A 57,671-nucleotide genomic window follows, 5' to 3' on the forward strand; every position below is an offset into this window, starting at 1 on the left:
AGGCAAAAAATCGAATCATCCCCGCCTGACGGCCCAACACAAATCTAATGTGGGAGCGGGCTTGCTCGCGAAGGCGTCGTGTCAGTCGACATTGATGTTGCCTGACACGACGCCTTCGCGAGCAAGCCCGCTCCCACAGGGTATTAGTGTGTTGGCTACTTTTTGCGCAGTCGCATCAATTCCGGCAAGCCGATCTTGAGCAACCGCGCCGTCCGGCTCTTGGCCAGTGCCTCAATGCCCTCATGCTCGGTCAGGCGCGCCAGTTGCGCGGCCATGTTCATCACCAGCGCTTCGCGGGAGTAAACCCCGCCACCGAGCTGGTAGACCGCCGCAATCAGCTCTCGCAACTCCAGCGGCAGACGCCAGCGGGTGCGCAATGCCGAGCCATAGCCCGCGCCGAACTCGGCCAGCGCATCGCCGATCTCTTCCCACTCATCCAGCTCACCACCAGCCTGCTTCCACTCCTGCAAGCAACGCAGCAAGGCCAGATCGCCCAGACGATGCAGCATCCCGGCGCAATAGCAGCGCTCCTGGTCCAGGTCCAGCAAACGCGCCAGGGTCCGGCCATATTCAGCGGTGCGCAGCGACAGGTCCCAATAGCGTTCGGCATAGTCGGCCAGCAGCGGATCACTGAGCCGTGCGCAACGTTTGAGGGCCAGGCCCAGAATCAGGTTCATGCTTTGCGCAGTGCCCAGGCGATGCAGTGCCTGGGACAGGGTTTGCACGCCAGCGCCATGATGCTGGGCCGCACTGTTGGCAGCGGCGATCAACACGGCGGTAATTTGCGGATCATTGCGAATCTCGCCTTCCAGCAACGTCAGGTCGAGGCCATCGGGGTTAAGGCTGCGTTTGACCGCCAACTGCACGTCGGTCATCAGCGGCGCACCGTCGGTCTGCTCCCGGCGGCGCTCCAGAAACACCGACAAGGTCATGCCCGGCGCCAATGACGGCACCTCGCACGACACCTCTTCACCGGCATTGAGCAGCAAATCCTGCAAACGGTGAGTCAGGCCTTCCATATCCAGGGGTTTGGTGAGGTACGCCGTCGGCGCCAGGGGCAAGGCTTCGCGCACGCTGGCGCTGTCGTTACGGCTGCTCATCAGGATGAACGGCAACGGTGGATTGCGTTTGCGCTGACGGACGCTGCGCAACACGTTCAGGCCATCGACACCGGGCAGTTCCCAGTCGACGATCACTAAGTCGTAAGGCACCTGCGACAGCAGCTCCAAGGCTTGCTGGCCGTCGGCACACAGGTCCAGCCGTGCGTCGCAACGCACATTCAACAACACCTGCTTGAGCAGATCGCGGGACCAGGGGTCGGCCTCGGCAATCAGCACTCGCGGAACAGCGGGTAACACCACAGCGGTCATTCGTTCACTCCAACGGCAATGCATGAACCTTAGTCAATGCTGGCCATTCGATACAGCACGATGTGTTCCGCGGACACGAAAAAACCCGCCGAAGCGGGTTTTTTTGTCGATCAGGTCACACTTGCAATCAGAGTTCCGAGAAGCACTCTTCGATGATCGCAAGGCCTTTGTCCAGTTGCTCGTCCGGCGAAGTCAGCGGTACGAGGACGCGCAGAACGTTGCCGTAGGTGCCGCAGGACAGCAGGATCAGACCCTTGTCGCGGGCCTTGGCCACAACCGATGCCACGGCGGCAGCGTTCGGCTTGTGGCTGTCGCCATCGACGAACAGCTCGACCGCGATCATCGCGCCCAGGGCACGGACTTCGCCGATCACCGGGTACTTGGCCTGGATGGCTTTGAGGCCAGTCACCAGACGCTCGCCGACTGCCTTGCAACGGTCCAGCAGGTGTTCTTCTTCGAACACTTCCATCACGGCCAGGGCCGCGGCGCAAGCGATCGGGCTACCGGCGTAGGTGCCGCCCAGGCCGCCTGGAGCAATGGCGTCCATGTATTCAGCCTTGCCGCACACACCGGCGAGCGGGAAGCCGCCAGCGATGGATTTGGCGAAGGTGGTCAGGTCGGCTGCAACGCCCATCTGTTCCATGGCGAAGAAAGTGCCGGTACGGCCAGCGCCGGTTTGCACTTCGTCAGCGATCAACAGGATGCCGTGCTGGTCGCACAGGGCACGCAGACGCTTCATGAACTCTTTAGGCGCGACGTAGAAACCGCCTTCGCCCTGAACCGGCTCGATGATGATCGCAGCGATGTCACGCGGCTCGGCGTCGTTCTTGAAGATGCGTTCGATGCTGGCGATCGAGTCGTCGACGCTCACACCGTGCAGTTCGTTCGGGTACAGCGCACGGAAGATGCCGCCTGGCATCAAGCCCATGCCGGCCGAGTAAGGCACGACTTTACCGGTCAGGCCCAGGGTCATCATGGTGCGACCGTGGTAAGCGCCGGTGAACGCGATCACGCCGGCGCGGCCAGTGGCGGCACGGGCGATTTTCACGGCGTTTTCCACGGCTTCGGAACCGGTGGTCACCAACAGGGTTTTCTTGGCGAAATCACCTGGCACCTTGTCGTTAATTTTTTCGCACAGCTCAACGTACGGCTCGTAGGCCAGCACCTGGAAGCAGGTGTGCGTCAGCTTGTTCAGCTGCGCGGTCACGGCGGCGATGATTTTCGGGTGTAGGTGACCGGTGTTCAACACGGCGATACCGCCGGCGAAGTCGATGAACTCGCGACCTTCAACGTCGGTCACGGTGGCGTTCTTCGCGGACTCGGCGAAGATCGGGTGAATCTGGCCAACACCGCGTGGTACAGCGGCTTCGCGGCGTTTCATCAGGGATGCGTTAGTCTTGCTCATAAAGTCCTCATTCACCGCTCATCGGGCGGCGTAGTTCAAGGAAAATGCGGCGGGGAGGCAACTACGGCAGCATGCGATGATCGACTGCCACAGCTTTCCCGGCCACAGAGAAAATTCCATTTGAAACGCAGAAAGGGACAGCGCTCTCGTGCCCTTTCCGCTTGAAGCAATGCCTTGCCCGGCTCTTGTCTTACGAGCTTAGATGCCCAGGCAGAGGTATTTGATTTCCAGGTAATCTTCGATGCCGTACTTGGAGCCTTCACGGCCCAGGCCCGATGCCTTGATGCCGCCGAACGGCGCGACTTCGTTGGAGATCAACCCGGTGTTGACGCCGACCATGCCGTATTCCAGGGCTTCAGCCACACGGAACACACGGCCCAGGTCACGGGCATAGAAGTACGAAGCCAGACCAAACTCGGTGTCGTTGGACATCGCGATCACTTCGGCTTCGTCTTTAAAGCGGAACAGCGGCGCCAGTGGGCCGAAGGTTTCTTCCTTGGCCACCGCAGCGTTCTTCGGCACGTTGACCAGAATGGTCGGCTCGAAGAAGTTGCCTTCCATGACCTTGCCACCGGACAGAACGGTCGCGCCTTTGCTGATCGCGTCAGCAATGTGCTCTTGAACCTTGGCCACGGCTTTTTCGTCGATCAGCGGGCCAGTGGTGGTGCCTTCTTCCAGACCGTTGCCGATCTTGAGCTTGGCCACAGCCACTTTCAGCTTCTCGGCGAACGCGTCGTAAACCGAATCCTGAATGTACAGACGGTTGGCGCAGACGCAGGTCTGGCCGTTGTTGCGGTATTTGGAAATGATCGCGCCTTCGACGGCCTTATCCAGGTCCGCGTCGTCGAACACGATGAACGGCGCGTTGCCGCCCAGTTCCAGGGACACTTTCTTGATGTCCTTGGCGCATTCAGCCATCAACTGACGACCGATTTCGGTCGAGCCAGTGAACGACAACTTACGCACGATCGGGTTGCTGGTCAGCTCGCTGCCGATGTCGCCGGCGCTGCCAGACACCACGCTGAACACACCGTTCGGAATGCCGGCACGCTGGGCCAGTTCAGCCAAAGCGAATGCGGAGAAAGGGGTTTGCGAAGCAGGCTTGAGCACCATGGTGCAACCGGCAGCCAGTGCTGGGCCGGCCTTACGGGTGATCATCGCGGCCGGGAAGTTCCACGGGGTGATCGCAGCGGTCACGCCGATAGGCTGCTTGATCACGATCAGGCGCTTGTCTGGCTGGTGGCCCGGAATCACATCACCGTAGACGCGCTTGGCTTCTTCCGCGAACCACTCAATAAAGGAAGCGGCGTAAACGATTTCACCCTTGGCCTCGGCCAATGGCTTGCCTTGCTCGAGGGTCATCAGGCGAGCCAGATCGTCCTGGTTCTCGATAATCAGCTCGAACCAACGACGCAGCTTGTTCGCACGGTCCTTGGCGGTCAGAGCACGCCAGGCCGGCAGCGCTTTGTCAGCAGCTTCGATTGCACGGCGGGTTTCGGCAGCGCCCATCTTCGGCACAGTGCCCAGAATTTCGCCCGTTGCCGGGTTATTGACCTTGATCGTCTGACCATTGTCCGCATCGACCCAAGCGCCATCGATAAAGGCTTGCTGGCGGAACAACTGGGTGTCTTTAAGCTGCATGTCGGCTTTCCTTAACAGCACCGCGACCAGCGCGGAGCGAATTATGATTGTAGAAAGGCGCCTCGAAGGCTGCCGTCAGGGAAATCATTCACCGGGCTGAAGCACATAAATAGCGCACGGATTGGACTCGTGCGGTTCAGCACCCAGACAAGAGCGTTTGAAATCTCGAACGAATCCTAGGATCAATGCCGGGAAAGGACAATAGGGCGTTCGAAAAAAAGAACGAAAACGGCGCATTTGCGGATTTTTTCTGATCAACGTAGCAAACGGCTGTTACAGCTTGGAAAAACACAGGCGATTCAGCAGCATGGACGCCCGCAACGCTTATGAGTATCATGGCGCCCGCTTGCACCAGTAGCTCAGCTGGATAGAGTACTGCCCTCCGAAGGCAGTGGTCGTGGGTTCGAATCCCGCCTGGTGCACCATATAGCAGTCTAGACCTGTCTCAGACAGTCTACGAAACACCTCAAGAAGCCCGCCCCGTGCGGGCTTTCTTGTTTCTGGCTATCCATCCCTGTCTACCCCTATAACTTCACGCCGTGTATGCCCACGTGTATGCTTTGAGATTCATTGAACTGGAGGCATACACGCAGTGAAGCGTACTGAAATCAAACGCCGCCCACTGGCTGACACTACTCTTGCAAGCTTGGAGCCAGAGAGTGCGACGTATCGGGAGCAAGACGGCAACGGCTTGTATTTTCGGGTCAAGGCAAATGGGCAGAAGTCGTGGGAGTTGCGCTACAAAAAGCCAGATGGGAAATGGTCCTGGCTGGGCCTAGGCGGTTACCCCGAAATCAGTGGCTCGCTCGCCAGGCAGAAGGCGGCGCAACTGCGAGATGACGCATCGACTGGTAAAAATCCTTTAGTCAGTAAGCAGGCTCGCAAAATTACTGACAGGGTGGCTGCCAACAACACTTTCGAAGCGTTAGGGCGCGAATGGTTTGAGGCTAGGCGCTCGAGCTGGGAAGCCGGCACGTCTCGTCGAGTCCTTGGCGCCCTGGAGCTTCACGTGTTCCCTGTTTTCGGCAAACGCATTTACACAGAAATACTTCCCCTTGAATGGATGGAGTTTCTGCGCGGCATGGAGCAGAAAGGGATCATTGAGCAAATGGGCAGAGTTCGGGCCTTCTGCAAAGAGATCTACGACTTGGCACGCGTGACAGGCCGAGCGATCCACAACCCTCTTGAAGGACTCAATAAATTTCTACAGACGCGCAGTGCTGAAAATTATGCACACGTATCAATAGAAGAGTTGCCTGCATTACTTCGCGCTATCAACTCTTACCCTCACGCGAAGGATGTCCGTCTAGGTCTCCGATTGCTGGCCTTATTAGCGGCACGCCCGAGTGAGATTCGAGAAGCACGCTGGTCAGAGATCGACCTCAACAAAAAGCTATGGACGATTCCAGCCGAGCGAATGAAGCGTCGTCGCGAGCATGTAGTGCCTCTATCTCGCCAGGCTATTGAATCGATAACGGAGCTACGCACGCTGACAGGAGCCTATCCCCTTCTCTTCCCTGGGAGGAAAGATCGAACCGTCCCCCGTAGCAATACCGTCTTTCTGATGGCGCTGCGAAGGCTGGGGTACGCGGGCCGGCAGACAGGCCATGGCTTCCGCCATATCGCGAGCACGATCCTTAATGAGCAAGGCTTTGATGAGAACCACATTGAGGCTCAACTCTCCCACGTAAAAGAGGGAATAGCAGGCGTTTACAACAAGGCGGTGTATTTGCCACAGCGCAAAGTCATGATGCAGTGGTACGCAGATCATCTTGATGAGCTAGCCACTGGCAATGTCGTGCAAGGCCAATTTGGAAAGGTGATATGAGTCTCCTTACCCATACCCCATCCAAAAACGGTGTAACGCGTGTTACTGGTGTAACGGGCGACACCAAACCCTTGAATATATTGAGCTTCACGCCTGTAACACGCTTGAGAGCGGTGGCATACGCGTCGTGTAACGCTACAAATCCGTGTAACGCCAAAAGCACATCATTACCTCTGCTGGCTAACCATCTCCACCGTCTGCAAACACGCTCGGAACGCTGGTTATGCCGCAGAAACACAGGGCGTGGGATGGCTCAGGTCGAGTTGGCACAGAGATCGTTCGCGTGACATTGATCCATATTCAAGAATCCTGCGAACGCCCTAAGCCCTCAGCAGGCCTGATCGAATTCCTCGCGGCCCAACCGCTCTACGCGCTCTGTCGTGAACAGGTTATGAGCGTCTGCCACCTGATTGATCAGTGCTGCTTACGCATTCAAACAGACGATATCAATAGCGACCTAAACACCCTGTGCATCCAGACAACCAGGCACGAAGAAGCTGTTTTCCAGTACGCCTCAACCGATACCTCTGCGCGTTTGGCTGATTGGGTTAGGCAGTACGGTGCCTGCCCATCAGCTACAGACGATCAGGCACATGCGGCCTACATCATGGCCTGTGCGGTGAAAGCACTGGAGGTTCTCAGCGACTGGATGCGAGTTGCGGAGCAAGACGCTTGGTCACACACGACAGAGATACCGGATTGGCCTTGGGATCTGTACTGCGAGTTTATGGAAATGCAGGTCAACTCGGATGAGCGTATCGAGGCGCTCGAACAGTACGTGATGTACCTAGAGCCAATCGCCTCCCTGCCATCATTACAGGATGACGAGTTGCAACCCTTTGCGGTAAAGACGATCAAGAACGCAGTTAGGCGAAAAGGTGGCGTGCTCAGTGGCAAGGATCGGAATGAGGAAATCAGCGATCGTGACGCCGCTATCGTCAACCATGCTCGGAGCCTGCTGAAGGAGGGTATGACGCATCGGAATGTCACAACCGCGACGCATTGCTGGCTTGAAAGGGAAATAGCGAAGCCTATAAAACAACGCCCTGAATGGATCCCCCTCGAAACAGAAAAAGCACTAACCCGCAAACAGGTAAACTCCATACTGAAACGCTACTGGGTGGTGTAAACCAGAAATTTCAAATGGAAGTGAACTGCTCACCGCATTTCAACGCCTAGATCATTGCTCTCGTCAGACCAAACCAATCGAGAGCAATTCCAATGACCAAGAACTTCGCCCACCTGTCCGCTCCAACCTTCTCAAATCTTGCCAGCCCCTTCGACTCCACTTCCGCCGTACCCGACTTAGCCACTCCATTTGACCCCACCACCACCCTCATCAGAATGCCGCGTCTTGAGATCGCTACGGGACTCAAGCGCTCGACGATCTACAAGCTTATGCAGTGTCCCGAAAGTGGTTTCCCACTGCCAGTCAAACTGAGCAACAGCACAGCACGTGGTGCACCGGTGGCCTGGGTTTTTTCTGAAGTGCAGAGCTGGGTCAAAAGTCGTATTGAAGCCCGTGACCAGGTGGCCGCATGAAGCGCAACTACAGTCTATTCAAAGGGCCGTTTCTCGACTCCTACAGCATCGGATTTCGCCTCTATCAAACAGGAGCAATCAACTGGCGTCATCGCACCATCGCGGGCGTGAGCTGGAATGGCGAGGAACAGGAAGCGTTCTTTTTTAGCCCTGACGGCCTCGTTCTTCCACTCAAAGCCAATCCTTGGGAATTACCCGAACTGATCCGTAAAAATGCGGCGCGCAGAGAGTTTTCGAGCGTCTACGGCACCGGCTATTTCGCGATGAGTGAAAGCCGCCTCACCTCGCTGAAATCGCGCGGCATGACCGACTGGGTCACCTACTGGCTGGTGGATCAATCAGCGGGGTACGCGAACGATCCGGCGGTCTGGCAACGCATCACCGATGAGAGTCTCGCCGTGGAGAAAACCGCTACCGAGCGCCTTCACCGCGACATGCGCTTGACCTCAGATCTGACCCAGTATGTGGATGAATGCCTCGCACAGAGCCGTGATTCGCTGGCTGTCGAACACCGCCGACGCTGCGCCGAGGACAGCAAGATACTGGCTTGGCTCAAAGGCGAAACACCGCCGCCGCTGCTTGCCTTCGCACAGGAGGCAGCATGAGTCGAAAGATCGCCGACTACGCCGTGATGCGGCCATTTTCAGTGCTGCGTCGTATTGGCTTTTCGCCCCGCCTCATGCAGCGCCTTGAGCGCTATCGAAGCCAACAGGACAAGCTGGGCCGTGTCGTTAGCGTACTCAGCTGGGCCGACGGCACCTGGTGCGCCCTCTCCCTCCACTGCGAAAAGACCGGAACCGTGATCGTCGACGAAGGCCAGCAAACGCAAGCCTACGAAGACGCACGATCCATGCTCAGCGGTGGCTTCCTGCCCCTCCTGTCCCTGCGCTGGGAAGCCCATGCCTGAAACGAAAACGCCTCCGGGAGCGATCCGGAGGCGTTGAGGTAAATCTACATGCACGAACAATTTATGCCGCACCTGAAAAAACCGCAAGTCATCAACGCAGTTGCACTTTCGAAAACCGGACGTTACTCTCTGACCGTCGCTGCAAAATCAGCGACCGGGTTTGGCGACCCGAGTTACTTGGCGCACAGGCGCCCAAACCGACAGCAGGCGCTTTTTTTGTGCCCGCCGTTTCGTGTTATGGCAGCTGTGCGTGGGAGACCTTCGGGTCTGCCGGGTTCCAAGTTCCCGGTTCGCCAACCTGCGCACAGTTGCCACCTTAAATCGTTTGGCGACGATCAGTGGCAGCTCTATCTTCAAACTTGGAGTGTCACCTATGCCTGCTCTCAATCCGTCCAAATTTCGCGCCGCAGCCCATCGGGCAATGGCTCTCGCCGCTTTACACGCCAACTCCAGCCTCGCTACACGCCTCTCCCGTTACAACGCTCACATGGCCAAAGCCCGCGCACTCGAAACCGCAGGCGGTGCCTAATGAACAGCGCACTGAGTTTTGCCCTGCCCGAAGACCTGCTATGCGTTAATCCAACCGTAGAAACTGGTGTGCCGATCGACGCTATCACCTGCGCCATTGCTCGCGCCGATTCGGTGCTGATGCTGCTTGAAGATCACTTCGAAAGCGAATCCTCGCGCCTCGCCAACCATGTGATCGCAGCCGTCCTTTGGGACGTACGCGGCACTCTTGGCCTGATCAAGACCCTCGCCTTGCACGGTGACAGCACCTCGATTCCGGCTGCGCAGAAAGGCGGTGCGCTATGACCACTTCCACCACGCTGGGTCACGCCACCTTTACTCGCGTGAATGCCACCGATTTGAAGTTATTCCGGGTAAATGCCGGAGTACCAGTCGGGGATGCTCTAGAGATGGTTTCCCTGCTGCAGCATCACGCCAACCAGCTCAACTTCGATGCCGCCATGAGCGACAGCGGCGAGCGTTTCAGTTGGCCAGCTCTGTATCTGGGCGAGATGGCCAAAGCCCTGATCGACGACATCAACGATGCGCTGTTTTTGCCGAGGGCTGACGCATGAGCCAACGCCCGAGCAACTCCGCAAAACGTCTCAGCTTCGCCGACGTGAAAGCCGCTGCACTGAACGACATTAATCGTGTCCTGACGCACTGGCTGCCCAACGGTAAGCGCGTGGACGGCGGTAAGGAATACACCGCCCCGAATCCGACCCGCAGCGATAAACGCGCCGGTTCGCTCAAGATTAGTTTGAGCAAGGGCACCTGGTCCGACTTCGCCACTGGCGACAAGGGCGGCGACCTGATCGATCTGGTGCGCTATCTGGACGGCGGCACCGACATCGAGGCCTGTAACAAACTGGCAGATCTGCTCAACGTATCGCCCGGTGCCGCCCAAGCGAAGCCAGCACCTGCCAAGACAAAAGCACCTGAGTGGAGTGCCATTCAACCGATCCCGGACGAGGCCATGAACAGGTGCCCGGCCAAGCACCGGCAGCACGGCGCGCCATCCAAGGTGTGGATCTATCGTGATGCACAAGGCCAGCCACTCATGGCACTCTACCGCTTCGACCTCGGCCCCGATGAAGACGGCAAACCGAAGAAAGTCTTTGCGCCCCTGACATGGTGTCAGCGGGCCGATGGCCAGACCACGCAATGGCGCTGGCAGGGTCTGCCCGATCCACGGCCACTGCTGCGCCTTGATGACCTGGCCCAACGCGTTGACGTGCCGGTAGCCCTGTGCGAGGGCGAGAAAGCCGCCGACGCCGCCGCTGAATTGCTGCCGGGCTACGTGGCCACCTGCTGGCCGAACGGTTCCAACTCCTGGCACAAGGCCGACCTGACGCCGCTCAAGGGTCGTGACGTGCTGTTGTGGCCGGACAACGACGCCAGCGGCAAAGCCTGCATGGAAGCCGTCGCCAATAAGCTGCGTGAAATCGGCACCGCCTCGGTTCGGGCCATCGCGCTAGACGCGTTCAAACGCAAGCCCACGCTGAAAAACGGCTGCGCCACCTTCACCAAAGGTGGTCAATGGAACGACGGCGATGACGCCGTCGATGCGCTCGCTAAGGGCTGGACAGCCGCCCATTTCGCCGAACTGGAAAGCAGCGGTGAATTGTTTGGATTGCCTGTGGAGCAGCCGGCAACGGAACCGACTGAAGCCAAGCCAGAAGCGAAAACGAAAGCACCGACCAAGCGTCCCGCCAAATCGAAAAATGACCTGATGCCCGGTGGTTTTCGCCTCACGTCCGAAGGTGTGTTTTATGCGGGCGATGACGGCGAAGCGCGCCCCGTATGTTCGCCTCTGGAAATCCTTGCTCGTACCCGCGACGACAAAGGCCAGAACTGGGGCCTACTGGTGGAGTTCGACGACCCCGACGGCGCCAAAAAACGCTGGAACATACCGGCGCGCACCATGACCGGCGACTTCGGCAAGGACGTGCTTGGCCCGTTGGTGGACATGGGGCTGCGTCTCGCCGGTAGTCGCTCCGGACGCAATGCACGCAATGACCTGCAGAGTTACCTTGGCGGCTTCGACAGCGCGCAACGGGCACGACTGGTTACCCGCCTAGGCTGGCACGACAGCGCCTTTCTGCTGCCCGAGCAACAGGTCGGCGCGCACAGCGAACACCTGCACTTCTACGAGGCAGGCTCTCAGCTTCCGCCGATCAGCGAAGCCGGCTCGCTTGAGCAGTGGCAGGAGCAAATCGGCGCACTGTGCGTCGGTAATCATCGATTGGCGTTCGTCGTCAGCGTGGCCTTTGCTGGCCCGCTGCTGCACATGCTCGGCCATGAGTCGGGCGGTTTCCACTTGTACGGCGACAGCTCAGGCGGCAAGACCACGCACCTGCAAGTGGCCGCCTCGATCTACGGCGGGCCGCGTCTGGTGCGCTCGTGGCGCTCCACGGATAACGCGCTCGAATCCATCGCTGCCGCGCATTCCGATGGCCTTCTGGTGCTGGATGAAATCGGCATGTGCGATCCGCGCATCATCGGCGAGACGGTGTACATGCTGGGGAACGGCACCGGCAAGGCACGTGCCAATGATCGAGGCCAAGCAGGCCGACAGGTACAGGAGTGGCGCTTGCTGTTTCTCTCCACCGGCGAGAAGACGCTGGCTCAGCACATGGCCGAAGCCAACAAGGAACTGAAAGCGGGCATGGAAGTACGCATGCTCGCGGTTCCGGCCGATGCGAGCAAAGGCCTCGGCATGTTTGACGCGCTCAACGGTTTTGATGACGCAGCGGCGCTGTCTGACGCGCTCAAGGCACGGGTGGCGAAGTATTACGGAACTCCGCTCACCGCCTTCCTCACGGCGTTGTGCGAACCGGGCAAACGTCATGGTTGGTCCGCCATCCTGCGCCGCACGCTGGAAGGGTTTATCGCCCAATCACTACCGGCCTCGGCCAGCGGGCAGGCACACCGTGCGGCCGCTCGCTTCGGTCTCGCGGCCGCAGCGGGTGAGCTGGCCACCGCGATGGGGATCACTGGCTGGCCCGACGGGACCGCCACCACCGCCGCTCGCGTGTGCCTCAACGCCTGGATGAACGAGCGTGGCGGCGCCGGGAACTTCGAAGGTGATGCGATCTTGGCGCGGCTGCGCCAGGTCATCGAGCGCTTCGGCGAAAGCCGTTTCACCCGCTGGGAATCAGCGGCGGCAAAGATCGACGAACACGGCCCGCGCACCATCGACCGCCTCGGCTTTCGCAAGACGCTGGAGCACGGCCTGGGTGATGCGCTGCACACCACCAACACCTATTACGTGCTGCCCGAGGCATGGCGCTCGGAGATCTTCCGGGGCATGAACATCAACGCCGTGAATAAGGAGCTACTGCAGCGCGGAGTATTGGAACCGAGCAGCGACGGCAAGGCGTCAAGTCTGGTCCGGCTGCCCGGCCTCGGTCAGCAACGCTGCTACATCGTGAAGACGATTCCTGGAATGGATGAGAGCGAGGCTCGGGCTGCCTGAGGGCATCTCTGCTGATTGAGGTAGCGCCGGCTTATTTCCGGCCTCGCCAGCCACTCAACCAACCCACAATCGAATTGAACAGAGACTAAACAGATGAACGATATTCAAGACCTGAAAGACCGCCGCGACCAACTGCGCAGCGAGGCAGAACGACTACACGCCGAACTGCTACCCCTTGAGGCCGCGCTGGAAAGTGACGACCCCATCGAGCCGGATCGGAAACGCGAACTGCGGGACAAGTACAACGAGCTGAAACGGAATTTCCAATCGCGCGATCTCAATGCTGACCTATTAGACCGGCGGATCAGTCGCCGTGAGAACCTCGCCAATTGCGATTCCTTGATGGCGGGTTACATCGAGGCGATGGATAACTGGAAAGCGGATGAGCAGGAGCTAAACGAAAAGCGCCAGAGCCTCAGCACCCGTCTGGCACAGATCCAACAACAGGCGGTTGAGGACATGGCCAAAGCCCGTCAGGCCGAAACGGACGCAGCCACTGCGTACGCGCAGGCCGTCGCATGGGGCGACACCGAAGGCGAGGAGACCGCCAACGCCGATGCCCAAAAGGCGGCGAAGAATCTGACAGCGGCCGCCGAACATAACCGTCGGCAAACACTGATGATGACTGCTCTGGAACAGGAGCTGGTCACCGTAGATAAATACATCGCCGAAGCACAAGAAAAGCATAAAGGGATAGAACGCACCGCCCTCTGGCTCTCGCAGACGGTACTGGAGGAGCAATGGAACGAGGCCGCGAAAGCGTTGTTCGAGGTGGGTGGCAAGTTGTGGGCCAACTACAACCTCTTGGAACTTGATCAGGTAGCCCTGATGAAACTGGCGGTGCCTGAGCAAGGCGAAGACCATGGTCTATGGACATGGCACGAGCTAATAGACCGCTCTCGTCAATACAGCGCGCGGGACTTAGTCCAGCTCAACAGTCTGCCGGTACTGCAACATCTTGAAGATCAGAGCAATCCGGAACAACGCAAGGATGAACACAATGAACAAGCCACTACAGAACAGCACGAGCTGGTCTGACACCCTCAAAACTCGGAAAGCTTATCTGAACGCCCTGCTGAAAATCATAAGCGCGGGTGCGGGCAAAACCAGTCAAACGCAAACACTGACCATCAACGCGATTAAAGCGGAAATAGTGCTCATTGATAGCCAACTGAATCGCCGAAAATAGTGCTGAACTTGTAACCAGCATAATCTATCTTAATAACCACGCACGACCACACTGAGCAAGGGAAACACAATGTCCAAACTCGCAGAATTCCGCCAGCTGGAAAAACATCTCGCCGAGCAGCTCCTAGCACTGGAAGCATTGAAAGGTGATGATGGACTGAAGAAAGAAATCGAGTTCGAAACCAAGCTGCGCAAGCTGCTCGATCACTATGGTTTCAGCCTGAAGCACATCATTAACTTGCTCGACCCACAGACCTCGGTCCGACGCCAAGCTGTAGCTCCGGCCGCTAGCACACGCAAACCACGCGAACTCAAGGTGTACAAGAACCCGAATACAGGTGAAGTCATCGAAACCAAGGGCGGGAATAACAAAGCGTTGAAAGAGTGGAAAGCAAAACACGGTGCCGACGTCGTCGAGGGATGGTTGAAGAAGTAAAACAATACCACCTGAAAAAGGGCCCTGACGGGTCCTTTTTTGTGGCAGCGCCGTATTCGTGGTAAAAAACTTCGTCGTCAGCTCGCATACTTCTGGCGAAACGCCCCCATATTCGTACCCTTCTAATGCATGAATGGAACACTACTTTCGGCCAAAAGCAGACATTCATGTATGGCTGCTTTCGACCTTTAGATGCGACCGACTGGACTTAACAGACTATTGTTAATCTGCTACGGCATTCAGAATCCATTGACGTTGAAAATTCTCTAATGAAGATTTACCTTGATCATCAAAAATTAACGACTTGGCATTTTCTGCGGCTTTCATCCAACTCTTCCATTGCAAAGATAACGCATCCATCTCACCGCTAAAGTGAGGAGACTTCATAGCCCGAAGCGCGTAGGTAAAGAAGGTAATGTAAGGATGCTCCCACTCCAATCCATTTTGCGTAGAAAGTTCTCTGGAGATTTTAAGCTCACTCACCCCTTCCCAGAAGCGCTCGACGCCAACGGAATCTTTTCGATCTATCCCTATTCTTACGCAAATTTTACCAAGAGTGGTATGCGGAAATGGGTCATGCTCAAGCAGTGCCACAGCTTTTTTTGCATAAGAATATGCAAGGATTTCTTGGCTCTTATTGCTTGCCAATAGTGCTCTCTGTTCCCAAAATCTTGCGTTCCAACCGCATACGGATTCTAAGCTAGAGTACCAAGCATCTGCACTAGGCCCCATATCTTTTTCGATTGTGTCATGATCCATTAATGCGCGCACGATTAGGTATGGCAAAGTCCGACGAGCTATAGTCTGGGGAACTACTAGTGGTGCAAGTGCGCGCACAATAATTAATGAAATCTTATGTTTTTCACTCCTGCCAATTTGACCCCATACAAAGTCAGAAAACGCACTACTTCGAAGCCTTAACCCCCTATCATCTAAATAGCCGATTTGCCCTATAGCTGTGTCTTGATCGAAAATATCCTCTAGCTTTCCCTTTGAAAGGAAACTATCAGCCAAGTCGAACGGTAAAGAGTACCCGAACCGGTGAACCGCTGCGGCGGCTACTATCAGTTCGATTAAACCATGTGGCAATGAGTTTGGATTCGCAAGCAATTCAACAATTGCATTTCGATAAGAGTGAGCGTTCTCTAAACTTTCTAACCACTCCAGCAATTGTCCTGAATAATCTGACTTGAAGTCCTTCCATGCCTGACTAACAGTTAAAGTGCTGCGCGTCCCCAAGCGGCCCTTGCTGCTTCGCTTTGAAAAAATATTGGCAAAATCTATTCTGACAAGCGGCTCTAGCGAGCATTCCAAACGATCCGCACCAATTACGTCGGCTCTTACGGCGCGGACTCTGTGAGAGTCGCATGTAGCAACAATGCGAAGATCATGCTTGTTTTCTATCGCGAGGTTTATAGATGACTTCAATGAACTTGAAAAATCTGCACAATCGTCGAAGATGAAGGCGACCTTAGCCGATTTTGCATACTCAACTATGTCAGCATCGTTAAAACGCTCTTCGCCCCTAAAGAACCAAACCTCATAGCCTTTGCCTATTAGTTCTTTCGCTGCACGAAGTGCAGCGGCTGATTTCCCGCTGACAGATCCGCCATAAATCAGTGAAAGTTTAACGACTGGTTTCGTAGTAGTCTCTGTGAGCCACTGTGCGCTATGCAGCGCCGCTGATAGTGGAGCATCTAAGTCTTGAAGTATATGCACCCACTGCGTTTCCGCTGACGCGTAAAAATCTAATACTTTCCTTGGGACAATGATATCCAGCGTAAGCTGCTTGAACTTAGCTCTGACTTCTTCACGAGCGGCCTTAAATTCTTTACTTACAGTTGGATTGCGCCCCTTCCAATCAAGCAAATCCTTCAGCAACGCCTCAAAAAAATCCTTTCCGCTCGCAGCAATGGGAATAAGTCCCTGGCGAGCAAATCGAGTAACTTGTGCTTCGGTCATGCTATTTAAAACTATTACAGAAGGACAGCCGCCTCGATCTCTGGACCGATTCCCAAACTCAAAGACAGTTATTAAATCAACCTCTTCTTGAAGTCTTGCCCCGCAAACGATAAACGGCTTCTTCACCCATTCCGATCTAAACTCTGCATGCCAACCAGGCGTACTCTCATTACGGGAAGCGTATTCTTTTAGCGAAAAGATAAGATGATCCGGTTGCTCTGCTAACTTGGATGCCTTTCCGTGAAGGTAGACAACTTGTAGTTCTTTTTTCTCTAGAGAACGTGGCTTATATGGTTCACACCAAAGAAAAGATTCAAGCTTCGGTATTGAACCGCGCGTCTTTGACCTATCAAGAATATCATCAATATTTAATGTCCAAATCCTTTTCCATTGTAGGTCGTGGAGCACGCGCTGCCAAGTTGGTCTGCACCCAACAAACCTGCCGCTCAGAAAATTATTTAAGATTGGCTTATTTTTAGGAGAGCTTTCAAGATCTCCATAGACTAATGGTAAATTCCATTGCTCTGAATCTTCCAGTCCCAACTTAAAATTTTCGTTTAGCTCACTAGCTAAACCCGCCCCCCCTTTGAGTTCAACGCCATCTCCGCCGAAAGCTCCAATGCTTCCTCCAGCCCCCAACAGCAAATTCATCGCGCCATTTGCAACAGCAGTAACAATCAGCAAAGCGTCCTCTTCACTAATATTGAACTGATCAACCAACTCCATTTGCAGCTCCTGTTTTGAATTATAGCGCTATTGCATTGGCGCTTTATTAGCAGTTCCGCCTGACTAAAAAGCATGAGACATGCTCCACGCCGAGGCATTAATTTGGTGTGAAGGATAGGCATACGAGTAACGCCGGTGCAAGCTAAGAGCTAGCGCATGGTTCTAGCTTACGCTCGCTACATACCGATCAGATGTACGAAATATTTCTTTATCCAGTCAGATCCCTCTATGAGCGCTGCGAGCTTTCACGAAATGGGACGCAAGGTACGCAGTCGCCCATGTTTATCTAGCTGCGATGGCGGTTCAAAATAGCTCATTGCATGCCACCCCAAGAACTGCTATGGGTTTGAAACCTACCGGCTAAACGCGAAAGCGCAACAGATGCCCACCATCAGCAGGAGAGGCACCCTATGCTTGTGGCCTGAAGTGCTAAAACGGATGGCCTTGCTATGCTGCAGAACACTCAACGAGGAGTGGGGAATCACTTGAGCCAAACGTAGCGCTTGCGATGCAGCCCACGAGCCCTCTGCACTGACAAGGTTCAGGCGAGGACGGAAAACTTGATAATGGGACTAGGAGGGACGGGCTGGTGCTTGGCATTCCCCCTTCCAAAGCCCAGCTGTCGTAAGTCTTCGTACTGAGGCGAAACGCAGCCCTCTACAAAATGGTAGCTATTGGCCGATAGCGACCGGTCATAAACGCGTGCCGTTGGCCGGTAATAGCTCCGAAACGATTGCTGCGGTCGAACCGATACGGACCTTGGCGTAAGGCGACTGACAACCTAAAGCGTTGTCATGTTAGCGTGTCGTTAGCTGCTACAGACTTATAAAAATTGAGAGTTCGTATCACTCCTTAAACGCCACATCCAGTAAACAAAAGCCACTGATTTCCCTAGAAAAAACCGGCTGTTTGTGGTTTTTGGTGTCTGAAAAATGGCCATATGGACTGATATGGGACTGGCGCACTACGCTGGTGCGAAAAAGGGTGGCTGATGAGTGAGTGTCCAGGCCACACTACTGCGGCCGCATGAGCTAGTCTTTCCCGATAATCCCAAGGAAGACTTCCATGCCTGATAACTCAGACTCCAACATTGCCACGGCGGATGCTTTGACATTGCTTCTGCACAACCAGCACGCCCTGGCGGCAGCAATAGAAGAGGTGACCATATGGCTTTCGGAGAATGGCGTAGGGACTGTTGCGGATAACGCAGTCGTAGCTTTGGAAACCTTGGACACAAATGCCCAAGCACTGACGGATGCGATCCTGCGACTTCGGCAATCGTAGGAAGTCGCCCTCTGATTCTGAAGGCATGGCCCCTAACGCATACACTATACGGCTGGGCTGCCAACCAGATGTGGACGCCATGGGCCGCAAGCGGCGCTCGCGACAATACGAATTTTCTAGCCTCATTCAAGGAGCAGTATGAAAGCGCCCGGAAGAAACGCCCCTTGTTGGTGTGAGTCAGGAAAAAAGTATAAACACTGCCACCGGGATATAGAAAGTCAGCAATCCGTAGAGACTCACACAGTATTTCAAGCTCTAGGTTCTTTCAAAAAAACAAAGAAATGTAGCGTCCCACAATCACTTGCGCATGAATGCTCAAAAAAGATAATTAACGCGCATACAGTATCAAAAAGCTCATCCTTGAAGGCGATAGCTAAAGACGGTCATGTATTAAAAATATCTATAGACTTAAAGATCAATGCTGCGCCGTCTATCATACTTGACGAGGTCGGAATAAATAACGCATCAACCTTCTCTGGTTTTTGCTCTGTTCATGACAAAAATTTATTTTCATCTATTGAAGATGAAGCATTCAGACCTGTTCCGCTGCATTGCTTTCTGGTTACTTATCGAGGAATATCCAAGGAATTATTCAGCAAAGATTATGCTTCAAAAGTTTTTGGATTGATGAAAACCCTCGATAGAGGAAAAAGCGTGCCTGAACAGGTCGCAATCCAAGCCGCCTCAAGCTCATTTGGCAATAATAATGATCTTACGACTGGCGACTTAAAGCATATAAAATCAAAGCTCGATGCAATGCTACTATCGAGTGATTTTTCTGGCCTGAACTATGCTGTATTTACTCTTGACTCCCCACCACCGATAATGGGGAGCGCCATGGTTGGCCCAACTTTTGATTTCAATGGTAATAAAGCCCAGAATATATCAAGCCTCTCCAGTGATATGCCGGATTACATTGCTATCAATTCGTTTTCTAGTGACGGCAAGGGGTATATAGTTTTGTCTTGGTTGTCAGAGCATTCTGAAACCTGTAATAAACTGATGAGGCAAATCCTAGATCAAAAGCTGACAGCCGATAGCCTGGCAGTTTTCATGATACTACTTATCGAGAACTTTTATATTTCGCCAGCTTGGTGGCTTTCGCTAGATAATGATACGCAAACCCTAATAAAAAGCCTGTACTCACAAGGTGTAGAAACTTATACCGATGGCGATTCAATAAAGATTCGTCGACCACTGTATTTTCCATTCATCACGAATATTTTGATGTCACCAATGATTTAATTTTATCTGGGTATATCAATAACGCCGCTTATGTAAAACGAGGGGGACACCTGGGCCATGGCCCATCGGGGGGGTTGGGCCGCTGCCTTGCTTCAAGCCGAGGTATTTTGCCCTCAAACCTTCCAAGCATTGGAAGTTACGCGCTGTCAGGTGCGCGCCCAAGTGCTGACAATGACCAAGCCCGGGCAGTAAGAACCTTTAACGCGTCACGCTGGCAATTTCCAGGCAAAAAAAAGCCGCCTTAGTAGGGCGGCTTTTTGCGCCAGTCCGGTTAGTGGCCGGGCCGGCGGTCTCACAGGGAACGCGTGGTGTCCGCAAGAGAGTACAAGCTGGTGCCACCTCGCGCAATAATTAACGATTGGCGGTGTGACGTCAGTCTATCTTCAGTCTGACGTCGGCGCTCAGAGGCGGCGGCGGGCAAGGGCTGGCGCCTTTTTGGTTGTTTTTTGTACAAAAAAAACCATAACAAAAAAAACTTAAAAAAAATCTTCTCCAGCCAAAGCCCTGTAAACCCTAGCTTCCACCGAAAACTCCTCCTTTATAGCCGCTCAATGCCCGGATTCGCCCCACCATGGTTGGAAAAAATTCGTTAACATCGGGCCAGATTCGCGCTCGGCAGCTGGGGTAAATGACCAGCATTTGAGCATGAATTTGGACTTCCCAACACGGGCTTAGTAATCCGTGCCGGATTTCGGGAGGCCATCAGCTTAGCCACCTCATAGGGAACGCGTGGTGTGTTCCGAAAGGCGCGTGTGTTCCGGGATAAGCGCGCTGGAGGTATGGCCCAACTACGGGAGGGCCTAGCATGTTGAAACATTTGAAACATGCATGGGATTTCGTGGTGGTTTGTGTACGTGTGCATCACGTCTTTGAACTGCTGCGAGACTACTTCAAAAGTCAGTAATGGCTGAGAGGTATGCCGCTTCGGCTTCGGCCGAGGCGGTTTTTTTTGTCCAAAAAAGCCTCGCCTAGTATGCCTCAGCAGTTGTGCGTACTGCGCTCCTGGGAAATCCAGACGTTAGTAGCTCTTTGCCGAGACCGCCGCCATTGGCGGATTCAGTGTGGAGCAGTAACCGGTGCCAGCTTAAAGGCCATTTGCAACATGCCCACCACATCCGCTCTGACCTCATTGTTCCCGCGCCGTAGTGCTGGCGGATTAAGTGGTGCTGATTTTCCTTGGTTTCGCCGACTGAAAGCGTTACACAATTCGTCTTCGTTACACCATGAACACGGAACGCTATCAGGGTGTGTAACGCTATATTTATCGTTTAAATTCAAATAGTTAACTAGACTCGTTACACCTGTAACACGAGTTACACGACATCTGACAGGTACCTGCCCCACTCCCCGTGAGAATTGACTTCCACCAGCGAGAAGATTCGAGCGGGAGCTGGGGCCCCTGTGGCGATGAGACACGCACGGGGTCGGAAACCCGCCGGACTTTGTTAGCGGACAGGTGCCCAGCTTAGTGAACAGGTGAACCGGGTGAACGCACAGTTCACCAGTGCAATTGCACAAGATGTTGGAAGGTCGCCGGGGACCCTGAACATTTCTGAATGACACGGGGCAAAGAACCCGCCGAATCGTGTTAGCGGCTGGATTTTCTACGTTGGTTGACCGGTTGACGTGTTTGACACCACCCCCAAGGTTGACGGGGCTCAACTGTTCGCTATCAACAACACGCTAGACCACCTTTACCGTTGCGGTAACGATGTCCTTTTTCTCTTCAATGTCCTTTCAATTTCAACGTTGAAATTTCAGTAAGCTGATAAAACTGTCGCTACCAAGATCTCGCGGGTTTCCGACCCCGTATCGCTCCGAATCCCTCAGGGGCCCCAGCCAGTTACCTGGCCCGGCATTCTTCCTAAACCGTAGCCCTATGCAGAAGCATTGCGCAGGGGGTGGGGGCTCGCTAGGTACCCCGAACCCAAAACATTTTAAAGCACAGGTAATGGCCCGGATCCCAAAGAGAACTCCTAGTTTCACGGGGTTCTCTGGTTACGCTGGAAAGGTGGACATGAAGTCATCCGCAGTAGCCCGCACGCGCTTAAAGCCATACCGGGATAGCACCATGTCTTCGATGGCAGCTGTAGAAGGTGAGACGTAGACAGCCTCGTGTTTCGAGTCTCGATGTTTTAGTAGGATCTGAACGTTGCCATCCCGTAACGAATGGCCTATCACCACTATTTCATTATGCGCAATAAGGTCCTGAACCTTAGCAAATACCTGTCCTTGGGCGACGCGAGGCAAATCGTCGCTTGTTAGGATCAGTGTGTGCGGTGCCAAGGCTGAACCGACAAGTTTATAGATAGTGAGGCCTTCAAACTCATCGCCGGGTGCGGCATCAAATGGATACACCACTCGATAGGTCAACCCTTGCAGCTCACAGGCACGCTCAAATAGCATGTCATAGTTCGTAGTGACGATGTTTCTGAAGGCACGAACCGCTTTCATATGGGCCGGAGTGGGTAAGACTGCTTGAGGTGTGTCTAGCACCTCTGCGATACGGTTCTCCAATTCCTTTCGCCCCACAACAGCCTCGTAATAGGCGGCAAGCTCACTGAAGTTGTAAACCATCAGTTGGCTTGCATCCTGCTGTTGCCCCCATAGATCGTTTGCCAAAATTCCCATCAGAAGCAAAGCTGTTGGATAACCAGCAGCGATTGACATGCCGGCTCCTGCGAGGAGCACCTTTTCGGTACTCGGTTTCAACACTGCGTTGCCTGCACGAGGTGCGGCTAAGACGATCGTATTGACACCAGAAGTCGCATCGGCACGCCTAACTAACTGCTTGTGCAGGGCGTCTGTAAACAGACTGGTAACTGACGCTCCCACCTTGCGAGCAAGTTCATCAGCCCATTCAAAGTCCTGCCGGAACACACCAGTATCCCAATCAGATACCTCCCTACGTAACGAGTCACGCTTAACGTCGACTGCGGCGCCGTAGCGGAGCTTCTTCATAAATGCCAATACCAGCTTGGTGCCTTCGCGCGCAGCCTGTAGTTCAAGATGGGTAACTGAAAGTCCAGTGCCCGCACCATACCCGCTGTCGGGCTCCCAGCCGTAGCGGTCGCCAAGGATCAGAACGAAAAGGTGGCATTGCTCAATTTCAGAGCGGATGGTTTCCCAGCTCGGGCGTCCGACCGGCGACATGTCTTCGGCGTTGATCGGTTCAATCCCCATGGATAACAGCTGCTGCACGACCGCACGACGTTCATTACCCAAGTCTTCCATGGTGCTACTGATAAATGCGCGCAGTTTGTTAGCCACTGGCTTCCCTTAATTGAGTAGAAAGTTGCGGAAGACTAGCAGAAGACGAAGATAACGACGTCGCGTTAGCTGCGGCCGCTAGCAGCCAATATCGTGTATGCCCACGTGTATGCCTAACCGAAAACACCTTGAACAAACCCATACAAACCGGGCCTCTCCGCCTCCAGTTCAAACGACGCCTGGCACCGTAAGTAGAAATGAGAAAGCCTCAGATCCTATGGTCTGGGGCTTTTTTTTGAGTTTTTAGAGGATCAGGTGAATCCGCTTGATTTGGACGGGCTGTATCACGCCACGACGCATAACCTCGACTCTCTTTCTTGGGTAGTTCTTGGGTAGTGCTTGTACGTTTCTTGGGTAGTTTCTTGGGCAGTCAGCGTCCGTTGCTGCCCTGAGTGTCGCCATTGCCATTCACCCAATATCCGAGGTTGCAGGAGATTCACCTCCACGATACCCTTCCGCCGTCGCTGCCAATTCAGCGACCGGGCTTGGTAACCCGAGAGTTAAGCGCAACAGCGCCCCCATCAAATTGCAGGCGTTTTTTTATGTCTGCAATTTTGAGTTATGGCGGCTGTGCGTGGGACGTCTTCGGGCGTGCCGGATTCCTTGACTCCCGGTTTACCAACCTGCGCACAGCTGCCACCCATTCGCTTGGTAACGAAAAAGTGGCAGTTCCACGTCAAGGAGCTAGACCATGCGCAATAGTCATCCGTACAAAATTCGTTTCATCCCTCTACGCGATTTTGAATCGCGGTCCCATCGCACCTCCATCACTGGAGGTGGCAAATGACCGATCCATCAGAGCTGAAAACCATCGGCTTAACGCCTGCCATCTACTGCTCGGATCAAGCGGCGTTCCACGTTACTCGCGGTGTGCCTCTCGGCGATGCGCTAGCCATGGCTTCCGACTTTCTGTTCCTCGCCAAAGCCCTGTCCAAGGATGCTGCCTACGACAGAGAAAGCGATCGACACGCCTGGGCGGCGCATTATTTGACCGCGCTGAGTAAGGCGTTGGTTGATGATGCGGTGAAAGTGCTGACGCGAGAACCAGCGTCGCGGAAGGAAAAAACCAAAGAATAGCGGCGACCCGCCATTCAAATTGCGGTTCCTGGCGGTGTCAGGAACTGCAATTTAGAAGAATTGAGCTATTTACGTGCTGCATTGCTCAGCTTCAATTTCATCAATGAGCGCATAAAGCTCCGCAAACACTGTTTCGGCGGCAACACTAGGACGTGAATCTCTACGGCTAGCGGCAACGGCCTCAGCTTGTACCTGATCAAGCGCCTGCTGCGAGCCCATGAATGACGAGGGCTGAGCTGCCAGTTTGTCATTGCCAGGAACGGGCTTAGTGCGATTTGTCATTCAGTCGTCCAATCAAACTCGTCATATTCCTCATCATCCTCGTCCCCCTCCTCCAACACCTCATCCTCACCGGCATCTTCCTCGGGAACGTCTGCTTCCTGCTTGTTCAGCAGAAACTCCTTACGACTCTCAATTATCCCCCGCCTCAGCTCTTCCCCCTTCTTCGGGCAGTTGAGCATTTGGGCGATGCGATCGATTTTTTTCGCCACGGCTTCCTCCAACGCATCGGCTATGCCCCGATAGTGCGCGCTTTCGGGGCTGGTTGCCAAATGGGTGGAGGGGCTGGGGCTCAGTTTTTCTTCAGGGCCTTGAGTCGGGTGGTGAGGTTTTGGTCGGGGTAGCGTTTGTGCAGGGTCTTGAGCAGTTCGTCGGCGGCTTGGGTTTGACCGGTGTTTTGTAGGCGCAGGACTTCACGCAGTTGATCATCGAGGGTGTTCACCGGAGCAGCGGCGCGTTTGCTGACCTTGGCTTCGTCGGCCATTTCCGCGTTGATGGATTCGCTTTGGGCGGGCGCGGCGTAATCGGCCATCGGTGCAGCGGGTGCAGGGGCGGATAACGCGCCGGCGGGGGCGGACAACGAACGTGCAATGGGTGCCGGGGCTTCTTTTTTGGCCGCAAAGGACGAAGTTTTCGGCGCAGGGGCGGAGTCGAACTGCGGCTCTTGTTCGGGCGGGCGTTGCACCAGCGCCAACATCAGCGCGACGCCAACGAGGCTGGCAAACGCAACCTGCCAACGGGGTTTCTGGCAGGCCTGGACCCAACGCTGCCACAGGCTCGGTTTGCGTACAGGTACTTCCCGATGGGCAGTGGCGAGGATGAACGCGTCGAGATGCGACGGCGGGCCATCGTTGCTGTGTTCACGATAGTGCTTCAACACTTCGTCATCTTTGTTAGAGCGGGCGTCAGTCATGTCAGTACCTCCTCGGCCAGCAGCCGACGCAGTTTTTGCTGGGCGTAGCGCAAGCGGCTTTTGACGGTTTCCAGCGGTGTTTCGGTGAGGGTGGCGATTTGGGGCAGGTCGAGGTCGCCGTGGGCGCGCAGCAGGAAGACTTCCCGTTGGTCGGCGGGCAGGGTTTGCAGGGCGGTTTCGAGGCGCAGGGTGTCGCGGCTCAGGCTCAGCAGTTGTTCGGGGTCGGCGGCGTTGTCGATCACGGCGTGGGCCTGTTCGTCGTAGCTGTCGTGCAAAGGGTTGTGGATGCCATGTTTGCGCCAGTGGTCGATCAGTCGGTTGCGGGCAATCTGGTACAGCCAGGTACGAAAATTCGCTCGGCCTTGTGGCTGACTGGTGCTGCGGATCAGGCTCAGCCAGGTGTCCTGGTAGACCTCTTCGGCGAGTTCGGCTTTGCCGCTGAGGCCGAGGAGGAATCGATAAAGTCCCTGACGGTGGCGGGCGTACAAGATCTCGAACGCCGGCCCGTCGCCGGATCGATAGCGCGCCAGCAGCGATTCGTCGCTGCTGGCGTCGGTGCTCATTTCAGGAGCGGTCATGTCGATGATGATCCCTTTCACTCGATTCGGTTGGCATTGGGCATTTGATTCGAAGCCGTGGAAGTCCGCAGGCTTTGCGCCAATTCGACCAATTGCACAAACTCGGCGCGCAAACCGAAGCGGTCATCGCCCCGAGCGCCACGGGCCAGGGCTTCGGTGTCTTTGAGGCTGAAATCACCGGTGTAGCGGCCGGGAAAACGCCGCCACGGCCGCCGCGAATCGCAGGTCATCACTGGCAGGCGCCGAGCTCGAAGCAATCGGCCGCTCGATCAAGCGACTATTCCCACCTTCCGGCAGTTGATATCGCACGCGCAACATGGCCATTTCCCCGGACTTCCCGGAAGTGACTGACGCTGCGTCACCATACCGCAACGGCTCCAACCAACCCTTCTCGCCCACAGGGACAATTTCATACAACGCCGTCACCGTATGCCCTGCACCGATTTCCCCAGCATCCACCTTGTCATTACTAAAATCCTCACGCTTCAACGCGCGATTCTCATACCCCAACAACCGGTATTCACTGACCTGCGCCGGGTTGAATTCCACCTGCAGCTTCACGTTCTTCGCCACCACGTCGAGGGTCGAGCCGAGTTGGTCCACCAGCACCTTGCGCGCTTCACGCAGGTTGTCGATGTAGGCGTAGTTGCCGTCGCCAGCATCGGCCAGTTGCTCCATCAGGTGTTCATTGTAGTTATCCACACCAAAACCCAGGGTGGTCAGGGAAATGCCGGTCTTGCGTTTATCCACAGCCATTTGCTTGAGGCTGTCGAAGTCGCTGATGCCGACGTTGAAGTCACCGTCGGTGGCCAGCAGGATGCGGTTGATGCCTTTGGGGATGAACGCCTGTTGTGCCATTTGATAGGCCAATTCGATGCCCGACGCTCCGGCAGTCGAGCCGCCCGCCGTCAATTGGTCGATGGCTGTACGAATCTTCGCTTTTTCCCGTCCGGAAGTGGGCTCAAGCACGACTCGGGATTCGCCGGCGTAGACCACCAGTGACACCCGATCCTGTTCGCGCAGTTGATCGACCAACAACTTCAACGTGCTTTTAACCAAGGGCAGGCCTTCGCGGCGATCCATGGACCCGGACACATCCACCAGAAACACCAGATTCGCCGGGGCCAACTCCGAAACCGCATGGTCCGAAGCCTTGATGCCGATGCGCAGCAAACGGGTATGCGGGTTCCACGGCGACGGCGCCAGTTCGGTGGTCACGCCGAATGGCGAGCCATCGGTGGGCAGGGCGTAATCGTAGGGAAAGTAATTGACCATCTCCTCCAGTCGCACCGCGCCTTCGGGCGGCAGGCGGCCCTGATTGAGCAAACGCCGGACGTTGGCGTAGGCGCCGGTATCGACGTCGGCGCTGAAGGTCGAAACCGGCGCTTCAGCCACGCTGTGGATCGGGTTGTCGGCCAGCGCCTGATATTGCTCGCGCTGCTCATCCCGATAGCCGGGCGGAGCGGCTTCAGACATTGGCGCAAAGCTAGCCATCGGCGCCGCACGCACACTGCGCTTGGCCATCGTGGCATCCGCCCTGATCGCTTCAGTTTTCAACTCACCTTGAGCCGGTGACGGTGACGGCGGCGCAACAACCGCCGAATCAGGCGTGGACGAAACACCACAACCGGCAACCGCCAGCAGCAGCCCAATGGCGAAACCATGGGCGGCCGGGCGCAGGAAATGCAGAGGGAGGGACATGGGGGCTGACCTCAGGAGGAATTGATCCATTCACCCTCTGAGACGGTCAGCCCAACCGGTTCGGGTTAAGCCGCTGAAAAATAATCTTCAGCGGTGATAACGCCGCACCACGCTGCTGTTGCGCAGGACGTGATCCTTGATTTTTTCCAGCAATTGCGCGCGGGTCAGGCCGGCGGGCAAGGCGTCCGGAGCCAGGTCCAGGGCGTAGATCTGGATGATGTAGTGGTGCGCGCTGTCGCCGGCCGGCGGGCAAGGGCCGACATAGGTGGTGGTGCCTTTGACGTTGGTGCCACCGACGCCTTCGAGGGCACCTTTCGCACCGACACCGGCCGGGATCTGGTGGGTAGTCGCCTTGATGCCGTAATGCACCCAATGATCAACGCCCTGGCCTTTCGCGCCGTCGGGGTCGTGCATGACGATCGCGTAGCTGAGGGTGCCTGCCGGGCCGGCGTTCCAGTTCAGGGCCGGGGACTGGTTGTGCCCGCCGCAATTGGGCGCATCGCTGGCGGCCGCCGACGTAAACAGTCGATCGTCGGTGACACCTGGGATATTGAGGGTGAAACGCTCCTGGGCCTGCACGGGCAATTGCACGCAAAGGGCGACTGCAACGGCCGCCAGCCAAGGGTTCAGAGAGGTCAATCGGGTCATTACCGGAGCACCTTGTGCGGGTTGGGCCGTCGTCGGCTGGCAGACTATAGCCGGACCGTTCGCGCGGTGGCAGTGGCAATTGGGCTGAACCTCGGGATAAGGGCCAAACTCAATAGAGAAATACCTGCCTGGGAGAGCGCTCATGGCCCTGCACCGCGTTGCCCGTTTCGCCGATGTGCCGGAAAACCGGGGCCTTGAGGTCCGGATCGACGACACCAAAATTGTTTTGCTGCGGGTCGGTGATCAATTGCGCGCCTTCCAGGGCGAATGCCCCCACGCCGGGGCGCCGCTGGCCGAGGGGGCGCTGTGTCATGGGCGGCTGATCTGTCCGTGGCACAAGGCTGCTTATCGCATCGAAGATGGGGCGCTGTGCGAGCCACCGTCATTGGACGGGCTCCAGCGTTATCCGCTTGAAATGCGTGAAGACGAAGTTTGGGTCGACGACCAGCCGATGACCGACGCCCACACGCCACCCGCGGATGATGAACGTACTTTTGTGATTGTCGGCGCCGGGGCCGCAGGCACGGCTGCGGCGGCCGCACTGCGGGAAAAAGGCTTTGGCGGGCGGATTCAACTGATCGACCGCGAGCCTGACGCCGGCTACGACCGCACCGTGCTCAGCAAATTCGTGATCGCCGGGGAGATGCCGCCGGAAGAAGTCCCGCCTCTGCGCGACGAAGCGTTTTATCGCGAACAACGCATCGAGCAAATCCGTGGCGAAGTGGCCAGCCTCGATGCGCACAACAAAACCTTGAAACTGACTGATGGCCAGACCCTGAGCTACGACGCCGCCATGCTGGCCACTGGCGGCATTCCCAAACCACTGGACCTGCCCGGCGCTGACTTGCCTCAGGTTTTTTTACTGCGCTCTAAAGATCAGGCAACAAAAATTCTGGAAGCCGCCAAACCCGGGCAAAAAGCCGTGATCATCGGTGACAGTTTTATCGCCCTGGAATCGGCCTCGGCCCTGCGCACCTATGGCTTGGACGTGACCGTGCTCGCCCGCCACGCCGTGCCCTTCGCCGCTCAATTTGGTGAAACTGTCGGTAAGTCGATTCGCGCCCTGCATGAGGCCCATGGCGTGGTGTTTCATACCGAAGGTGAAGCCGCGTCCATCGAGGGCACCAGCAAGGTCGAAGCGGTGATTCTGGACAATGGCCAGCGGTTACCGGCGGATCTGGTGCTGGTCGGCATCGGCGTCAGCCCGGCCACCGCGATGTTTGCCGACCTGCCCAAGGAGAAAGACCAATCGCTGAAGGTCGACGGCGGCATGCGCGTGAGTGATGGGCTGTGGGCGGTCGGTGATATCGCGACCTTCCCGCTCAACGGCCAGCCACAACGGATCGAGCATTGGCGTCTGGCGCAGCAACAGGCGCGGATCGCAGCCACGAACATGCTCGGCGGTGATGAACATTACCTCGACGTGCCGTATTTCTGGACCTGGCACTTTGGCAAAAACTACGACTACCTGGGCCATGCCGAAAGTTGGGATGAGGTCGAGTTCAAGGGTGATCCTGACCATCCGCCGTTTATTGGCCTGTTCGGCAAGCACGGGGTGGTGGTGGCTGCGGTGGCCTGTGAAGAAGAGCGGGCGATGGCGATGCTGGCCGAGCGGATGAAACAGCCGTTGCCGGTGGATGAGGCTTGGCAGTTGGTTCGAGACCTGAGCTGAACTTGAACTGGATTTGTAGGAGCGAGGCTTGCCCGCGAAGGCGATCTTACGGACGCCTTCGCGGGCAAGCCTCGCTCCTACAGGGATTTGTGTCGAGTTTAGAGATGGATCACCGGTTCGCGATTGTCGTCATCCTCAGCCGGCAAACGAATCACCAGCGGATGTTCCAGCGGCGACGCTCGCAGCGCGGGATCAATCGGGAAGTAGTGAGTAATCACATGGCTGACATCGCCGTCCTGATTGTTGTGAATCGTCATCGAGCCTGGCGTGCGCAGTTTCTCCAACCGATCACCGCTCAACTTGAAGCTTTTGCTCAACCCATGATCATCCACCACCGGCGCGGGCAGGCGACGCTGGGCGAAGCTCTTGCTTTTGCGATGTTGATAACGCGCCCAGGAAATCAGGATCACCGCGTTCAACACCGCCACCCACAAATAAATCTGCAACGTCCCGAGGGCGTCGAACACCGACGCATCGATCCGTGGCCCATCGTGGGTATCAATCAGCGGCCACAAGCCACGCACCAACAAATACAGCAGACCGATCCAGGCCAGCACGGTGAAGAAAGCATCGAGCACGACCAGGAACGGTCGCTGCCGGGTTCTGATGATTTTCATTTGATGACTTCCTCCTCATCGTCCAGCGGCTTGATGCCCCGGTCCGGACTGACCCAGCGCGCGCGTTTCTGGTGTTGGCCGAACAGCACTTTGGGAAAGCTCACGAGGGTCGTCAGCAGACTGATGAGCCAGAACATCAAGGGATACCAGACGACCCAAAACATGGTTTTGCCCAAACCTTTTTCATAACGCCGGTCGATCAAGATGCTCACGGCAAATTGCACCAGGCAGACCATCGCCAGCAGCAACCCGGTAAACGCGGGTGGCAGCAGGTGATCCACCGCAATCGCCGCCGGCATTTCGACAAACTTGCCCACACCCCAGAAGATCACCGACAGCAGGAAAGTGAACGCCCAACCGGTGGACAGGCAGTATTCGAACAGCAGCGGCCACAGGTAGCGATGGCGGTACTGCCAGATGCCACGAATGTTCTTGAACAACACTTCGGCGCCGCCCTGGGCCCAGCGCAGACGTTGCTTCCACAGGCCGCCGAGGGTTTCCGGCATCAGGATCCAGCACAGGGCACGGGGCTCGTAGAAGATGCTCCAGTGGTCCAGTTGCAGTTTCCAGCTGATGTCGATGTCTTCAGTGATCATGTCCGGGCTCCAGTAGCCAACCCGGTTCAGGGCTGTGCGGCGGAACGCGACGATCACCCCGGAGACGGTAAAAATCCGCCCGAACACCCGTTGCGTGCGTTTGATCAGGCCAATGATCGACGAGAACTCACCGACTTGAACCCGGCCCACCAACGTCGAGCGCGTGCGGATGCGCGGGTTGCCGGTCACGGCGCCGAGGCGTGCGTTATCCAGCATCGGCGCCACCAGATACGCCGCCGTATTGGGCGCCAGCAGCGCATCACCGTCGATGCACACCAGGTACTCGCTGCGCGCCGCGATGGCTCCCATGCGCAGGGCCACGGCTTTGCCCTGGTTTTCCGCCAGGTGCAGCACCCGCAGGCGTGGGTCTTGCGCCGCCAACGCGTCGAGCACGGCGGCGGTGTTGTCCTTGGAGCCGTCGTTGATCGCGATCACTTCGATGTTCGGGTAGTGCTGGGCCAGCGCCGCGTGGATGGTGTCGGCGGCGTTGTCACCTTCGTTGTAGCAAGGGATCAGGATCGAAATCAGCGGTTCGCCGGCCAGTGGCGGCGGCAAGGTGTCGTCCTTCCACGGCCAGTGCCGCTCCCAGTGCAGCCAGAAATACAGGCCGCCGGCGATCCACAGCCCGGACATGAACAGGGGATAAAAGAACACGAAGTCCATCAGGAATTGCCCGGTGACCAGGAAGATCAGCCCCAGGGGTATCCCCAGAACGATCGCCAGGACCAGCACGGCCAGCAGTCTATCCAGCATGTTATGGGTTCCACTTGTTTGAGAGCGCGGGCCGCACGGTTTTCAGGTCCGGCTGGTTCTCGAGGAAGTTGTCCGGGTAGTAGCCGAAACTGGTGGCGCCCTGACGCTTGAGGCGGCCCATCCAGTCGCTCAGCCGCTCGCCGTCGATGTCGGAGTCGGTCTGTTTGGTCCAGTCCTTGGCCTGCAATTCGAACACCGTGCGCTCGAGCGCACCGGGGCGCGCCTTGACCGTGGCCACCAGCGCTTCGAGCCAGGGCCCGGATTGCGCGAGGCTTTGTTTTTCCATCAGCGGCATGGCCATCGGCGCCGTCCAGTCGTAGGTGGCGAGGAAGTCGTCGAGGTTCTGCGCGAACCAGGCTTCGCTCTGGGGATTGAGCATCGGCTCGGCAAAGATATTGCGTGCGGTCAGCACCTGCGGGCCGCGAATGGCGCGGACCTTGGCGGTCAGCTCTTTAGTGAAATCGATCAGGTAGCGACTCTTGAACCGCGTCCAGCGTTGCAGCGTGGCCGGGTCATTGCGCAACGCGGAAATCGAACCCGGCAAGCCGTTGGCGGCATACACCTTGAGCGCTTCGGGGCTGGCGTCTTCGAAATCCGAAAGCACCGCGTCGTCGTGGTAAAGGATGCCGTCCACCGAAGTCAGGCGCGCCACGTCTTCGTAGATTTCACCGATGATCCGCCGCACGTTCGGGTCGAACGGCGACAGGCGTTTGTACTGGTCCGGGTCCACCGACGTGGTGCCGGTTTTCGGGTCCCAGCGCATGACACGCGGCAGCTTCGCATCCAGGGCAAAACTCAGCACCGGCATCCAGGCGAAGACCTTGACGTGAGCCCGGGTGCGCAACTGCCAGGCCACGCGGTCGAAGATGTCAGCGCGCACCGGCAAATGGCGGTTGGGGAAGTACAACGAGTGCACCAGGCCATCGCCTTTCGGGTCGGCGAAGGCTTGCAGAAACACCGTGTTGGCGCCCATGTCGGCCATGCGCTGGATCAGTTTGCCGAGGTTGATTTCTTGCTGGGCCGGATCGGCGTCGTAGACGTTATCCAGGTCCACATGCACCACGCGCATCGGCGACTCGGCTTGCACCGAGACGATGCTGTTGGCGAAGTGCTCACCGTCCGGGTCCGAAGCCACCAGAAAGCGCGGGCTGCTCATCAGGTTGTCGAGGGCATCGAGGCCGTCGTCCAGGGTCAGGGCCATTTGGTAGCCTTGCTCGTTCACCACTTGCAGCGAAGAGCCGTCCGCCGCGCCGTAAGGCCAGACCCAGACACGCGGCTTGTAGCCGGTGACCTTGCGGATTTTCTCGGTGATGGTCGCGACGTCAGCGCGCATCCGCGCCTGGAACTCGGCTTCGGTTTCGTAGCGACCGGCGACTGCATCGTAGCGACGGGTCGCGGCGGCCGGTTGCAGGTTGCCTTGCGGGTTAGCCAACACGCCTTTGTGGCTGGCGTCGGTGTGGGCGGCAATTTCCACCAGTCCGGATTTGGATATTTCGCGAATCTGATCCCAGGTCAGGAAGTCCGAACGCTGGCGCGGTGTGCCGGCGAAATCCACCGGTTGGTTGAGCGGCGTGTCGATCCACACCCCGACCGGCGCCAGCAAGGCGTGCCAGTTATAGGCGCGCAGCACCGGCAGTACGCGGGTGTAGAAGCTCGAATAACCGTCGTCGAAACTCAGCAGAATCGCCTTGGGCGGCAGCTCCGGACCACCGTTGCGGGCGGCCATGATTTGGTCGACGGTCACCGGTTTGTAGTTGTTCTCTCTTAACCAGGCAAGCTGCTCGATCATGCGTTCGGTGCGTACCGCGACCACCGCTTGATCGGGGTCACGGTCTTCGACGTCGTGATAGGCAATGCCGAGCACGTGGTTTTTCGGCCAGGGCTTTTCGTTGGCCGCCAACGGGCGCTCGGACGGCGGCGTGAAGGCCGGGGCCTGCTGGGCGCAGGCGCTGACCAGCAGCGCTCCCAGCAGAAGGATGAAACGCGAGATAAAAGGCATCTTCAAACTCTTCTAGAAGCGGTAAGTGAGGTCGACGAGCAGGCGCAGATCGGTTTCGCGGTCGCCGTCGTAGGGCCGGTTGATCACGGTCAACAAACCGCCCACCTCGAATACGTCGTTCCAGCTATAGCGCTGGCCGTAGCCCAACAGGCCGATGCCGCCGGTGCCGTGATCGCGCTGGCTGTAGGTGCCCGCGCCGGCCTGGAATTGTTGGCTCCAGGACGTTTCGTAACGGCGGTACAGCACGTGGTTGACGTTGACCGTTGGCAGCACGCTGAAGTCGGATTTGGGGTTGAAGTACGGCACGTCCTCGGATTCGGAGTTGTGGCTGGTGCCGACTTCCAGGCCGAGGTCGACCTGCACTTTCGGCGCGGTATAGACGCCCTCGCGCCCGGTCAGCAAGGCTTCGACGCGGTTGTTGCCATCGCTGAAATGCGACGGGCTGACCGCCAGTTTCCATTCGCGGCTTTCATTGGCGCGCCAGCGAATGAAACCACTGCCGCCGTTGGCCGTGACGTCGCTGTTCAACGCACGCAGCGGTGTATCCGCCGAGAGGTAAGCGAGGCTGCCGCCGTACTGCCAGTGATCGTCGATGTCCCGGGCAATCGCCAGCCGTGCGCCTTGCTTGTTGCCGTAGCCGAAGTTGTGATTGGAGACTTCCGCTTCCAGGGTCATGTCGCGGGTACGCCGCTCCACGCCCAGCCGCTGCGTGCGATCACGGCCGGTGCCTTCCTGGAAATCGCCGGTGGCATAACCGACCCCGGCAAACACCCGCCAGTCTTCGTCGATGGGTGGGCTGTAGAGCACGGTTTCGATGCCGAAATCCTTGCTGCCCGCGACCGCACCGGCCGTGCTATCCCCACCGCCATAACTCTTGCCGCCGTAGGTCTGCACCCGCAGCTCGGCCATGTCATGCACGTCGCGCTGGCGCTGCAAACGCTGGACCTGACGGTTGTCCGGGAAACGCGCCGCCACGTCGTCGGTCAGCGCATCCATCTGCCGCCATTCCTGCAAATCCATGGCGGTGTGGGCTTGAGCGACTTCCAGTCCCATGTCTCGCGGGACCATGCTCTCGGTTTCCTTGAGCTGCAATTCGGCGCGGCGCGGCCAGTCACGGGCCAGGTACAGGTCGGATTGAGCCAGGCGCAAGCCAATGTTGCCCGGCGCCTGATCGACCAGGGTCTGCAAGCGCTGCTCGCCGGACGGCAGGTCGGCGCCGTAGGTCCCGGCCTGGGCGGCGAGTTGTTGCGCATCCATCCACTCATCGTTGGGATTGCCCACTGGCAAGCCCTTGAGTTCGACCCGTGGTTTCTGGGCTTTTGCCAGGTCCTCGGCGACCTTGCGCGCTTCGCCAGCCTTGTCGCTTTCGAGCAGCGCGTAATAGAGCGCGGTGCTGTCTTCGAGGCGATCACCGACATCCGCGTCCGGCGCGACCAGCACTTGGCGATAGAGGTCGGTGGCGATCTCCGGTTGGCGCTGGTCCAGGTAGGACGAGGCGACCCAGCGCAGGGCGTAGGTCGGAATCTTCACGCCTTCGCCGATCAATTTCTGGTATTCGCTGATCACATCGGCGGTGCGCGCCCGGGCCTTGAACGCGCCCATGCGGTCGATGCGCCAGCGGGTGACGTCATCGTGGGCCGCCGGGTCCGGGGTCCAGGTGGCGAGCAATTTGTCGTAGTCAGCCAATGCTCGATCCGCGATCACATAGCGTTCTTTTTCGCTGCGGGTGGCCAGTTCAGCCAGGCGCACACGCTCGGCGGCCAGGTCACCTTCGATCAGGCGCAAATGCACCGGATCGATCAGCCCCGGCCGTTGCTTGGCCAGGCGCAGGGCCGGTTCCGGCAGACGCGCACGTTGCAGGGCAAACACGTATTCCCGGGCGACATCAGGCTTGCTGCCGGCACGGATATAGGCCTGGTCGTATTCGAACAGTGCGTCGTAATTTTTGCCGGCGCGGGTCAAGGCATAGGCCAATGCCAAGCGGCGGGACGGATCGTCCGGTTTGGCGGCCACCAGGGCTCGGGTGCGGGTCACGGCTTCGTCGGGCTGGCCGGCGTCAGCCTGGGTCAGGGCCAGGCCCAGTTGCAGGTCCGGGTTCTGAGGCTCCAGCGCCAGGGCCTTGTTGTAGACCTCGGTCGCCGAATCCCAGCGCTTGAGGTTGCGATAGGCACGGGCCGTGGCGGTCAACGCCTGCACCGGCAGCACGCGGTTGCGGCCCTGGGTTTCATAGACCTGCACCACTTCAGCGTCGAGGCCGGCCCAACTGGCGATCTGCAAATGGTCGCTGACCTGCCCGGTGGAGGCCTGGCTCGCCGGAACCTGGCGCAGCACGGTCAGTGCGGGCGCGTAGTTGCCCGCACGGGCATCGCGCACCATTTGGTCGTAAGGGGTGTCGGCAAACGCCAGCATCGGCCAGAGCAACTGGCTGCACAGCGCAACGCCAAACAAGGGGCGTAAGCCACGATGAATCAAGGGACCTGCAAAACGCGGCATCAGTCAGCATCCTTCCATGGCCAGCCGGTCGCAATGTCCCCTGCCCATTCACAATGGAAAGCCGGATCGAGAGGGTCCGGCTTGTCGGGGCGCAGTCTTGCACGCGAGTTTGGTCAGCCCTGCAGAACGCAATAATTCTTCAGATTCGTGATGTTACCTGGCCTCGTTTAAATCCCGGACAGCAAAACGCCCGGCGTCTGCGTTGCGCAGAGGCCGGGCGTTTGCGGTGTAAACCCTGGTTTTACTGGACTTGCCCGGCACCACCGAGTTTGCCCATCACGAAGCCGACAAACTGTTCGACGGTCATTTTCTGGCCGTTGAATTCCACCTGATTGTTGGCGTAATGCAGTTTGGTGACGACATTGGTGCCATCCAGTTTGGCCAACTGCGTACCGACCGCCATGCTGCTGAACATGTCGCTGGTGGCGGTCGCCTGATCGACGATGACCTTAGCGTCGGTCTGGCCGTCCGCTTGCGCTTGCAGGCTGAGCAGGTCAACCAGCATCGGCTTGGACACTTGAATGTTGATGTCCAGCAGGGCGATCAACTGGCGGACCAATTGGTCCGGCGGCAGGTCCATCGACGCCGGTTTGGTCAGGTCGAGCACCAGGTTGGCGCGGCTTTCACCGTTGGCGGTGTTGAACGACAGGTTCTCCAGCGCGAATTGCGGACCGGCGGCCAGCAGTTTCTCCAGGCCGGATTTGACCTGGGCTTCTTCTTCCGGCGTCAGGTTCAGCTCAGGCGCGGGTTCACCGGCGGCTGCGGCTTTGGCGGCGGCCTGCTCGTAGGGTTGCAGCTTGGTCTGGTAAATCTGCATCAGCGACATGGTTGACGGAATGTCGAGGTTCTTCAGGCTCATGGCCATCTGCGCCGAACCAACGGTCTTACCGTTGAACGACACTTCGCCCACCTTGTAATCGGCGCGCCCGGAAGCGCTGGTGCCGGATTCTTCGGTCTGGTTCTTCATTTCGAATTTATTGACGCCGACAATCGACTGCTTGGCGCCGAAGGTGGTTTTGCTGCTGGTCAGCTCGAGGGTGTTCTCGCCGGTGTAGTAGCCGTAAGTACTTTTCACCAGGTTGCTGGCCACGGTCAGGCCATTCAGCTCGACGGTAACCGGTGCCTGGTCTTCAGACACGGTGGTCAGCTTCAGGCTGTCCATGTAGCCGTCGGCCTTGACCTTCTGGGCCTGGGCGCTGGCGGCGATGTCCATGTTCAGCCCGGAAAACTTCAGGCTCGACTTGTCGTCCAGCGCCATTTCCAGTGGCAGCAATTCGAAATTACCGTTGGTGGAATTGTCGTAGCCGATGTTGACCACACCTTTGACCGGCGACAGGCCGTTGGCGGCGGCGAACCATTTTTCCGTCAGCGCGGTTTTTTCCAGTTCGAAGTGGTTGGTGGCCATGACCGGCAGCAACTTCAACGAAGCCAGGCGCGAGAAGGGCAGCGGGCCGTGTTCGACGTGATCGACGAAGAGCAATTCCACCGGCGCACCGCCGAACATCTCGCCTTCGCCCTTGAGGCGGTAATGGGCGGTGCTGCTGAACACGCCGCGTTCCACGGACACCAGTTCCAGGGACGCCGTGCCGTTGGAACCGACCAGCGCGGCTTGCAGTTCTTTGTTGGCGTCTACGACGGAAGCGTTGAGCACGCCTTCCAGTTTAGTGCCGGTGTACCAGGCACCGCCGGCGCTGATGGCACCGATGGCGACGACAATTCCAAGAAGCACGCCTGCTGATTTATTCATGAATTACCCGATCAATGTCCGTTGTTGAAAATGTGGTCGTCTTCCCTGAACCCATGACGGGTCGTGGTCACGACTGTGCAAAAGTGCGGTGGAGATTAGCATTTGCTGGGCGGGAGGGCTTAATGATTAAAGGTGAAAGAGTGTCTATGGACACCTTGCAGGGGGCGAGAGTTGCGGCGGTCATGAAATCGCCTTCGCGAGCAAGCCTCGCTCCTACAGAGGATCGCGATCCCCTGTAGGAGCGAGGCTTGCCCGCGAAGGCGCCAGTCCAGGCAATACAGAATCAGGAATACTGCACTTCAATCTCATCCAACTGATGATCAAAGCTCTTAAGCCGCGCCGTCCACGTATAGACCAGCACTTCAAAATCCCGATTGATCACCGCCCCGCCCGTCACTTCCGCGCGCGGGTCGCAGAAGTCCAGTTGATAGCGTTCGCGGGCCATGGCGTTGGCCACGTCGGAGAGTTCGCGGGCGTTGTTGAGCCAGTGCCAGCCCTCTTCCGTGACCTGTTTATCCAGTGCCAGGCATTGGGTTTTCAGGGCTTCGAGGCTTTTTTCCAGCGGGGTGCCAGTGAGTTCGCCCATGACTTCCTGGAACGTGCGCCCCGGTTGCCAGTAGCTGCCCCAGAAATACCGGTCAAACACGGTTTCGACCCGACGCAGCGCGACTTTGGTGTCCCAGATCAGCACCAGGGTCTTGCCTTGTTCGAGGTGTCTTCGTTTGATGCGCGTGCCCTGGACCGACGCCCAGGCGACCACGACGATGGACATCACGGCAATCAGTGCCGCCGCGCTGTCGAGGAACACCAGCGCCTTGTCGATCTGGTGGGCGAGCATGATGCCGTAGAAATAGGTGGCCGACAGCAACACCAATGCCGCAATAGCGCACCAGAAGCCGGGAGCATAAGGGTTTTTCATTATTAGAGTCCCCATGACCAACGCGAGCCTTGACTGATGAAGTCTTCACGCAACCTCATCAAGTCAAAGCATAGCAACGGCCTCAGGGTTTGCCGGGTTGTGACGCTTGCGTTCGTCCGCTTTCCCAACCGCCGCCCAGCGCGAGGAACAAATCGATCTGGCTCATCGCGACCTGGGTGTTGGCCGACGCCAGTTGCGCCGTGACATCGGTGTAGGTGCGGGTGGCTTGCAGGTCCGCCAGGAATGAAGCGCGGCCGGCCTGGAAGAAGCGGTGGGTCTGGTCTGCCGCCAGTTTTGCCGATTGCTCGGCATCGGCCAGGGCATCCCGGCGTTGCAGCAGCGCGGAGTACTGGGCCAGACCGGTCTGGGTTTCGCGAATCGCGTTGAGCACTACGCCGTCGAAGTGCGCCAGTGCGCCTTGAGTCGAGGCTTCGGCTTCGCGGATTCGCGCACGGGAGCCGTTGGACGGTACGGTCCAGCTCAGCAACGGGCCGAAGCCCCAGCGATTGGTCTGTGGTTTCCCGAGGTTTTCCAGGGTGCCCACGGTGCCGATGGACGCGCCGATGCTGATGTCGGGGTACAACTCGCCGGTGGCGATGCCGATGCCGGCGGTCGCAGCGGCGAGTCGACGTTCAGCCTGACGCACATCCGGACGGCGCTTGAGCAGCGTGGCGCCGTCACCGACCGGCAACAATTGCGCAATCTTCGGCAGTTCGGCGCAACTGTCGGTGCCGGCCGGCAGTTGATCCAGCGGCTTGGCCAGCAGCATCGACAAGCGGAACAGCCCGGCCTGACGCGACGCCTCATAACGCGGCATGTCGGCGCGCAAGGATTTGAATTGGGTTTGCGAGCGGGTGACCTGGGTTTCATCGCCACGCCCGGCGTCACGCAGACGCTGGGTCAACGTGGTGCTCTGGGCTTGCAGGTCGAGGGAATGCTGGGCGATTTCCCGTTCTTCGTTGGCCGCGCAGACTTGGGTATAGGCCCGGACCACATCGGCCACCAGGGTGATGCGCGCCGTGTCCGCCGCTGCTTGGGTTGCGTCGGCGTTAGCCTTGGCCGCTTCAATGCCGCGCTGCAAGGTGCCGAACAGGTCAAATTGATAAGACGTGGTGATGCCAATGTCGCCAACGTTGGCCACCGGCACTTTTTCCGGCAGCAGGAACGCTTCGCCGGATTCCTGCAAACGCTGGGCGCCCATCTTCACGCCGCCGCTCCAGCCGCCCGCCGCTTGCGCTTCATCCACCTGCGCCCGAGCCCGGGACAGGTTGGCCGCCGCCACGCGCAGATCGGTGTTGGAGGCCATGGCCTGCTCCACCAATTGGTCGAGACGCGGGTCCTGATACAAGCGCCACCAATCCCCGGGCACCGGCGCCGAGACCACATCTTTGTCGTTCGGCAGCAGGTTGCCCTGCAAGTCTTCACGGTGCAGGGCCGCGTCATCCGGCAAGTGATAATCCGGCCCGACCACCTGACACGCCGACAGCAACAGGCCTAACCCGGCCACCGCCAAAGCCGAGGCTTTGCTCATTTCGCCGGCTCCTCGGTTTTATCGTCAATGATCGAAACGGTCGCGGTACGCCCGGCGATCATGCGGAAGTCTGCCGGCACGTCGTCGAAGGCGATGCGCACCGGGATCCGTTGCGCCAGCCGAACCCAACTGAACGCCGGGTTGACGTTGGGCAGCAAGTTGCTGCCGCTGCTGCGGTCGCGGTCCTCGATGCCGGCGACGATGCTTTCGACATGACCGCGCAAGCGAGCGCGGTCACCGATCACCCGGATATCCACGCCTTGGCCAACGTGAATGCCGTCGAGTTTGGTTTCTTCGAAATAACCGTCGATGTGAAAAGAGTTGCTGTCCACCACCGACAACACCGGGCGCCCGGCGGTGACGAATTCCTGGGCGCGGGGCGCACGGTCGTTGATATAGCCGTCCACCGGACTGCGGATCACCGAGCGATCCAGATTGAGCTGGGCGCTGTCCACCGTCACCAGTGCTTCGGACAAGGCCGACTGGGCACGGGCGACTTTCGACAGGCTTTCCTCCAGTTGCTCGCCGGGCACGAGGTTGCCGAGGCCACGGTTACGCTTGGCTTCGCGCTGGGCCTGGGCCAGGGTTTCTTCGCGGTCGGCCACGGCGGCTTTCGCCTGGCGCAGGGCCAGTTTGAAACGGTCCTGGTCGATGCTGAACAGCACTTGGCCGCGCTGCACCAACTGGTTGTCGCGCACTTGCACTTGCTGGATCAGCCCGGACACGTCCGGGGCGATTTGCACGATGTCGGCGCGGATGTGGCCGTCACGGGTCCAGGGCGCGAACATGTAGTACATCACCATGCGCCAGACCACAACGACGGCGAAAGACACGATAAGCAGGGTCAGCAGCACGCGACCAATGGTCAAAAAAGGTTTTTTCATGTCATCAGGTATCGACTGAGTGAGTCCACGGCGCCGAGGAGCAAAGCGTAGAGAGCCACGTTGAACAATGCCCGGTGCCAGACCAGACGGTAAAAGTGCAGGCGCGTGAGCACCCCGTGCACCAACAGGTAAAACAGGTAGGTAATGCCCATCAGCACCAGCAGCGTGGGCAGGAATACCCCGCTGATATCCAGATCACCGATCATAAAGGCGCTCCATCGATGCCATGGGGCAGGGGTTCTTCGAGTTGTGGTGTGCCGACGAATTCAACCCCGGGCAGCAACGCCAGGCGCAGTCCGCTCAAGGCGTGCAGCAAATGTAGCCGGGCGCCGTCATCGCACTCGATGTTGAGGGCGCGACGGGCGCGGTCCATGGTCATCAACAACGGGCTCGGCGCCGGCAAGCGCTCGCCGGCCTTGAGGCAGGCCTTGAAGTACTCGCCGACTTCCGCCACCACTTGATGCAGCAGCACTTGCGGCACACCGAGCACGCGCGGGGTGTAGGCGAGCAGGTCGAGCAGGTTCAGGGCCACGCGTACTTCCCGCAGGGCGACGCCGGTGTCCTGGCCGATCAGCCCCAGGCGCGGCAAGTGCTGCATCAACCGGTCGAGCATCTGCACGCCGAGCTTGCGGTGATCGGACAAGGTCGCCGGTTCGGTGAGGCTGACGATGTCGCGCCAACTGAAACGGGTCAGACGCTTGGCCGCCAGTTCTGCGCCGAACGGGCGGGCAATCAAGGTCCAGACAAACGCGAACAACAAGCCAATCGGCCCGGCGAGGTTGGAGTTGGAGAAGCTGAGGAAGTCCGCGTCGTAAGCGCCCTGGATGCTGATAAAGGACGAAGTGTTCACCAGCGTCAGCAGCATGCCGAGGTAAAACTGCGGCTTGACCGTCAGGGTGCCGATGCAAATGAACGGCACCGCAAACGCGAGCACCAGCATCGGGAAGTCATGCAGATTCGGCAGGACCAAAAACAGGTAAAGACTGGCGAACAACACCGACATCGCCGTCCAGAAAAAGAACCGGAAAATCTGCGGCGCCGGGTCGTCCATCGAAGCGAAGAAGCTGCACGCCACCGCCGCCAGAATCACCGCGCTGCCGCCGTCGGTCCAGCCCAGCAGAATCCACAGCACCGAGGCGACGATGATCGCGCTGACCGTCGACAATGCCGAATAGAGCATCAACCCGCGATCGAGAAACGGCGTCAGGCGACCGAGGCGCCAGTGCCGATAAACCGCACGCCAACTGTCCTGACTTTCGCACTGGATGGCGTACTGCAGGCTGCGGCAGTCTTGCCACAAATCAATCCACTCGCCGAGGCGATACAGGGCGTTGGAAAACAGCAACTGCTTGCGATCATCCAGTGCCTCGGCGCTCGGTTGCAGGGCTTCGAGCTGATCTTTCAGCGCTTGCCAACGGTTGAGGTCGGCGTCTTTGTAGTTGAGCCATTCAGTGGTCGCGGCCAGTAGCGGCGCGAACTTATCCACAAGCTCCGGGGTGCGGCGCTCCAGGGCGTAGAGCGCGTCGTCCAGGGCATCGATCACCGGCAGCAGGTGAATCATTCGCCCGCGCAATTCCTTGGTATTGCGCACCGTTTGCGGCCGCGCTCCCTCATGGGGAAGTTGGCCGATCATCAATTCCAGGCTGTTGAACGTCGTGACCATGGCCGAGCGCAAAGCGCTGACTTCTTCCGGTTTCACCTCGCGAGTGAGGAAGCGCAGGCTGTAGGTCGAGGCATCGGTGAACCATTTATTCACCGAATCGTTGAACACCGGCGCCAGCCGTCGCGGCCAAAACATCGCACCGACAACGGCGGCGACGGCGATGCCAAGGAAGATTTCTTCGGTCCGCGCCTCGGCGATATCCCACACCGCCAGCGGATTATCCAGCACCGGCAAAGCGATCAGCGGCAAGGTGTAACCGGCGAGCATCAAGGCGTAGCTGTTGGCGGTGCGCAGGTGCAGGGACAGAAACAGCAACGTCCCGGTCCACAGCGCGATGATCACCACCAGCACCCACGGGCTCTGGACAAACATCGGCACAAAAAACACCGCCGCCGCCGCGCCCATGAACGTACCGACCGCGCGGTACAGCGCCTTGGAACTGGTCGGGCCGACAAACGGGCTGGAAACGATATACACCGTGGCCATCGCCCAATACGGACGCGGCATTTGCATCAACATGGCGATGTACAGCGCGGTCATCGACGCGGCGAAAGTGCGCACACCGTAGAACCAGTCCCGCGCCGGGGGCACGCCTGTCCAGAAGCCTTTCACGGGTGGATCACCAAAGGAGGATTGGCGGCTTCGAAGGCTCGCAGGACACGCAATGCCGCTTCCAAATCACTCTGGTCGATGCCTTCGAGCACTTCATTACGCAAACGCACCAGCTCGACCTCGACCGCTTGCACCAATTCGCGACCGGTATCGGTCAGGCTCAGGCATTTGGCGCGGCGATCATGAGCGTCTTCCGTGCGGCGTACATACCCGGAATTACAAAGTTGATCGAGCAACCGCACCAGGGACGGACTCTCCATCCCCGCCGCCTGCGCCACCGTCACCTGCCGCACACCCTCCCCCAAACGCCCGATCATCAACAACGGAACGGCGCAGGCTTCGGAGATTCCATAATTGACCAGCGTGGTCTGGCAGATCTTCCGCCAATGCCTGGCGGCCACCACCATGGCACTGCTGATGTTCATCTGGAGAGCGTCGAGGTTTTTTGGCACGGGGGAATGACACACTGTTAGTTTGCTAACTATCAATATCGCATTCGAGGGAAAGGGTGGTCAAGTTTTGAAACAATTTGGCGATCAACGACAGGGGGCTCGTCGCGCATGCTCAACGCAATCAGATCAATGTGGAGATGCAATGAACACCAAACCCATTCGAACCGTCGACGACCTCAACACTGCACTTTTGCGTATTGAACAGCTGTGGGGAGCTGCATCGAATTCAACCGAAGGGAATGAGCTTGAGGTGTTGGCCATGTTGGTAGAAAAGTACGAAGACGAGCATTTTCCGATTCCGGCTTCCGATCCCACTGAAGCTCTCAAATTCCGCATCTCATCCAGTGGGAGTTTGGACTGTTTATCCCGCAGGACTTCGTAGCCTATAGATCCTCCAGACTTACCGGGATCGGCGTTTCATGCCTGCGTGAGCGAACAATGTCCGCCAATTCAAGGTCATCAAGTCGCTCCGCTTTGCACTCAACATCGGCCGGAGCCACCAAGACAGGCCCGCCATGCGCAGCACTTAGTGCTGCTGATGGATTTCTCTTCGATTCAGACACGATTTTTCACACCCCCCGCCCCTTCCTCATCAACACATCCAACTGATCCACCACCTCCGCCCAATCCGCATCATCCAAAATTTCATCCCGCAAAAATTCCTTTTGGCTCTCGTTCCAGAAAAACGCATCCGCCAGATGCAATTCAGGCTTGAGCGGTGAATGGGTAGCGATGAATTTATCGATGCTGACCGGGTCGCTGTCCAGGCCGAGTTGTTTGAACAGGGACGGCAGGCTGTGGGTTGGGGATTCCATGTTGGGCTCCTGGGTGGTTGGAAAATGGTTCGCGGGCAAGCCTCGCTCCTACAGGTTATCTGCGGTCCCCTGTAGGAGCGAGGCTTGCCCGCGAAGACTATGTCACTGACACCGTAAACCTAATGACTCAACTCACAAACCTGTGCATGCGGCACCATCCGCAAATACTCCGGCATGCTCATGTGCAGCAGGTTGTTGTGGTTGCCCGCCTCCAGGTAGATGTCTTTCTGCCGGGTCAGCAGCGGGTCGATGACCATGTCCATCCCATAGGATTCGCCCAGCGCCGGCACCGCGCCGCGTTCGCAGTCGTTGAACAGGTGCGCCAGGGTGCTTTCCCGGGTGATTTGCCATTCGCCGCTGCCGCGTACTTTGCTCAGGTCCAGGTGACGGCTGGCGGGGAGGACGGCCATCAGGTAGTGGCCGTGGTGGTCGTCGAGGATCACCGATTTGGCCACCCGTTCGGCGGGGATGCCCGACACACGCGCGGTTTCCAGGCTGCTGGCCGAGTGCGGGTGGGTGACGATGTCGAATTCGCATTGAGCCCGGTTGAGGCTGTCCTGCACCGTTCTTGCCATACGCATGATGCACCTCGGTGTCCGCTGCAATGGCAGGCGGACGATGGTGAATGCTTCCAATGAAAGTCTAGGTCGGCTGGGGCCAACCGGTGGGAAATCTGCTCGCCGGAAACCACCTGTGGTTGATCAAAATTCAGACAATCCCAGGCTCAACTAGACTGAATACAAAGAACCCCATGACTCTCCCGGAGGGTCAAGTGAACACTCGTTGCTGTGCCATTGCGTTGCTGTGGGCCCTGAGCGGATCGGCGTTCGCCGCGGACAATGTCGTGCTGTTCATGGCCGATCCCCTTGGCCTGTGGCTGATTGTGTTCGGCATCGCGTTCCTGGTGGCCGAGGCGACCATACCCAATTACGGCGTGATCGGCCTCGGTGGGCTGGTGATGTTTGTCGTCGGCGCGGTGATTCTGACCAACACCCAAGTGCCGGTGCCGTTGATGATCGGGCTCGGACTGATCAGTGCAGTGTTGCTGATTTTCCTGGTGACTCACGCCCTGACAACCCGACCGCGGCGCACCGTCAGCGGCGATGCCGGACTGGTGGGCAGCGTGACCCCGGTGATGTCGCTGCAGGCCGACAGTGCCTACAACGGCTGGGTGCATTTGCAAGGCGAAAAATGGCAGGTGCTGAGCACCACGCCGCTGCAACCGGGGCAGAACGTGCGGGTCGTGGGGCGTAAGGGATTATTGCTACAAGTGGCCGCGGCTGACGCGGCGCCGGCTGGAGAATAACCATGGGCCTGCAACTGGGTTTTGCCGCGCTGCTGCTGTTGCTGATTGCACTGGCGGGGTCGACCTTCCGCATCCTGCGCGAATACGAGCGCGGGGTGGTGTTCCAGCTCGGGCGCTTCTGGCAGGTCAAGGGGCCGGGCCTGATTTTGCTGATCCCGGCAGTGCAGCAAATGGTCCGCGTCGATCTGCGCACCATCGTCCTCGACGTGCCACCGCAGGACGTGATCACCCGCGACAACGTCTCGGTCAAGGTCAACGCCGTGCTGTATTTCCGCGTGCTCGACCCGCAGAAGGCAATTATCCAGGTCGAAGACTTCCTCATGGCCACCAGCCAATTGGCCCAGACCACGTTGCGGGCGGTGCTGGGTAAGCATGAATTGGATGAGTTGCTGGCCGAACGGGAGCGCTTGAACGTCGATATCCAGCAAGTGCTCGACGCCCAGACTGACAACTGGGGGATCAAGGTTGCCAACGTTGAAATCAAGCACGTGGACCTGAACGAATCGATGGTGCGCGCCATCGCCAAACAGGCCGAGGCCGAACGGGAACGGCGGGCCAAGGTGATCCACGCCGAGGGCGAATTGCAGGCTTCGGAAAAACTCATGCAAGCGGCGGAAATGCTCGGGCGTCAGCCGGGGGCGATGCAGTTGCGGTACATGCAGACGTTGAGTTCGATTGCCGGGGACAAGAGTTCGACGATTGTCTTCCCGTTGCCGATTGAATTGTTGAAGGGGATGGCGGATTTGTCGTCCAAACCTTAAAAGATCGCAGCCTTCGGCAGCTCCTACGGGTGTACGCGCAACCCCTGTAGGAGCTGCCGAAGGCTGCGATCTTTTGATCTTTCCTACAAGCACCAACATCCGGCAATCCCGTCGGAGATTTCCTTCAAGTTGTAGTGGCTTTGGTGAACTTGTTACCGCCCAAACCCAGGTCTAGTCTGGGCTTGTCACTGAATAAAACGGTGACACGGACGTGCAAGTCCGACGAAACTGTTTAGGTTGCAACTGCTATGTATCCAACGAGCCTTTATCGGCTCGCTGCTTTATGGCGGCTGCGCGCAGGAGATCCTCGGATCTGCTGGGTGTCCTAAACAGTCCCGGTCTTGCACACCTGCGCTCGGCCGCCACCCCATTCGCGTGCAAGCGAACGGTGACGGCCTCCACTTACTGTTTAGGATTTTTATATGCACAAAGTTACTCCGAATCCTCCAGATAACTCTGGAACCGATTCCCCCGAAGCACTCGACGCCATAAAAATGAAAGAAGCCGCCGACCGCGCCTTCGCCCATTACTTCCCCCCAGCGGATGCAAAACCCGCCAAGCGCCGCAAATACCAACTCTTCACCGTCGCCCCGGACATCGACGACCCCGAAGCCCTGCTGGCCAATGCTTCCGAAGACTTGCTGTCCATCAGCGCCATCGCGGCCGGCCTGGCAGACGAAGTGGAAGGTTCACGCCGATCTGTCGCCTTGGCGATCAGCCGTTTGACCGATGGAGTGCAGTTGTTGGTGGAGCGTGTGCTGGACCACCATGAGGCGATGGCTGCGGCCAAGGTTTAGCCGTTGATTTTGCGGTGATTGGAAGGGCGCCTTCGCGGGCAAGCCCGCTCCCACAGGGATTGGAGGCGGGCGCAAAATGTGTGTTCACTGAAGATCCATTGTGGGAGCGGGCTTGCTCGCGAAGGCGTCTGTACTGTCGATACATAACGCTTCATAAGGCCCCCGTGCCCAACGCTCCACCCGCTCGATCAACAACGCCGAAGCCTCGCGCCGCTTGCTGTCGCTGTCCCCGAAAAACACTTCCGACGGCTGCTTGGCATGCCGCCCCACCGCCGCAAACACCTGCTGACGCTGCTCATCATCCAACCCAAAAAACCCGGCCAACCGCCCGGCCATGGCGTCCGGCAACTCGCTGTAATTCACTGCCAACCCACCCAATTCACGGCAATGCGCTAACCCCGTCGACAACAACCGCCCCAATCGCCGAGCGATGTAATCTTCGCGGCTATCAAAGGGCAACTCATCATCCAGCCCACTCGCCCCGATCAGCCCCGGCACCATGTGCATGCCCGAACGGCGCACATGGGAAACGGCAATCTCCAGCGGATCGCGATACAAAAACATCCAAGGCGTCTCAGGAAAATACGCCCGCAACAGCGGCAATTCCGCAATGTTCCAGGCATCGAGCTTGATCACCAACCGCTGCTCCAAACCACAACGCCGCTGGCCGTAAGCGGACATCAACCCTTCAATCGCCCGGCGCCGTTCAGCCGCCGGCAAATCACTGCGCAGCAAGGCATCCAGCGGCGGCGGTTCGCTGATGACGATGTGATTATCGAGCCGGGCCAGCATCTGACTGATCAACGTCGAGCCACACCGCGACGCATGAAAAATAAACGCGCTCGGCGCCAACCCCGGACTCTCGGTCTGCCAGTCGCCAAGCCCAGCCAGCGGCGTTTGCCGACGAAACGCCTGGTTGAACGGCAACCGCAGGGCATCGTCCACCGCTTCACGAAAAAACGGCTGATGCAACGGCGTATCACCGAACCAGCACCAATCCACCTGCCACTCGCCGGCTTGTTGCCAGATCCGAATCGGCAACCAGCCTTCCAGGTTCAGGCGTTCCATTGTTCATTCCATTGGCGACGGCCGGTGCGCATCGCCGCCCGCAGTTCCTCCCGGGAAAACACCAGGCCTCGCTCCGCCGCCAGTTCCAAAGTACGAGCGATAAAAACCTCGGTGTCGGCCAAGCCCTGCAACGCTTTCGAAAGCCCGGCATCCCCCGCCACCAACCGCTGAAATTGCTGCAAAGCACCCTCCCCGACGTCAGGCGCAGGCGTCGTCGGCAAACCCTCGACAATCGCCTGCTCCAGCCACGCACCGGGACGGCAATCGAGCACCAAGTGCACCCGCGTCGAAGTGTCGTGATTGTCCACCCGATGAGGCCGCGACAAATCGAGAAACCAGCACTCCCCCGCTGCCATTGGCATGCGCCGGCCATCAAGATAAAAATCCACCTGCGGCGGACTCAGCAGTGGAATGTGCAGACGCAAATCCGCCTCCGGCTCGCCCAGGTCATAGTCACGATGTTCATGAATGTGCGCGCCCGGCCCCAGCCGCAGCAGGCGCGCCGAGACGATCTCCAACGGCAAGTCGTGCAAGGCTTGCTGCCATCGGCCATCGCGCAACCACGGCGCCCGCAACTGCGGTTCACCCAGGCCCGGCGACAGTTCAGTCAACGCATCGGCCGCCGAAATCAGTGCCACGCCGCTCCAGTCGCCAGCGAAGTAGTTGGTGTTGAAATGACCGCGCCACTCGTCCTTGCCAATCGCCGCCAACGCCTGCAACAGCAACGGCAGATCCACCGTCACCGGCAGGCGCGAGAACGCAGCTCGGCTCATTGTGGCGGCAGCACCGCGCATTCGCCGAGCCAGGTCAGCAAGCGATCGAGGCAGGCCTCGACCGACTGCACGCCGGTGTCGAGCACCAGCGACGCGCACGGAGGGGTTTCGTAAGGCGCGGAGACACCGGTGAAACCCGCCAGATCGCCGCGACGAGCGCGGGCGTAATGACCTTTCGGGTCGCGCTGCTCGCACACCGCCAGGGAGGCGCTGCACCAGACTTCGCGGTAATCCTCGCCGAGGCGTTGGGCGAATATCTCCCGCAGCTCCACCAGCGGCGCGATCATCGCCAGGATCACAATCTGCCCGTTCTCCACCAACAACGCCGCCAATTCGCTGGCACGGCGGATGTTTTCCTGACGATCACTGTCGGCAAACCCCAGATCGCGATTGAGCCCGACCCGCAGCCCGTCGCCATCGAGCACCAAGCTTTGCACGCCCCGTTCAAACAACTCGGCGTGCAGGGCCTGGGCCAGGGTCGACTTGCCCGCCGCCGGCAGACCGGTCAGCAAAATCGCCGTGCCGCGATGACCATTGCGGGCCTCGCGTTGGGCACGGCTGATGCTGGCGGTGGGCGCCAGCAAATTACTTGGCCGGGTCATGCACCGCCACCGGCACCGCAATGTTGCCCGACGCCCACGCGGCTTCACGATTGGCCAACGCGGTGGCGATGGACTGGACTTCGGTGGATTGCACTTCATCCGGCATCGGGTCGAGCCCGGCACTGGCGAAGATCTGGCCGTAGGCGTTGCGCAGGTCGGCGTAGGACAGGTCCCGACGCAAATCCGCCTGCAAGGTGTTCAGTTCACCCTGGATCAAGTCCAGTTCGCCAATGCCGGCCGCCTGATGACGGTTACGCAACTGACCGAGGATCTCGCCGTCGATGCTCGACAGCTCCTGGTTGGTCTGGAACTGATGCAGCGCTTCCTGGTAGTTGGCGTTGGCCACGTAGAGCTGGGCCAGCACGGCAATCGACATCGCCTGACGGCGTGCCTTGGCCACTTCTTCGCCAGCCTTGGCAACGTTGATCGCCGCCGGGGCGGAGATCACGTTGAACAGGTTCCAGGTCAGTTTCACCCCGTAGTCGGCCCACTTGTCGTTGACCAAAAAGGAGTTGCTGTCGTAATGCCCGCCGGCCGAAAACTCGATGCCCGGCAGCAGTCGCAGCATGGCTTTGCGGGTTTCGGCGGTGCTGATGCGGGTCTGGTAATCCTGCTCGCGCAGTTCCGGACGGCTGGCCAGGGCTTCGTGTTCGAGGCTGGCCATGCCGACTTTCAACTGCGGAATGGTGTACTCATCCGGGGTCGCCAGTTTCAGGTCGGTGCCCATTGGCAGGTTGATCAGGGTCGCCAGTTCCGTCTTGGCCAGGGACAACGCGCGGCGCTGTTCCTGCAACTGCCGGGTGGCCTCGATCAGCGAGCGCTGGTAACCCAACGCCACCACCGGGTCGCCGATGCGTTGCTGGCTCATGCTCTGGCTGTTGCCACGTGCGGTGTCGACCCGCGCCATCAGGCTGTCGATCTGGGTCAGCAGGCGTTCGGCGGCCACGGCGCGCCAGTAGGCCGAGCGTACGTCCTGGACGATGGTGTTGATCACCTTGCGCCGGCGTTCCTGCACGATCAGGCGCTGGTCACCCTGTTGCTTGGCGCTGATGTAGCTGACGCCGAAGTCGAGGACGTTCCAGACCATGGTCAGGTCGGCGACGCGACGGTCACGGTCCTGGGAGGTCGACGGTTCCAAAGACTGGGTGCCGGTGAGCACGCTCTGGCTGCTGGAGGCGCCGACGTTGCTACGCCCGACATAACCCGCATCCAGGGCCATGCGCGGCAGCATGTCGAAACTGGCCAGGTCGAGTTGGCGCTTGGCCAGGGCCTCTTCCATGATCTTGAGCCGGCCTTCGAGGTTGTACTTCACCGCACGGGCCATGGCCTGGTGCAAGGTCAGCGGGCCGTTGAGTGGCTCCTGGCCGGTGTACATGGTTTTCATGTCGCTGGTGGCACGTTGCTCGCTGACGCTGCGTTCAATGGGTTCACTTTTGACTGCACATCCGCTGATTGCAAGCGCCAGCAGGCTGGCGCCGAATATCTTATGACTTCTTTTCATCCCTGGATCGCCCCTAGGTGCCGCACTGAATTATGTGGTGTGTTCAAGCCTGCATTTCGCTGATGCCGACTTGTTGCAAAGCTGCAGCCAGGCTGTTGACCTGCCGTTGCTCGGTGTCTTTGAGTTCTTGCAGTTGCTGGACCAGCGACGGCGCGCCAAACACCCCGCGCAGCCCTTGGGAAACATCCCCGCCCCGGATCGAATGATTGCCAAAGGAATTCAGCGAGTCGCGCTCGGCGCCGCTGTCCTGATGGAACAGGCTCGACAACGTGCTGGTGCCGAACACCCCGCCATCGCCGCCGCCAAACCCGAGGAAACCGTGGCCCGAACCATCGCCAGCGCCGCTGTCGCTGCTGGCAAAGACCTGAGCGATGAAGCTCGGGGCAAGCGCGCCACGGTTGATGAAGATGTCCCCCAGCGGCCGGATACCGTCGCCCAGCACCCGATCTTCAAACAACGGTGCAAAGGTCAGTGGCGAGGCCAGTGTCCCGGTTGGCGCGGCGAAGATCACCGGTTGCAGCGGCAGGTGCGGTTGATCGATGACGATCACCGGTGCCGGGGTGCGGAATTCCGGATCCGCCGGCACCACCACAATGGTGGTCGATGGCGCCGGCACGGTGTTGATCGCATAGCCGTTGGATTGGCTGGTGCCGCTGCCGGCATTGCCCGAAGCATCGGTCACGCCTGCGACGTTGAGGCTGATCGCGTTGTTGGCGTTGCTGAGGTTGCTGGTGGGCGTCAGGGTCGCGGTCCAGGTTTTGCCGCCGTCGTTGCTCGACAGGTTGGACAACGTACCGTTGGCCACGCTGACGTCGGACAGGTCGAAACCGCTGACCGCTTCATTGAAGGTGAAGGTCACCAGTGAAGTCTGGCCCACGCCCAGGTTCGGGTTGGCCACCACCACCGTGGCGCTTGGCCGCTCGCCGTCGATCACGTAGTTGTTGGACACCGCCACGCTGTCGCCAGTGTTGCCGGCCAGGTCGGTGACGTTGCTGGTGTCCAGGGCAATGAAGTTGCTCGGGTCGCTGATGCTGGCGGTCGGCGTGAAGGTGCCGGTCCAGGTCTTGCCGCCGTCGCTGCTGGCCAGGTTGGTCAGTTCGCCGTTGGTGACGCTCAGGTCCGACAGGTCGAAGTTATTCACCGCTTCGCTGAAGGTGATGGTCACCAGTGTGGTTTGGCCGATGCCCAGGTTCGGGTTGGCGACCACGATGGTCGCGGTGGGCCGCGTGGCATCGAGGGCGTAGTTGTTGGAGATCGCGATGCCGGCGCCGGCATTGCCGGCGGCATCCGTCACGTTGCTGCTGTCGAGCAGGATCAGGTTGGTGGTGTCGTTGATGTTGGCCGTTGGGGTCAGGGTCGCCGTCCAGGTTTTTCCGCCGTCGCTGCTGAGCAGGTTGGACAGGTTGCCGTTGGCGACGCTGAGGTCCGACAGGTCGAAACCCGATACCGCTTCGGTGAAGGTGATGGTGACCGTCGTGGTCTCGCCGATGCCCAAGCGGTTATCCGCCACGACGATGGTCGCGGTCGGCCGCGCCGTGTCGATCGCGTAGTTGTTGGAATCGGTCACGCCCACGCCGGCGTTGCCCGAACCGTTGATCACGCCCGTGTTGTCGAGGCTGATCAGGTTGGTGGTGTCGGTCACGTTGACGGTTGGGGTGAAGGTCGCGGTCCAGGTGATACCGCCATCGCTCGACGATACATTGCTCAACGTGCCGTTGGCGATGGTCAGGTCGGCGTTGGTGAAACCGCTGACGGCTTCGCTGAACGTGATGGTCACCCCAGAGGTTTCACCGGCCTTGAGGGCGTTGTCGGCGACCACGATGGTCGCGGTCGGCACTTGGGTTTCCACCACGTAGTTGGCGGAATCGGTGGTGCCCGCGCCCGCGTTGCCGGCCACATCCGCGACGCCGGTGTTGTTCAGGGTGATCACGTTAGTCGCGTCAGTCACACCAATGGTCGGGGTGAAGGTCGCGGTCCAGGTGATGCCGCCGTCGCTGCTGCTCACTGCACTCAACGTGCCGTTGGCGATGGTCAGGTCACTGTTGTCGAAACCGCTGACCGCTTCGCTGAAGGTGATGGTCACCAACGAGGTTTCGCCCGGTTTCAGGGTGGTGTCGCTCAACACGATAGTGGCGGTCGGGCGCTGACTGTCGATGGCGTAGTTGTTGGAATCGGTGGTGCCAGAGCCGGCATTGCCCGCCAAATCCTGCACACCGGTGTTGTCCAGGGTGATGACGTTGGTCGTGTCGGTGATGCTGGCGGTCGGCGTGAACGTTGCGGTCCAGGTAATGCCGCCATCGGCGCTGCTCACTGCGGTCAGCGTACCGTTGGCGATGCTCAGGTCGGCGTTGGTAAAACCGCTGACCGCCTCGCTGAAGGTGATGGTCACCTGGGTGGTCTGGCCGACTCCCAGAGCCGAGTCGGCGACGACGATGGTCGCGGTTGGCCGCACGGTGTCGATGGCGTAGTTGTTGGAATCGGTGTTGCCCGTGCCGGCGTTGCCCGAGGCGTTCTGCACACCGCTGTTGTCCAGGGTGATCAGGTTAGTGGCATCGGTGACGGCAGTGGTTGGCGTGAAGGTCGCCGTCCAGGTGATGCCGCCGTCGCTGCTGCTCACAGCGCCGAGGGTGCCGTTGGCGATGGTCAGGTCGGCGTTGCTGAAACCGCTCACTGCTTCGGAGAAGGTGATGGTCACCAGCGAGGTTTCACCGATGTTCAGCGCGTTGTCAGCGACCACGATGGTGGCGGTCGGCAGCACGGTGTCGATGGTGAAGTTGGCCGAGTTGGTGACACCGGTCCCGGCGTTGCCGGCCAGGTCTGCGACCCCGGCGTTGTTCAGGGTGATGAGGTTGGTGGTGTCGCGCACGCCCACAGTCGGCGTGAAGGTCGCGGTCCAGGTGATGCCGCCGTCGCTGCTGCTGACCGCGCTCAAGGTGCCGTTCGGGACGCTCAAGTCGCTGTTGTCGAAACCGCTGACCGCCTCGCTGAAGGTGATGGTCACCAGGGAGGTTTCGCCGGCACTCAGGGTTGGGTCGGCGACCACGATAGTGGCGGTCGGACGCAGGCTGTCGATCACGTAGTTGTTGGAATCGGTGGTGCCCGAGCCGGCGTTGCCGGCCACGTCCGCGACCCCGGTGTTGTTCAGCGTAATGATGTTGGTCGCATCGTTGACGCTGCCGCTCGGCGTGAAGGTCGCGGTGTAGGTGATGTTGTCGCTGGTGGTGAGGCCGCTCAGGCTGCCGTTTTCCACCGTGAAGTCGGCGAGGGTCAGGCCGGTTACCGCTTCGTTGAAGGTAATGGTCACCACCGAGGTTTGGCCGAGGGCCAGGGTCGGGTCGGCAACGACGATGGTCGCTGTGGGGCGCTGGGTGTCGATGGCGTAGTTGTTCGAATCGGTGCTGCCGACGCCGACGTTGCCAGAGCTGGTCGCCTGCACGCCGGTGTTGTCCAGGGTGATCAGGTTGCTCACATCGGTGATGGCGCTGGTCGGCGTGAAGGTCGCGGTCCAGGTAATCCCGCCATCGCTGCTGCTGACCGCCGTCAACGTGCCGTTGGCGATGGTCAAGTCAGCGTTGGTGAATCCGGTCACGGCTTCGCTGAAGGTGATGGTCACCAGCGAGGTTTCACCGATATTCAGCGCGTTGTCGGCGACCACAATGGTCGCGGTCGGCGCCACGGTGTCGACGGTGTAGTTGCCGGAGTTGGTGGTGCCCGTGCCCGCGTTGCCGGACAGGTCGGCAATGCCGGTGTTGGCCAAAGTAATGATGTTGGTCGTGTCTTTGACGCCAGCGGTCGGGGTGAAGGTCGCGGTCCAGGTGATGCCGCCGTCGCCGCTGCTGACGGCAGTCAATGTGCCGTTGGCAATCGCAAGGTCAGCGTTGGTGAAACCGCTGACTGCTTCGCTGAAGGTGATGGTCACCAGCGAGGTTTCACCGACACTCAGGGCCGGGTCAGCGAGGACGATGGTCGCCGTCGGGCGCTGGGTGTCGATCACGTAGTTGCTGGAGTCGGTAGTGCCGCTGCCAGCGTTGCCCGCCAAATCCTGCACACCGGTGTTGTCCAGGGTGATCAGGTTGGTCGCGTCGGTGATGCTGGTGGTCGGTGTGAACGTCGCGGTCCAGGTAATACCGCCATCGGCGCTGCTCACGGCCGTCAATGTGCCGTTGGCAATGGTCAGGTCAGCGTTGGTAAAACCGCTGACCGCTTCACTGAAAGTGATGGTGACCAGCGAGGTGTCGCCGATTTTCAGCGCGGTATCGGCCAACACGATGGTCGCCGTCGGGCGCACGGTGTCGACGGTGTAGTTGCCGGAGTTGGTGACGCCTGTGCCGACGTTGCCGGAGCTGGTCGCCTGAATGCCGGTGTTGTCCAGGGTGATGATGTTGGTCGCGTCGTTGATGCTGGTGGTCGGCGTGAACGTCGCGGTCCAGGTAATGCCGCCATCGCTGCTGCTCACGGCGGTCAACGTGCCGTTGGCAATGGTCAGGTCGGCGTTGGTGAAACCGCTGACGGCCTGGCTGAAGGTGATGGTCACCAGCGATGTATCGCCGATTTTCAGCGCGGTGTCGGCCAATACGATGGTCGCGGTCGGGCGCACGGTGTCGACGATGTAGTTGCCCGAGTTGGTGGTTCCGCTGCCGGCATTGCCCGACAGGTCAGCCACGCCGGTGTTGGCCAGGGTGATGACGTTAGTCGTATCGCTGACGCTGGCGGTCGGGGTGAAGGTCGCGGTCCAGGTGATACCGCCGTCGCTGCTGCTCACCGCCGTCAACGTGCCGTTGGCGATGCTCAGGTCAGCGTTGGTGAAACCGCTCACGGCTTCGCTGAAGGTCACGGTCACCAGCGAGGTTTCACCGGCACTCAAGTTGGTGTCGGCGAGCACAATGGTCGCGGTCGGACGGACGGTGTCGATCACGTAGTTAGGGGAATTGGTCGTACCGGTGCCGGCGTTGCCCGCCAAATCCTGCACGCCGGTGTTGTCCAGGGTGATGACGTTGGTCGTGTCAGTGATGCTGGTGGACGGCGTGAACGTGCCCGTCCAGGTAATGCCGCCATCGGCGCTGCTCACCGCCGTCATGGTGCCGTTGGCGAGGGTCAGGTCGGCGTTGGTAAAACCGCTGACCGCTTCGCTGAAGGTGATGGTCACCAGCGAGGTGTCGCCGATTTTCAACGCGGTGTCCGCCATCACGATGGTGGCCGTCGGGCGTTGGGTGTCGATGGCGTAGTTGTTCGAGTTGATGACGCCAAGCCCGGCATTGCCGGACAGGTCTTGCACGCCGGTCTTGTCCAGGGTGATCAGGTTGGTGCTGTCGGTCAGGCCGGCGGTCGGCGTGAAGGTCGCCGTCCAGGTGACGCCGCCGTCGCCGCTGGTCACCGCCGTCAGCGTGCCGTTGGCGATGGTCAGGTCGGCGTTGGTGAAACCGGTCACGGCTTCACTGAAGGTGATGGTCACCAACGAGGTTTCGCTGCTATTGAGCGCGCTGTCCGCGACGACAATGGTCGCCGTCGGCGCCACGGTGTCGTGGATCACATAGTTGTTGGAGGTGCCGGAACCGGTGCCGACGTTGCCCGACAAATCCTGCACGCCGGTGGTGTCGAGGGTGATGCTGTTGGTCGGCGCGTTGATATTGCCCGCCGCCGTCAGGGTCGCGGTCCAGGTGATGCCGCCGTCGCTGCTGCTCACGGCACTCAGGGTGCCGTTGGCCACGGTCAGGTCGGCGTTGGTGAAATTGTTCACGGCCTCACTGAAGGTGATGGTCACCAGCGAGGTGCCACCGGAGTTCAGGTTGGTGGTGCCGACCACGATGCTGGACACGGTGGGTGGAGTTACGTCTGGCAGGTAGTTGGTATTGACCACGCCGCCGTCGTTAAAGATGTTGCTCACCGCCGCCGGGACGCTGCCCGTACTGCCGCCGCCCACCGCCAAGCCACCCGCGCCGCTGCCGCCGGCGTTGCCGGCCATGGCACCGAAGTTGGCCGCCGTCATCAACAGCGTGCCTTTGTTCCAGATCGCGCCCACGCCTTTGCCGGCCGCGCCACCGTTGTCGGAGGAACCGCCCAGGCCACCGCCACCACCACCGCCGCCACCAGCCGCGACGTTGTTGGAGATAACGGACGTACCGACC

At 58.9% G+C, this 57,671-nt stretch carries 47 protein-coding genes, 1 tRNA gene and 1 pseudogene (1 of these 49 running past the window's edge); 20 read left to right on the plus strand and 29 right to left on the minus strand.

The annotated features are described in order from the left end of the window. Positions 1 to 155 precede the first annotated feature (155 nt). The 3 genes from BK665_RS25795 to gabD form a co-directional block, all read right to left on the minus strand. The gene (locus BK665_RS25795) at positions 156 to 1,370 is read right to left on the minus strand and encodes a response regulator (RefSeq protein WP_123409372.1); all 1,215 of its coding nucleotides are present in this window, start codon (positions 1,368 to 1,370) and stop codon (positions 156 to 158) included. A 127-nt stretch (positions 1,371 to 1,497) separates the two neighbouring features. Beyond that, complete coding sequence (gene gabT, locus BK665_RS25800; protein ID WP_123409373.1) at positions 1,498 to 2,775, minus strand: 4-aminobutyrate--2-oxoglutarate transaminase; 1,278 nt, start codon at positions 2,773 to 2,775, stop codon at positions 1,498 to 1,500. A gap of 198 nt (positions 2,776 to 2,973) precedes the next feature. Continuing rightward, the gene (gabD, locus tag BK665_RS25805; RefSeq protein ID WP_123409374.1) at positions 2,974 to 4,416 is read right to left on the minus strand and encodes an NADP-dependent succinate-semialdehyde dehydrogenase; all 1,443 of its coding nucleotides are present in this window, start codon (positions 4,414 to 4,416) and stop codon (positions 2,974 to 2,976) included. 348 nt (positions 4,417 to 4,764) lie between these two features. Between gabD and BK665_RS25810 the strand changes: the two genes are divergently transcribed. The 12 genes from BK665_RS25810 to BK665_RS25865 all read left to right on the plus strand — a co-directional run bounded on the left by BK665_RS25810 (position 4,765) and on the right by BK665_RS25865 (position 14,302). Further along, a tRNA-Arg gene (locus tag BK665_RS25810) sits at positions 4,765 to 4,841 on the plus strand. 167 nt (positions 4,842 to 5,008) lie between these two features. Further along, a complete protein-coding gene (locus BK665_RS25815) occupies positions 5,009 to 6,244 on the plus strand; it encodes a tyrosine-type recombinase/integrase (RefSeq protein WP_123409375.1) in 1,236 nt (411 codons plus the stop codon). Between the two features lie 283 nt (positions 6,245 to 6,527). After that, positions 6,528 to 7,373, plus strand: a complete 846-nt coding sequence (locus tag BK665_RS25820; protein WP_123409441.1) for a hypothetical protein — start codon at positions 6,528 to 6,530, stop codon at positions 7,371 to 7,373. 92 nt (positions 7,374 to 7,465) lie between these two features. Beyond that, positions 7,466 to 7,786 carry a helix-turn-helix transcriptional regulator gene (locus BK665_RS25825; protein WP_123409376.1) on the plus strand — a complete coding sequence of 107 codons (321 nt, stop codon included), beginning with the start codon at positions 7,466 to 7,468 and terminating at the stop codon, positions 7,784 to 7,786. Further along, positions 7,783 to 8,391, plus strand: a complete 609-nt coding sequence (locus BK665_RS25830) for a hypothetical protein (protein ID WP_123409377.1) — start codon at positions 7,783 to 7,785, stop codon at positions 8,389 to 8,391. Before BK665_RS25825 ends, BK665_RS25830 begins: the two co-directional genes overlap by 4 nt. After that, on the plus strand, positions 8,388 to 8,693 hold the full coding sequence (locus BK665_RS25835) for a hypothetical protein (RefSeq protein WP_123409378.1): 306 nt from the start codon (positions 8,388 to 8,390) through the stop codon (positions 8,691 to 8,693). Before BK665_RS25830 ends, BK665_RS25835 begins: the two co-directional genes overlap by 4 nt. A 528-nt stretch (positions 8,694 to 9,221) precedes the next feature. Beyond that, the gene (locus BK665_RS25840) at positions 9,222 to 9,506 is read left to right on the plus strand and encodes a hypothetical protein (RefSeq protein WP_123409379.1); all 285 of its coding nucleotides are present in this window, start codon (positions 9,222 to 9,224) and stop codon (positions 9,504 to 9,506) included. Continuing rightward, positions 9,503 to 9,775, plus strand: coding sequence for a DUF3077 domain-containing protein (locus BK665_RS25845; protein WP_123409380.1), 273 nt, complete (start codon positions 9,503 to 9,505; stop codon positions 9,773 to 9,775). The genes BK665_RS25840 and BK665_RS25845 overlap by 4 nt, the downstream gene beginning before the upstream one ends. After that, positions 9,772 to 12,678 carry a DUF927 domain-containing protein gene (locus tag BK665_RS25850; protein WP_123409381.1) on the plus strand — a complete coding sequence of 969 codons (2,907 nt, stop codon included), beginning with the start codon at positions 9,772 to 9,774 and terminating at the stop codon, positions 12,676 to 12,678. The genes BK665_RS25845 and BK665_RS25850 overlap by 4 nt, the downstream gene beginning before the upstream one ends. Before the next feature lie 93 nt (positions 12,679 to 12,771). After that, the gene (locus BK665_RS25855) at positions 12,772 to 13,716 is read left to right on the plus strand and encodes a chromosome segregation protein SMC (RefSeq protein WP_123409382.1); all 945 of its coding nucleotides are present in this window, start codon (positions 12,772 to 12,774) and stop codon (positions 13,714 to 13,716) included. Next, positions 13,679 to 13,867, plus strand: a complete 189-nt coding sequence (locus tag BK665_RS25860; RefSeq protein ID WP_123409383.1) for a hypothetical protein — start codon at positions 13,679 to 13,681, stop codon at positions 13,865 to 13,867. The genes BK665_RS25855 and BK665_RS25860 overlap by 38 nt, the downstream gene beginning before the upstream one ends. 69 nt (positions 13,868 to 13,936) lie before the next feature. Beyond that, entirely contained in the window at positions 13,937 to 14,302 is a 366-nt protein-coding gene (locus BK665_RS25865; RefSeq protein ID WP_123409384.1) for a histone-like nucleoid-structuring protein, MvaT/MvaU family, read from the plus strand. Between the two features lie 222 nt (positions 14,303 to 14,524). Here the strand turns inward: BK665_RS25865 and BK665_RS25870 are convergent, their stop codons facing one another. Next, positions 14,525 to 16,990, minus strand: a complete 2,466-nt coding sequence (locus BK665_RS25870; protein WP_123409385.1) for a P-loop NTPase — start codon at positions 16,988 to 16,990, stop codon at positions 14,525 to 14,527. A 1,065-nt stretch (positions 16,991 to 18,055) separates the two neighbouring features. Between BK665_RS25870 and BK665_RS25875 the strand changes: the two genes are divergently transcribed. After that, a complete protein-coding gene (locus BK665_RS25875) occupies positions 18,056 to 18,274 on the plus strand; it encodes a hypothetical protein (protein WP_123409386.1) in 219 nt (72 codons plus the stop codon). 138 nt (positions 18,275 to 18,412) lie between these two features. After that, complete coding sequence (locus BK665_RS25880) at positions 18,413 to 19,519, plus strand: SEC-C domain-containing protein (RefSeq protein ID WP_123409387.1); 1,107 nt, start codon at positions 18,413 to 18,415, stop codon at positions 19,517 to 19,519. A gap of 1,998 nt (positions 19,520 to 21,517) precedes the next feature. On the opposite strand, the gene BK665_RS25885 is transcribed toward BK665_RS25880, so the two are convergent. Next, positions 21,518 to 22,789, minus strand: a complete 1,272-nt coding sequence (locus BK665_RS25885) for a DUF4062 domain-containing protein (RefSeq protein ID WP_123409388.1) — start codon at positions 22,787 to 22,789, stop codon at positions 21,518 to 21,520. 783 nt (positions 22,790 to 23,572) lie between these two features. On the opposite strand from BK665_RS25885, the gene BK665_RS25895 reads away from it, so the two are divergent. After that, complete coding sequence (locus BK665_RS25895; RefSeq protein ID WP_121733812.1) at positions 23,573 to 23,866, plus strand: DUF3077 domain-containing protein; 294 nt, start codon at positions 23,573 to 23,575, stop codon at positions 23,864 to 23,866. A 69-nt stretch (positions 23,867 to 23,935) separates the two neighbouring features. On the opposite strand, the gene BK665_RS25900 is transcribed toward BK665_RS25895, so the two are convergent. The 6 genes and pseudogenes from BK665_RS25900 to BK665_RS25925 all read right to left on the minus strand — a co-directional run bounded on the left by BK665_RS25900 (position 23,936) and on the right by BK665_RS25925 (position 27,985). Further along, positions 23,936 to 24,148, minus strand: coding sequence for a hypothetical protein (locus tag BK665_RS25900; RefSeq protein ID WP_123409389.1), 213 nt, complete (start codon positions 24,146 to 24,148; stop codon positions 23,936 to 23,938). Then, on the minus strand, positions 24,145 to 24,417 hold the full coding sequence (locus tag BK665_RS25905) for a hypothetical protein (RefSeq protein WP_123409390.1): 273 nt from the start codon (positions 24,415 to 24,417) through the stop codon (positions 24,145 to 24,147). Before BK665_RS25905 ends, BK665_RS25900 begins: the two co-directional genes overlap by 4 nt. A gap of 20 nt (positions 24,418 to 24,437) precedes the next feature. After that, positions 24,438 to 25,058, minus strand: a complete 621-nt coding sequence (locus BK665_RS25910; protein ID WP_123409391.1) for a hypothetical protein — start codon at positions 25,056 to 25,058, stop codon at positions 24,438 to 24,440. After that, positions 25,055 to 25,636 (minus strand): RNA polymerase sigma factor, encoded by a 582-nt coding sequence (locus BK665_RS25915; RefSeq protein WP_123409442.1) that lies wholly within the window; start codon positions 25,634 to 25,636, stop codon positions 25,055 to 25,057. Before BK665_RS25915 ends, BK665_RS25910 begins: the two co-directional genes overlap by 4 nt. Positions 25,637 to 25,653: 17 nt before the next feature. After that, positions 25,654 to 27,337: pseudogene (locus BK665_RS25920) on the minus strand (vWA domain-containing protein). Between the two features lie 87 nt (positions 27,338 to 27,424). After that, positions 27,425 to 27,985, minus strand: coding sequence for a YbhB/YbcL family Raf kinase inhibitor-like protein (locus BK665_RS25925; RefSeq protein ID WP_123409392.1), 561 nt, complete (start codon positions 27,983 to 27,985; stop codon positions 27,425 to 27,427). 142 nt (positions 27,986 to 28,127) lie between these two features. Between BK665_RS25925 and BK665_RS25930 the strand changes: the two genes are divergently transcribed. Then, complete coding sequence (locus tag BK665_RS25930; protein WP_123409393.1) at positions 28,128 to 29,657, plus strand: FAD-dependent oxidoreductase; 1,530 nt, start codon at positions 28,128 to 28,130, stop codon at positions 29,655 to 29,657. A gap of 98 nt (positions 29,658 to 29,755) precedes the next feature. On the opposite strand, the gene pgaD is transcribed toward BK665_RS25930, so the two are convergent. From pgaD to BK665_RS25985, 11 genes are all read right to left on the minus strand, one after another. After that, complete coding sequence (gene pgaD, locus BK665_RS25935) at positions 29,756 to 30,274, minus strand: poly-beta-1,6-N-acetyl-D-glucosamine biosynthesis protein PgaD (protein WP_123409394.1); 519 nt, start codon at positions 30,272 to 30,274, stop codon at positions 29,756 to 29,758. Next, a complete protein-coding gene (pgaC, locus tag BK665_RS25940) occupies positions 30,271 to 31,623 on the minus strand; it encodes a poly-beta-1,6-N-acetyl-D-glucosamine synthase (RefSeq protein WP_123409395.1) in 1,353 nt (450 codons plus the stop codon). The genes pgaD and pgaC overlap by 4 nt, the downstream gene beginning before the upstream one ends. Before the next feature lies 1 nt (position 31,624). Continuing rightward, positions 31,625 to 33,622: a poly-beta-1,6-N-acetyl-D-glucosamine N-deacetylase PgaB gene (gene pgaB, locus BK665_RS25945; protein WP_123409396.1), complete on the minus strand. Its 1,998-nt coding sequence runs from the start codon at positions 33,620 to 33,622 to the stop codon at positions 31,625 to 31,627. 12 nt (positions 33,623 to 33,634) lie between these two features. After that, positions 33,635 to 36,115 carry a poly-beta-1,6 N-acetyl-D-glucosamine export porin PgaA gene (gene pgaA, locus BK665_RS25950; protein WP_123409397.1) on the minus strand — a complete coding sequence of 827 codons (2,481 nt, stop codon included), beginning with the start codon at positions 36,113 to 36,115 and terminating at the stop codon, positions 33,635 to 33,637. A gap of 241 nt (positions 36,116 to 36,356) precedes the next feature. Then, positions 36,357 to 37,862: a YdgA family protein gene (locus BK665_RS25955; RefSeq protein WP_123409398.1), complete on the minus strand. Its 1,506-nt coding sequence runs from the start codon at positions 37,860 to 37,862 to the stop codon at positions 36,357 to 36,359. A 283-nt stretch (positions 37,863 to 38,145) separates the two neighbouring features. Beyond that, a complete protein-coding gene (locus tag BK665_RS25960; protein WP_123409399.1) occupies positions 38,146 to 38,781 on the minus strand; it encodes an NADH:ubiquinone oxidoreductase subunit N in 636 nt (211 codons plus the stop codon). Between the two features lie 82 nt (positions 38,782 to 38,863). Then, a complete protein-coding gene (locus tag BK665_RS25965) occupies positions 38,864 to 40,312 on the minus strand; it encodes an efflux transporter outer membrane subunit (protein ID WP_123409400.1) in 1,449 nt (482 codons plus the stop codon). Continuing rightward, positions 40,309 to 41,196 carry an efflux RND transporter periplasmic adaptor subunit gene (locus BK665_RS25970; protein WP_123409401.1) on the minus strand — a complete coding sequence of 296 codons (888 nt, stop codon included), beginning with the start codon at positions 41,194 to 41,196 and terminating at the stop codon, positions 40,309 to 40,311. Before BK665_RS25970 ends, BK665_RS25965 begins: the two co-directional genes overlap by 4 nt. Then, on the minus strand, positions 41,193 to 41,402 hold the full coding sequence (locus tag BK665_RS25975; RefSeq protein ID WP_054050271.1) for a DUF1656 domain-containing protein: 210 nt from the start codon (positions 41,400 to 41,402) through the stop codon (positions 41,193 to 41,195). The genes BK665_RS25970 and BK665_RS25975 overlap by 4 nt, the downstream gene beginning before the upstream one ends. After that, positions 41,399 to 43,471 (minus strand): FUSC family protein, encoded by a 2,073-nt coding sequence (locus BK665_RS25980; protein ID WP_123409402.1) that lies wholly within the window; start codon positions 43,469 to 43,471, stop codon positions 41,399 to 41,401. Before BK665_RS25980 ends, BK665_RS25975 begins: the two co-directional genes overlap by 4 nt. Further along, positions 43,468 to 43,896, minus strand: coding sequence for a MarR family winged helix-turn-helix transcriptional regulator (locus BK665_RS25985; protein ID WP_123409403.1), 429 nt, complete (start codon positions 43,894 to 43,896; stop codon positions 43,468 to 43,470). The genes BK665_RS25980 and BK665_RS25985 overlap by 4 nt, the downstream gene beginning before the upstream one ends. 169 nt (positions 43,897 to 44,065) lie before the next feature. Here BK665_RS25985 and BK665_RS25990 point away from each other — a divergent pair, with 169 nt between their 5' ends. Next, positions 44,066 to 44,305 (plus strand): helix-turn-helix domain-containing protein, encoded by a 240-nt coding sequence (locus BK665_RS25990; RefSeq protein ID WP_123409404.1) that lies wholly within the window; start codon positions 44,066 to 44,068, stop codon positions 44,303 to 44,305. Positions 44,306 to 44,492: 187 nt separating this feature from the next. On the opposite strand, the gene BK665_RS26000 is transcribed toward BK665_RS25990, so the two are convergent. Together BK665_RS26000 and BK665_RS26005 are read right to left on the minus strand one after the other, a co-directional pair. Further along, positions 44,493 to 44,738 (minus strand): DUF2789 domain-containing protein, encoded by a 246-nt coding sequence (locus tag BK665_RS26000; RefSeq protein WP_123409406.1) that lies wholly within the window; start codon positions 44,736 to 44,738, stop codon positions 44,493 to 44,495. Positions 44,739 to 44,857: 119 nt separating this feature from the next. Then, entirely contained in the window at positions 44,858 to 45,319 is a 462-nt protein-coding gene (locus tag BK665_RS26005) for an aminoacyl-tRNA deacylase (protein ID WP_123409407.1), read from the minus strand. Between the two features lie 191 nt (positions 45,320 to 45,510). Here BK665_RS26005 and BK665_RS26010 point away from each other — a divergent pair, with 191 nt between their 5' ends. From BK665_RS26010 to BK665_RS26020, 3 genes are all read left to right on the plus strand, one after another. Continuing rightward, positions 45,511 to 46,044: an NfeD family protein gene (locus BK665_RS26010; protein ID WP_123409443.1), complete on the plus strand. Its 534-nt coding sequence runs from the start codon at positions 45,511 to 45,513 to the stop codon at positions 46,042 to 46,044. Positions 46,045 to 46,046: 2 nt separating this feature from the next. Further along, positions 46,047 to 46,805 carry a slipin family protein gene (locus BK665_RS26015; RefSeq protein ID WP_123409408.1) on the plus strand — a complete coding sequence of 253 codons (759 nt, stop codon included), beginning with the start codon at positions 46,047 to 46,049 and terminating at the stop codon, positions 46,803 to 46,805. 422 nt (positions 46,806 to 47,227) lie between these two features. Beyond that, positions 47,228 to 47,602, plus strand: a complete 375-nt coding sequence (locus BK665_RS26020; RefSeq protein WP_123409409.1) for a DUF6124 family protein — start codon at positions 47,228 to 47,230, stop codon at positions 47,600 to 47,602. A gap of 84 nt (positions 47,603 to 47,686) precedes the next feature. Here BK665_RS26020 and BK665_RS26025 read toward each other — a convergent pair whose 3' ends face one another. The 5 genes in view from BK665_RS26025 to BK665_RS26045 are tightly spaced (at most 43 nt apart) and all read right to left on the minus strand, a layout consistent with a single transcriptional unit that may run on beyond the window. Next, a complete protein-coding gene (locus tag BK665_RS26025; protein ID WP_123409410.1) occupies positions 47,687 to 48,670 on the minus strand; it encodes a sulfotransferase family protein in 984 nt (327 codons plus the stop codon). After that, positions 48,658 to 49,443 (minus strand): aspartyl/asparaginyl beta-hydroxylase domain-containing protein, encoded by a 786-nt coding sequence (locus BK665_RS26030; protein ID WP_123409444.1) that lies wholly within the window; start codon positions 49,441 to 49,443, stop codon positions 48,658 to 48,660. The genes BK665_RS26025 and BK665_RS26030 overlap by 13 nt, the downstream gene beginning before the upstream one ends. Continuing rightward, positions 49,440 to 50,045 carry an adenylyl-sulfate kinase gene (gene cysC, locus BK665_RS26035; protein WP_123409411.1) on the minus strand — a complete coding sequence of 202 codons (606 nt, stop codon included), beginning with the start codon at positions 50,043 to 50,045 and terminating at the stop codon, positions 49,440 to 49,442. The genes BK665_RS26030 and cysC overlap by 4 nt, the downstream gene beginning before the upstream one ends. Beyond that, complete coding sequence (locus tag BK665_RS26040; RefSeq protein ID WP_123409412.1) at positions 50,029 to 51,546, minus strand: TolC family protein; 1,518 nt, start codon at positions 51,544 to 51,546, stop codon at positions 50,029 to 50,031. The genes cysC and BK665_RS26040 overlap by 17 nt, the downstream gene beginning before the upstream one ends. Before the next feature lie 43 nt (positions 51,547 to 51,589). Beyond that, positions 51,590 to 57,671, minus strand: the 3' portion of a protein-coding gene (locus BK665_RS26045) for an Ig-like domain-containing protein (protein ID WP_123409413.1). It continues 1,559 nt past the right edge of the window; 6,082 of the gene's 7,641 nt are visible here — the last part of the coding sequence; its start codon lies off the right edge, out of view; it ends in the stop codon at positions 51,590 to 51,592.

It is taken from the genome of Pseudomonas frederiksbergensis, assembly GCF_003732665.1.
In the GTDB taxonomy this organism is placed as follows: Bacteria; Pseudomonadota; Gammaproteobacteria; order Pseudomonadales; family Pseudomonadaceae; genus Aquipseudomonas; species Aquipseudomonas frederiksbergensis_G.

Coding starts and splice junctions, on each gene's coding strand:
- BK665_RS25795 (WP_123409372.1), bottom strand. CDS start 1,370: ATGACCGCTGTGGTGTTACCCGCTGTTCCGCGAGTGCTGATTGCCGAG.
- gabT (WP_123409373.1), bottom strand. CDS start 2,775: ATGAGCAAGACTAACGCATCCCTGATGAAACGCCGCGAAGCCGCTGTA.
- gabD (WP_123409374.1), bottom strand. CDS start 4,416: ATGCAGCTTAAAGACACCCAGTTGTTCCGCCAGCAAGCCTTTATCGAT.
- BK665_RS25825 (WP_123409376.1), top strand. CDS start 7,466: ATGACCAAGAACTTCGCCCACCTGTCCGCTCCAACCTTCTCAAATCTT.
- BK665_RS25830 (WP_123409377.1), top strand. CDS start 7,783: ATGAAGCGCAACTACAGTCTATTCAAAGGGCCGTTTCTCGACTCCTAC.
- BK665_RS25835 (WP_123409378.1), top strand. CDS start 8,388: ATGAGTCGAAAGATCGCCGACTACGCCGTGATGCGGCCATTTTCAGTG.
- BK665_RS25840 (WP_123409379.1), top strand. CDS start 9,222: ATGAACAGCGCACTGAGTTTTGCCCTGCCCGAAGACCTGCTATGCGTT.
- BK665_RS25845 (WP_123409380.1), top strand. CDS start 9,503: ATGACCACTTCCACCACGCTGGGTCACGCCACCTTTACTCGCGTGAAT.
- BK665_RS25850 (WP_123409381.1), top strand. CDS start 9,772: ATGAGCCAACGCCCGAGCAACTCCGCAAAACGTCTCAGCTTCGCCGAC.
- BK665_RS25855 (WP_123409382.1), top strand. CDS start 12,772: ATGAACGATATTCAAGACCTGAAAGACCGCCGCGACCAACTGCGCAGC.
- BK665_RS25860 (WP_123409383.1), top strand. CDS start 13,679: ATGAACAAGCCACTACAGAACAGCACGAGCTGGTCTGACACCCTCAAA.
- BK665_RS25865 (WP_123409384.1), top strand. CDS start 13,937: ATGTCCAAACTCGCAGAATTCCGCCAGCTGGAAAAACATCTCGCCGAG.
- BK665_RS25870 (WP_123409385.1), bottom strand. CDS start 16,990: ATGGAGTTGGTTGATCAGTTCAATATTAGTGAAGAGGACGCTTTGCTG.
- BK665_RS25875 (WP_123409386.1), top strand. CDS start 18,056: ATGCCTGATAACTCAGACTCCAACATTGCCACGGCGGATGCTTTGACA.
- BK665_RS25880 (WP_123409387.1), top strand. CDS start 18,413: ATGAAAGCGCCCGGAAGAAACGCCCCTTGTTGGTGTGAGTCAGGAAAA.
- BK665_RS25895 (WP_121733812.1), top strand. CDS start 23,573: ATGACCGATCCATCAGAGCTGAAAACCATCGGCTTAACGCCTGCCATC.
- BK665_RS25900 (WP_123409389.1), bottom strand. CDS start 24,148: ATGACAAATCGCACTAAGCCCGTTCCTGGCAATGACAAACTGGCAGCT.
- BK665_RS25910 (WP_123409391.1), bottom strand. CDS start 25,058: ATGACTGACGCCCGCTCTAACAAAGATGACGAAGTGTTGAAGCACTAT.
- BK665_RS25915 (WP_123409442.1), bottom strand. CDS start 25,636: ATGACCGCTCCTGAAATGAGCACCGACGCCAGCAGCGACGAATCGCTG.
- BK665_RS25925 (WP_123409392.1), bottom strand. CDS start 27,985: ATGACCCGATTGACCTCTCTGAACCCTTGGCTGGCGGCCGTTGCAGTC.
- BK665_RS25930 (WP_123409393.1), top strand. CDS start 28,128: ATGGCCCTGCACCGCGTTGCCCGTTTCGCCGATGTGCCGGAAAACCGG.
- pgaD (WP_123409394.1), bottom strand. CDS start 30,274: ATGAAAATCATCAGAACCCGGCAGCGACCGTTCCTGGTCGTGCTCGAT.
- pgaC (WP_123409395.1), bottom strand. CDS start 31,623: ATGCTGGATAGACTGCTGGCCGTGCTGGTCCTGGCGATCGTTCTGGGG.
- pgaB (WP_123409396.1), bottom strand. CDS start 33,622: ATGCCTTTTATCTCGCGTTTCATCCTTCTGCTGGGAGCGCTGCTGGTC.
- pgaA (WP_123409397.1), bottom strand. CDS start 36,115: ATGCCGCGTTTTGCAGGTCCCTTGATTCATCGTGGCTTACGCCCCTTG.
- BK665_RS25955 (WP_123409398.1), bottom strand. CDS start 37,862: ATGAATAAATCAGCAGGCGTGCTTCTTGGAATTGTCGTCGCCATCGGT.
- BK665_RS25960 (WP_123409399.1), bottom strand. CDS start 38,781: ATGAAAAACCCTTATGCTCCCGGCTTCTGGTGCGCTATTGCGGCATTG.
- BK665_RS25965 (WP_123409400.1), bottom strand. CDS start 40,312: ATGAGCAAAGCCTCGGCTTTGGCGGTGGCCGGGTTAGGCCTGTTGCTG.
- BK665_RS25970 (WP_123409401.1), bottom strand. CDS start 41,196: ATGAAAAAACCTTTTTTGACCATTGGTCGCGTGCTGCTGACCCTGCTT.
- BK665_RS25975 (WP_054050271.1), bottom strand. CDS start 41,402: ATGATCGGTGATCTGGATATCAGCGGGGTATTCCTGCCCACGCTGCTG.
- BK665_RS25985 (WP_123409403.1), bottom strand. CDS start 43,896: ATGAACATCAGCAGTGCCATGGTGGTGGCCGCCAGGCATTGGCGGAAG.
- BK665_RS25990 (WP_123409404.1), top strand. CDS start 44,066: ATGAACACCAAACCCATTCGAACCGTCGACGACCTCAACACTGCACTT.
- BK665_RS26000 (WP_123409406.1), bottom strand. CDS start 44,738: ATGGAATCCCCAACCCACAGCCTGCCGTCCCTGTTCAAACAACTCGGC.
- BK665_RS26005 (WP_123409407.1), bottom strand. CDS start 45,319: ATGCGTATGGCAAGAACGGTGCAGGACAGCCTCAACCGGGCTCAATGC.
- BK665_RS26015 (WP_123409408.1), top strand. CDS start 46,047: ATGGGCCTGCAACTGGGTTTTGCCGCGCTGCTGCTGTTGCTGATTGCA.
- BK665_RS26020 (WP_123409409.1), top strand. CDS start 47,228: ATGCACAAAGTTACTCCGAATCCTCCAGATAACTCTGGAACCGATTCC.
- BK665_RS26025 (WP_123409410.1), bottom strand. CDS start 48,670: ATGGAACGCCTGAACCTGGAAGGCTGGTTGCCGATTCGGATCTGGCAA.
- BK665_RS26030 (WP_123409444.1), bottom strand. CDS start 49,443: ATGAGCCGAGCTGCGTTCTCGCGCCTGCCGGTGACGGTGGATCTGCCG.
- cysC (WP_123409411.1), bottom strand. CDS start 50,045: ATGACCCGGCCAAGTAATTTGCTGGCGCCCACCGCCAGCATCAGCCGT.
- BK665_RS26040 (WP_123409412.1), bottom strand. CDS start 51,546: ATGAAAAGAAGTCATAAGATATTCGGCGCCAGCCTGCTGGCGCTTGCA.